A 57,671-nucleotide genomic window follows, 5' to 3' on the forward strand; every position below is an offset into this window, starting at 1 on the left:
ATGAGCTAGTTGTGCCTTTGATGATTTTTATGCAGAAGATCATAGCGCAAAATTTTTGATTGCCAGAGAAGAATGAAGTCGCGGCCCTCGCTAATGAACTAAAATATGGTAACCCCACCAAAAATAAATTTTTATTCGTTGAAGGATTTTTTCAATTTACGTCGTATTGGGAATTCAATCCGATACCTATTTTTCATACATTTTTATACAAGTGTTCGCAACTATTATACAGTATATTTAATTAAACTTCATTTAAATTTTCTTTTAGAGCCATCGCGTAGCGATTTCGTTCTTCTCCTGAATCCTTCGTTTAGCTAAACGAAGGATTCAGGAGAACCGTCCCCGTGTCACTCCCGTGTCACTATTCTTCCACAAACCTCACCCTTTACTTTTAGTGTAAWACTTCACAACTTTTTTAGCCCCCTTCAATCCGTTATGCGTTGTATGCGAAAAAAATAGATCCAATCCAGATAATTTAATTCTTTGTAATGATTGTAGTGAAAACTTAAAACAACAATGACAAGCATTGGAGCATAAATATGAAAAAGTAGAAAAAACAACTTTTAATTAAAGGAGGTTTTTTGATGGGTATTTTAACGAAAATCATCTGTAAATTAAAAGGTCACGTTTATGAAGAAACAAAACAGAGCCCTGATGGATGGGGATATATTGCAACTTGGTTTATATGTAACCGATGTGCTCATGAAAAAGTAGTCACTATCCGAGAAGATGAGGTTTAATTTCAGTCATCAAGTAACTGTGTCTACTACGGAAAAAGGACAGATTGCTTAGTTTAATCTGTCCTTCTGTTTTTTCATCCCTTCTTCAATTAACCTCACCCGTTGGTTTTAGTGAAATCATTCACAAAATGCTCTAAAACAGAAGGAGTTTATTGCACAGTATTTAGCCTACTACGCATCTAATGTAAGCATGAGAACCGTCCCTTTGCTCACTTCTTCATGGATTACCTTATGATTTAGTTATCTTTGGAAACACTAATTTCGTATATCTTTAACACTATATAATGGAAAGAGGTGTCTAGGATGAAGAAAGATACAAACTCTGAAGGAACACCCACAGTGGCTGAGGGCATTGATACAGAAGATGTGTTAAATAAATCTGCAACTGAGGAGGATATCGAGCAAGGGGATTCCACTAGTGTGACCGTACTCTCATTGGATGAAAATGATCCTAGCTGATGAACTGATTTGTACAATAGATTTAAACTAAGCTAGGGAGCATTGCTAAAACTAGCTGCAAAAATAAGCTCAATGCAAGTATCCCTTATTTTCAATTGAGCTTATTTTTGTTCGAACTTTAACTTTAATGATTTTTTCTCCTCCGTTCAATTTCTTGTTTCCAGCTTCGGTCTATATTCTATTCTTTTCGAAAGTTCAAGGCAGCCTCCTTTAAGACTTGGTAGATTAATTGCGTTCCTTCCTAATCAGTATGATCCAACGGCAAAATCTTCATCAAACATGACTTCACATTCTTCACTTAAAGTATGTTATCCTTTTCCTAATCATTGTTTTTTAAATTGTCCCTTTTCAAGTGACACTATTATCTATCACGTATTGATTAAAGAGGTCTGTAGAAGTGAGGTCATGTCTAATTTGAACCGAAAAATTATTCATTTAGCTGTTGGTAAACCGAAGGAATATAATTGGAACAATAAAAAAGAGGTTTCCGCAATAGGAAAATCAGTTGTACAAGCTGTTGAGTTGAAAAAATCTGGCTTTGTTGGTGATGATGTTGCCAACCACAAGTTTCATGGTGGACCAGACCGTGCAGTTTGTTTGTATCCATTTGAACATTATTCTTATTGGGAAGAGATCTTTCAAAAGAAGCTCATTCTACCTGCTTTTGGAGAAAATATTACGGCAACAGGAATGGTGGAAGAACAGGTTTGTATTGGTGATATATATAAAATTGGCGATACACTTGTTCAAGTAACACAAGGTAGGGTGCCTTGTGCAACGATCTCCAAATATAATCAGGAACATCAATTTTTAAAGAAAGTGGTTGAAACGACTCTAACTGGTTACTTTTTTCGGGTATTGGAAGAGGGAACCATTATGTTGGATTCCGACATCACTCTCGTAGAAAAACACCCCAAAGAAATATCCGTTTCTTTTGCTACACAAATTCTTTTTCATCAAAAACAGGATAAAACATCCATCGAAAAGATATTAACAGTTGATGTCCTAGCAGAGGATTGGAGGAATCGATTCTTAAAACTATTATGATCCTTCTCCAGATAACAAAAGAGTGCCAGGCACCATCCAAGATTTTGGCTGGTGCCTGGCACTTTACTTCATGTTTAATTGCAAATGTTTTACAAATTTGGAGAAATATTTAATTACCAAAGTATTTGAGTAATCCGTTCTCCGTTATTCCGCTCTTAAATATTTCTCTAAAAATTCATGGACTTTCTTATATCCACTTATCCTATTTTCTTTTTTCATAAACCCATGGCCCTCATCAGGGAACACGACGTATTCGACGGGTACGTTGTTGTTTTTCAGAGCCTCGACGATTTCGTCTGATTCGACTTGAAGAACACGTGGATCATTGGCACCCTGGAGTACGATTACTGGTTTATTAATTTGGTCTGTATGGAATAATGGAGAAATACTACGAATGTATTCTGTCTGTGTATATGGATTACCTAACTTTTTATATAATGCTTCACGGAATCCTTCCCACCAGGATGGAATACTTTTCAGTGTCCTTTCCCAATTGGATACACCAAAAATATCTACTCCCACTTTAAATTCCTCGGGTTTAAATGCTAAGGCAGCGAGTACCATATAACCGCCGTAGCTTCCTCCGATAATCCCAATTTCCTCGATATCTCCCTGCTCCTGAAGAAAGTTTTTCCCTTGAATACAATCTTCTAAATCCACTTCCCCATGCTTTAAATCGGCGGCACTAAAGAAACTCTTTCCATATCCAGAGCTCCCTCGATTATTTACAGCTAAGATGGCATAACCTTGATTTACAAGATATTGAAATAATGGATTATAGTCTGTCCTCGACTGCCCTCCGGGACCGCCATGCACATAAACGAGTGCTGGTACTTTTTCACCCGCTTGTACAACCGGTTTATAATAAATAGCTGGGATCATTAAATCATCAAATGAAGGATATCGAATCACCTCTGCCTTTACTAAATCAAGGGGATCAATCTCAGGATTTAAGGTATCGGTTAGCTTTTTTAGTGTTTTAGATCCCACTTCGTACGAATATAAATTCGCCGGAGAGTTTGAACTATTTAATAGAAAGGTCATTAATTTACCGCTATTAGAGATTTTCAGGTTCGTCATTTGCCCTTCCGGCAATAAAGGAATTTCAAGCTGTTCGTTTGTAGCCTGGTTGATGATTTTGATCTCTGTTTTGGCATCACAGTTTATCGAGTATACAAGATATTGATCGTTACTTGAAAAGGAAGCAGACATAATATCCCAATTTTCTTTCGCCACTTCTTCTGTTTTTAGAGAAGGAAGATGAATCTTTTTCAAATAGAGAAATTCATGATTTTCATCTGTTAAAAAGTAAAGATATTCGGAATCCCTGCTGAAGGTTTGGGGATGGTGATTGATTTCTCCTGTATGAGCCGTTAGGTGCTTGAGACAGTCGAGTTCCCGGTCATATAGATAAATATCGGAATCATTGGTGTTTCTGATTTTTGCTAGAGTAATATAGCGTTTATCAGGAGAAATAGCCCCATATTCATAGCCTACATTATTCGTAAAAATACAGGTTGATTCAAATGTTTCTATATCCATTTCATACACATCCATGAAGCTGGGATTTCGTTTGTTTGAGCCATAAAAAAAGCCCTTCTCATCCCTGCTCCATCCGTAAAACTCCGCACGTGCATTCTCCTCTGCCGTTAAATCCACTGATTCTCCATTTTCATTATGTACGTAAATATGGTGGAGTTCGTCCCCGCCTTTATCCGTTAAATATAAAAAGCGATGATCATTCGGGAAAAATGAAACGGCATGGATGGCATTGTCGGTTGAAAAAGTTACCTGCTGCTGGTGCTGTTCCTCAATCGAAATCGTGTAGGCATTATAGATACCGCTTTTATCACTCGAAAATAAAATGACCTTTTCGTCAAACGAAATGGAGTTCGTGATAATCGATTCCGTATGAAAAAACTGCTCAATCGTGTATTTTTTACGGTCTTTATTTATAGCATTTTGAACCATCTTTTCACCCCCTATCAAAGATTAACTATATGACGTTGAATAATTGAAAAAGTTTCAGAATAGACAAAATAATTGTGGTTTGATATTTTTCTCAGCACAAGAGTAAAAAAGCATTAATCTCAATGATTAATACTCTGTTTCTTAGTAATAAACATAGAAGGGACTTTTTTGATCGTTTCTGTACAAGCAATACTTCCAAGCATTCCAATTAATATACTAGATGTGATGATTTTTAAAGCAAAATATACACTGGTCCCCGTTAAACAGTCCAGTATAAGGAACTTTTTAATCGTTGAACCTTTTATCGTACAGAAAACAACTTGATTTTTGTTATGTTTCAGTATGGCTCACCCCTAACTGTTTAAAGATATGAGGTAAAAAGATTGTCTTATTCCAGAAGCATTGGTTAATGGTTTTCCATAGATTAAATATATAATCAATTTCATTAATAAGCATCCCCCTATCCTCCGTCTCTATTAAAATTCAGATCAGTGGAAATCATCAAAGGGACGGTTCTCCTGCTTCCTTCGTTTAGCTAAACGAAGGAAGCAGTTATCATGAACGAAAACTAGCTCCTTACTCGTAATTTCGTAGGTTAATTTGGTTAAACTGTTTTTTGAGAAAAACAACCAAATCAGAGCTACATTACGAAAGGAGCTAGTTATTATGAAGGATAACACAAAGTACGTAGGTTTAGACGTTTCAAAGGAAAAAATTGCAGTTGCTATCGCAGATGAGGGTAGAAAAGAGCCAAGATATTTGAAATATCCCTAATACACCTGAAGCTTTAAGAAAACTTGTCAAAAAATGTGGTCCTATTGAAGAACTGAAAGTCTGTTACGAAGCAGGTGCTACAGGATATGGTATTTATCGATTACTTCTTAGTCTTGGAGTAGAATGTGAGGTTATTGCCCATCTCTTATTCCACAAAGACCTGGTGATCGCGTTAAAACAGATCGACGTGACTCCATTCGGCTAGCACAATTACACCGTGCTGGAGAACTAACATCAGTCTATGTTCCTTCTGATGAAGACGAAGCATTACGAGATTTAGTTCGTGCTCGTGAAGATGCCAAAGAAGATGAATTACGAGCGAAACATCGCTTAACTAAATTTTTGCTTCGTCATGATATCCATCCTCCAACTGGTGTCAATCGGTGGACATATGCCTATCGTGAGTGGTTAAGTAAATTAACTTTTCCCATTTCTACCTTACAAGTAGTATTTGAAGAATATCGCCACCAGTTACTAGAAAACGAACAACGTGTTGCTCGTTTTGAAAAGGAAATTCAAAAACAGGCTGAAGATGGTTTCCGTGCCCCTATTATACAAGCACTCCAAGCACTAAGAGGAGTGGCAACCATTACCGCTACTGCATTAGCGGCTGAAATTGGATCATTTAGTCGGTTTAAGACAGCTAAGCAGTTTATGTCCTATGTAGGTTTGGTACCAAGTGAATATTCCAGCGGTGATGTTAGAAGTCAAGGTAAAATCACCAAAACAGGAAATCGACATGCAAGATGGTTATTAGTAGAAGCAGCTTGGAGTTATCGACATAAGCCAGTTGTCAAAGGGGAATTGAAAAAAAGGCAAGAAGGATTACCCGCTTCCGTTACCTCTATATCGTGGAAAGCACAAAATCGTTTGCACAATAAATATTTCCGTCTCTTGGCTAAAGGTAAACCTGCAGGCAAAGTTATTACGGCAGTTGCTAGAGAATTAGCTGGCTTTATATGGGCCATTGCACAAGAAGTGGAACTTGAAAAAGAGAAACAAGCAATAGTGTAACCAAATAATAGTTGTCGTTTTTTAAGGAAAAGAAGAATAACAGAATTACCTAGGAAGAAATACTTTGATTGAAGACAGGGCTCGAAGGCAAAGGTAAAAACCGGAAAGGAGAATCCACGCGTTCTCCATGTGACCATCCTGTAAAGGATGGACTCACGAAAGCAGTTAGTGGAAGCTCCCCAGACGGAAAGATTAAATGTGAAAACCCACGAATATCAGATTGCTCACCGTCGTAGAGTAATTTTTGCCTTCGTGCCGTGTATTTAACCAATTTAGAACCTATGGATAGTTCACCTAATAAGTCCAAAAAACTTGAAATGGAGCCTCTGTGGGCATGATTCATACGCCAAGCAACCAATACCTAACAGGAATTGGCGCCTACCAAAAAGGTTATCATGCCCACCTCTCCATATAAAGTTTTTCTCTGAGGAAACATGAAAAATGTGCACCTCTCTTTGGGTTGCCAAAAAGAGATGCCTATACGAAATTTTTGAGTAAGGACTTGAAATTTTCGTTCATATCAGGAGACTGTCCCTGATATGATAATTAACTAATCTATTCATGCTTTAGGAGAGGCACTAAAGATTGTTTCTCCTAAAACCAAGCTCTCACCAGCTCTTAGTATGGCAGGGGTAGTCGCCCAAATTGTAACCGATTCAGTATCGGAGTTATTCTCCCATCCGTGTGGTATATGGCCGGGAAAATACATGCTATCTCCTTCTTCGAGCTCACATTTCTCATTACCTAAGTAAACGGTTAGCCTTCCCTTTAGTACATAACCTACCTCTTCACCGGAGTTGGTATAGAGTTTATCGCTTTTTCCACCTGGTGCTACTCGCATTAAGTGCATTTCAATATTTTTACTTTCGATGTCGGAAGGACTTAGCAAGAAAACATCTGTATTTTCCATTGCACTCTTAAATCTTTTTCTTTTGTTTTTGCGAATAATATACTTTTCCGTATCCTCTGTTACTCCGTCATCTTCGTCAAAAAAATGAACCAATGAAACACCAAGCACATTACTGATTTTTTTCAATGTATTTATGGATGGATTTGCCATCCCTCTCTCAATTTGGCTAATAAAACTTGGTGTACATTCAACCAATTCTGCCAGATGTTTTACCGTGATCTCTTGCTGCTCTCTTAATACACGTATCTTCATTCCAAATTCCAAGAATATATACCTCCTTTCCCAGTAATCAGCACTTTCATCATAAGACAAATTAACTGTTTATGAAAGAGGAAAATGGCAAGCTGCCCATCGTCCGTCCGACTTTTCCTCAAATTTGGGCTCCTCTTGCTTACACCTATCCATTGCAATTGGGCATCGAGTATGAAATCTGCAGCCTTGAGGCGGATTGATTGGACTCGGGACGTCACCTGTTAAGATAATTCTCTCCCTCTTTCGCTGTTCAATTGGATCGGGAACCGGAATCGCTGATAGAAGTGCATGCGTATATGGATGTGCAGGTTTATGGTAAATTTCTTCCGTTTCTCCCAGTTCAACGATTTTCCCAAGATACATGACAGCAATTCTAGTGCTAATATGCCTTACGACAGAAAGATCATGTGCAATGAAAAGGTAAGTAAGACCGAATTCATCCTGAAGGTCCTGAAGAAGATTAATGACCTGAGACTGAACGGACACGTCTAATGCCGAGATTGGTTCATCACATACAATCAGCTTTGGATTCAGTGCAAGTGCCCTGGCAATTCCAATACGCTGCCGCTGGCCACCAGAAAATTCATGAGGGTATCTGGAAATGTGATGATGTTCTAATCCAACTTTTTCAAGAAGCCACTTTACTCTGTCCACTCTCTCTCGCAAATTACCCTGTTTGTGAACACGAAGAGGTTCTCCAATGATATCACCGACTTTAAGCTTCGGGTTCAATGATGCATAAGGATCCTGAAATACAATTTGCATTCCACTTCTTACCTTCCTTAGCTTTGATTCATTAAAATGGGTGATATCTTGATTTCCGTAAATAATTTGGCCGTCAGTCGGCTTCTGCAGTCGAATGATGTTCCGGCCAAGGGTTGATTTTCCACAACCTGATTCACCAACAATTCCAAGCGTCTCACCTTCATTTACAGAAAATGAGACATCGTCCACTGCCTTCAGCCAGCCGATTGATCTACCCAAGAACCCTTTTTGCACCGGGAAATATTTTTTTATATTTTTCACTTCAAGAATGGTTTTATTATATTGTAAGTGTGTCTTACTAGGCTGTTCTGTTAATTCAGTAATATTCCCCATAACTATATCACCTCTTTTGCCATTAGCTGATCATAGTGCCAACAAGCAACTTTCCGTTCTCCATCCACACTCTCTAATGATGGTTCTTCATTGTGGCAAAGCTCAGAGGCAAATGGACACCGAGGATGAAATCGGCATCCTGCAGGTAATTTATTCGGGTTAGGCAGGACTCCTTCAATGGTTTTCAATCGATTGCCCTTTGCTTCAACAGATGGCATTGCCTCTAGTAAGCCAAGGGTATAAGGATGATATGGACAGGCAAATATATCCCAGACAGAAGCCTCTTCCACGACAATTCCTGCATACATGACAACCACTCGGTCTGCTATATCTGCCACTACACCCAGGTCATGAGTGATAAACAAAATGGACATCCCAAACTTATCTTTTAAATCCTTCATTAATTCAAGTACCTGTGCCTGAATGGTAACATCTAGTGCAGTCGTCGGTTCATCTGCGATTAATAGCTTCGGATCGCATGCCAAAGCCATCGCAATCATTACCCTCTGGCGCATACCACCTGATAGTTGATGTGGATATTCATGCACCCTTTGTTCAGGGGAAGGAATACCAACTAATTTTAAAAATTCAATTGCTTTATCCATGGATTCTTTTTTGTTCAGTTTTTGATGAAAGCGAAGACTCTCGGCAATTTGGTCACCTACCGTGTAGACGGGATTTAACGAGGTCATCGGCTCTTGAAAGATCATGGATAGTTCATTACCGCGAATTTTTCTCATTTCTTTCTTATTTTTCTTAAGTAAGTCATCTCCCTCAAAAAGAATTTGCCCATGATCTGCCTTTCCCGCAGGCTTGGGTAGCAGCCCCATGATGCCGAGAGAGGTAACACTCTTCCCTGATCCAGATTCTCCTACAATACAAACCGTTTCACCTGAATGAATGGTGAAGGAACAATTCTTCACAGCAGGAGTGACTCCGCGATCAGAATGAAAATTAATAGATAAGTCGCGGACTTCTAGGACTGGTTTTGTCATTCAGAACCGCCCCTAGACTCGACCGGGATCGCTTCTGCGATTAATTGTCCTGGCTCTGTAGGCCAATAACGATGCCCTACTGCTGCAATGTAGGCATTATCCGATTCACAGCGTAATTCCTCTGTCACCTCACCGTAAAGATTCATAATTGATCCGATTAAATCACCTTTATTTAAAACATCACCCACATCACACTCAGGAACAAACAATCCACCTTCACCCGTAAAGATAAAATCAGCATTATTGATTACAGTATAACCCTTTTGAACAGGCGGTTTTCCTGGAATCAACTCGAGTGCTTTCATCGCCCCGCCGATTGCTATCTTGAACTGTTCCTCATGCTCTTCGGTTACATTTCCGCCCCCACATTCAACTGTTACTGTTGGAATGTTTAACTTCATGACGTGAGATGTAATGGAGCCACCTGTGCCAGCTTCCCCTTTGGAACGCCAAATGACATCAGAACCCATGCGTTCAGCAAGCCACATTGACTTCTTAGCCGCCTCAGATTGATTGGCCTTTACAATCATATAGAACGGTACTTTCGCTCCAATTCCACCTGAATGTAAATCGATTACATAATCTGCGGTTGATTCAATGGTTTCCAGTACTTTATAGGCTAATCGCTCACTGTATGTACCCCTTGGATTTCCAGGGAAAATACGATTCAGGTTCGCGCCGTCTAATGGAGAAATACGATTTCGATCTTTAAAGGAAGGAATGTTAATCACGGGCAGGCCGACAAAGGTGCCTTTTAACTCCTCAATATTTAATTCCTGATAAAACCTGATGATCGATGCTGCACCTCCATATTCTTCACCATGAATACATCCGTGTACCCAAATGGTAGGTCCATCTTCCTTCCCGGCTGCTACCAAAACAGGAATGTTAAAAGCCGATCCATCCGTATCGCTTCCTACTTGAATAAATCCCCGTGTTTTTTCCCCTGGTTTCACAACCGCTGTCCCAATCGTTTTCATGGTATACTCCTCATTTCCTATGATTTATATTCTGAAGGTATGTTGAAGAAAGACTATGATACCTTCCTTCAACATGGTCAGCTATTTTTTAGTGGCTCTTAAAAATCATTTATTCTTCAAAAGATGCGTCACGAACAATTACGTATTCATCTAGCCTTGGTTCGAATCCTTTAACACCTTTTCTTACTCCCACCATGTGTGGTTCGTAATAAAGTGGGAAGGTTGGCTTTTCTTTATATAAAATTTCTTGAATTTGCTTGTAAAGCTTAGTTACTTCAGTATTATCAATGGTTTGAATTGCTTGATCCATTAAAGCGTCGACTTCTGGATTTGCGTACCCGCCTTCAGCATTTGCTGAATAGTAATATCCATTCCAATGTGTATTCGGATTGATTGTTAAGTCAGCGACACCGATATAATAGAAGTCATAGGCACCTTCATCCATCTTTGGCACGTACGAGCTAAACTCCAGCGTTTCTAGTTCTACATTTATGCCGACGCCTTGCAGCATTCCAGCAACAGCTTCACCCATCTGGCGGTCCATTGCATATCTACCAATAGGAGCACCCATTTTGATTGGGGAGCCATCATAACCTACTTCAGCTAAAAGTTTTTTTGCTTGCTCTGGATCAAAGGGATACACTTCAAGTTCATCGTTAAAACCAATTGTTCCTGGAGGTGAGACAGATGAGGCGGGGATGGTATTACCACTAAGAATATTATCTACAAGAGACTTACGGTCAATGGCCAGTGAAATAGCATCTCGGAATTCTTGTTTTGCCATCCATTCATTTTTAAAGTTCGCCACCATCATATTGACACGAAGGGTTTCTGTTATAAAGATATCTAGGTTTTCATCCTTCTTAACGGTATCAATTTTGTCTGCAGAAATATTTTCAGCAATATGAACATCACCACGTTGTAATGCGGCAAGTCTCACAGCATTTTCAGGCATTATTCTAAATTCAATCGTGTCACTTACACCCTGTTTGCCCCAGTAACCATCAAATCGTTTTAGCTTTACATTATTATTTGCTGTATATTTTACAACTTCATACGGACCTGTACCGACTGGCTTTACATTATATTCAGCTCCAAGCTCCTTCACAGCACCCGGCTCAACAATTGGCACCTGGGTAAGTGAACTTAAGAGACCGCGAGTAGGAGTCTTGGTTTTGATAATTAATGTTAAATCTCCTTCAGTTGTAATTTCTGCTATATCATTTAACCAAATTTTCATTGGTGTGTTAAATGCAGGATCTGCAATGGACTCAAGGGTAAATTTTGCTGCTTCCGCATTAAATGGTGCACCGTTGTGGAATTTGACACCCTCTCGAAGTGTGAACTTCCATGTAAGTTCATCAATATTTTCGTAGCTTTCTGCCAGAACTCCCTCGATTGTTACCTTGCCATCTACTATCTTTCTAAAAACAAGCGGTTCAAAAATATGAGAATTGATACTATAGCCTGGACCTGACCAAGTTTTACGCGGATCAAGAGATGTTGGGTCTGCACCCGTCGCAACGATAAGATCCTTTACTGGATTTCCTTCAGAGTCAGTCTCTTGTGACGTAGTACCCGAACACGCAACAAGTGTAAAGACAAGTACGAGCATGATAGAAAAAAGAACCCATTTTTTTAGCAAAAAAACCCCTCCTCAAATTTTAACTACTAATTATTTGAATCTATTTCTTTGATGCAAAATAAGCTACCTTGTCTCCGGTTGTGACTGATTGGTTTCCAGCTAAAGGAAAAGCAATAATGATTCCATCTACCGGTGAACGCATTTCTTCAATTATCGTTCCATAAGGGTTACAGACTGTTGCGAACACCTCTTCTTTCTTCACCTCGTCCCCTATTTTTTTAGTAAAGTCAACAAATCCACCAGTGTCAGCGAAATAAGCCGTATATAGTAATGAACCACTAAATGGTAAAGTGTCTGGAAGAATTTCCGCAGCACCAGAGACCATGCCCAAGTATCTCATGACATTTTTCGTTCCAATCACACCTGCTTTTGATGAATGGTCAAACCTGCGGGAGAAGACTAATTCAGGTGTAATGGCTGGCTTCCCGATGGAAGATAAGTACCCACTGAAGGTACCTTGGATTTCAGATGCTGGTGTGACAGTAATCGCTCCAAACGCTCTTGCCATTTCCCACGAGGTCTCTTGCACCTTGGCACTTCCACCTGCATCTACAATGGTGAATACTTCGGATGGCGGGTTGCAGGAGTGATAATCCACCACATAGTCAGCGTATTTCACCAGTTTGTCCGTAATCATATGGGCAATTCTTTGACTAAGCGTCCCACTCGCACTTCCTGGAAAGACTCTATTTAAATCAGCTGAGTCTTGTGGTGTAAAACGGCTGGCTGCACGTAGTGCTAAAGGATTTACAATCGGAACCGCAATGATCCTCCCGTGCATTTCCTTAAAATTTATCTCCTCATACATAAGTCTTCTAATTACATCGAAACCGCCTATCTCGATCCCATGCAACAATGCTGTTAGGAGTAGGGTTGGACCCTCTTCAACACCAGTGCCAATAATGACTGGAATATCAATATCTGTTGAATCTGGTAAACTTCCAATAGAAATACTAGTATTGACGACTTCCCCTACTTGAAACGGTACATCTGTTAAACTATCAATTCTCTTCATCAGGAAACTACATCCTCTCCTTTAGGTTTGGTATGTTTCTAAGCTTTGGTGTCTCTTTTTACCTTATTTACAATCATCTTGGATCAAGTGCGTCCCGCAGTCCATCTCCAAAGAGATTTGCACTCATGGCTACTAGCATAAGCATGATCCCAGGATAAATCGCAATCCACCAAGCATCGGTCATGTACTCTCTTCCATCTGCCAGCATGGAACCCCAGGTTGGCTGGCTTGCTGGAACGCCCAGGCCAAGAAAGCTAAGAGAAGATTCTGCAATGATTAGTGTTGCTACTTGGAAACTTGCCACGACGATGAAGGGAGAAATAATATTTGGTAAGATATGTCTGGTTAATATTGCAATTTGAGAAGTACCTGCAGCCTTTGCCGCCTCTACATACTCCAAATACTTTACCGAAAGTACAGAACTTCTCACGATTTTGGCGTAAGAGATCCAGCTTGTTATCGAGAGTACAAGCACAACATTCATAATGCTTGGTCCAAGGATGGCAACCATGGTTAGGGCCAGCAATAAGAATGGAAATGCGAGCTGCATATCTACTAAGCGCATTAACACGCTATCAATCCATCCTCCTGAATATCCTGAGACTAACCCAACGATAAGTCCGATTGTCCCGCCAATTACAACTGCACCGATTGCAACCATGATGGATATGCGTGAACCATAAATGATGCGGCTAAAAACATCACGTCCTAATTGGTCCGTCCCAAGCAAATGTGTTATCCCTTCCGCATTCTTCCAGCCTGGAGGCATTAATCTGCTAGCTATATTTTGATGAGTTGGATCCATCGGCACTAATAAAGGTGCAAAAATGGCTACCACGATAATCGCAATAAGAAAAGTAAGTCCGACAATGGCCGTTTTCCTGCGGCTGATTTGTTTTAAAAAAGAAATCATGCTACCAGTCCCTTCTTAAGAATCTACAACAATTCTCCGGTCAATTAAGGCGTAAATGATGTCAACCAAAAGATTAATAACTACAAAGACAATTGCTGAAACAATAACCAGTGATTGAATCATTGGATAATCCCTAAACTGAATGGACTGAACGGTTAGGAAACCTAGTCCTGGCCATGAGAAGATAAATTCAGTAATAATGGCCCCGCCTAACAACTGACCTGTTTGAAGACCAATCATCGTAATGGTTGGGATCAATGCATTTTTAAAAACATGTTTGAAAAGAACGAAGCTTTCTGGAAGACCTTTTGCATGTGCGGTTCGAACGTAGTCATTGTTAAGGACATCAAGTGTACTCGACCTCATCAATCGTGCGATTAATGCAAGCTGGTAAACTGCTAAAGTGAAGGCTGGTAAAATCACATGGGCCGGAGTGCCAAAACCAGAAGTAGGAAGTAGATTCATATTAACGGCAACATATAAAATTAGCATCATACCAAGCCAATAGCTTGGAACAGATTGGCCTAACAAGGTTAAGACACTTACAATATGGTCTGCGAGGGAATTTTTCTTAACGGCAGCCATCATCCCGAGTGGTATGGCTATCACGATTGCAATAAACATCGCCCAAAAAACCAAAAGTACGGTTGCAGGCAAATGCTCTAAGATTAACTGAATAGAAGGTAATCCTCTGCTTAATGAATCTCCAAAATCAAGGTGAATCATTTGTTTTACGTAATCTATGTACTGTACATAAATCGGCAGATTCAATCCCATTTCCTCTCGCATCTGTTCGATTTCAGCTTCCGTTGCATTCTCAGACAACATCAGCAAAGCGGGGTCACCTGGAATGATTCTTAACAGTACAAAGGCAATAGCTGAAGCACCAATTAGAACTAGTATCGACGTTAACAACCTGCGAATTATAAACTTCCCCACTGAAACACCTCCCCAAATATAGTTATATACTGACTTGCTTCTCCTTTCTTAATAATTCCAAACTATAAAACTTTTGAATATACAAAACTAGTTAAAAAGATCTTGGCAAATAAAGAAAACAGAGATAATCTCGAAACTAAAATTAATTAATAATTAATCTTAAACGGCAAGGTTATTAATTATTATTTAATATTAGAATTTTCCAACTATTAATTAATCCTATAATACAAGACTAAATGTYTATAATCAATATATTTTTATTAATTTTTATTTAATTTTTTGAGAATAAAAATGATTGCATTTTCTTTATATTAACTATAATTTACTTTTAGGGGTTAATTTTGTTTTGAAGGGGATTTCATTTGAGAATTCGGAGAAATAACAAGCACCCCGGTACGTTTAATTTACCAGGGTGCTTGTTATTAATTCTAGTAACAGCTGGGTTTACCACTAACGAAGTGGATTGATCCGCTACTTAACTCAATGATATGTCTGTCATTTTAGCGGCAGCAAAAAATTGATCCAATATCTATTTCCTTGTGAGCTTATTTTAAAGGAAAATGACAAGCCACATATTGCCCCGTTGCCATTTGTCTCAACTCAGGTTCTGCTTCTTTACAACAATCCTGAGCGATTGGGCATCTCGGATGAAACGGACAGCCCTGCGGCGGATTAATAGGACTTGGAAGTTCTCCTTTAAGTATTACGCGCTCCCTATTCCTTTGAAGGAAGGGGTTTGCGAGTGGTATTGAGGATAGCAAAGCTTGAGAATAAGGATGCAATGGGTGATTAAAAAATTGATCTCTTTCTTGTATTTCTACAATATTCCCCAAATACATAACGGCAATCCGATCACTTATATGATGCACAACACTTAGGTCATGCGAAATAAACAAATAAGTCATTTTTAATTTTTCTTTTAAGTCAGTGAGTAAATTCAGGATTTGCGCCTGGACGGATACATCTAATGCAGAAACAGGCTCATCACAGACAACAAACTTTGGATTCAGTGCAATAGCACGGCCAATCCCGATCCTCTGTCTCTGCCCACCCGAAAATTCATGTGGGTACCTGTTTATATAACTCGGATTTAAACCCACTAGTTCCATGTTTTCCTTAATAGTCTCAACTGTATAAGACATTCCATGGACCTTATAAGGTTTCGAAAGAATCTCCCTAACCGTAAACCGCGGATTAAGCGAAGCATACGGATCCTGAAAAATCATCTGAAAATCTCTTCTGATCGAACGCAATTGATTCTCTTTCATATGGGTAATGTCTTGATTTAAAAATCCAATACATCCAGATGTTGGATCATGAAGGCGTAAGATTACTCTCCCTAAAGTCGACTTCCCACAACCACTTTCTCCTACAAGTCCAAGAACTTCTCCTTGTTTAATAGTTAACGTTACTTTATTAACCGCACGTGTAACGCGCTGCTTTTTAAAGAATTTGCTGCCATCCACAAAATTCTTTGAAACTTGATCTAACGTGATGATATTTTCAAGTACCCTATCAGGGTTTACTGCATTTATCATACAACTTTTACCCCCTCTAGAGTTAACACTTCTGCATACCAGCAAGCAACCTGATGACCCGCCGCAATTTCTTTAAGCGCCGGTCTCTCATTTCTGCATTTTTCCGTGGCATATGGGCACCGAGGATGAAATTTACACCCCTGTGGCATTTCATTTAACATCGGAATCGAGCCGTCTGTCACGTTAAGGTGCTTCACCTTCTTTTCCATTCTTGGAATCGATTGTAATAATCCCTCTGTATAGGGATGGCTAGGATTTTTAAACAATGAAAACACATCCGTTACCTCAACAATACTTCCGGCATACATGACTACCACTCGATCTGCCATATCCGCAACAACACCAAGGTCATGCGTAATTAATACAATAGCGGTACCAAACGAACTCTTCAGAGCCTTCATTAATTCTAGTATTTGCGCCTGAATCGTTACATCAAGTGCCGTAGTAGGTTCATCCGCTATCAACAACTTCGGATTACAAGCTAAAGCCATGGCAATCATGACCCTTTGCCTCATTCCACCCGATAATTGATGAGGATATGCCTTTGCCCTAATTTCGGGCTGTGAAATTCCAACCTTCCTTAGCATTTCAACAGCAAGCTTCAAAGCCTCTGATTTTTTGATTTTTTTATGATTTAATAAAACCTCCGCCACTTGAGGTCCGATTTGAAAAACCGGATTCAAGGAAGTCATCGGCTCTTGAAAGATCATCGAAATGTCTTTTCCTCTAACTTTCAGCATTTCCTTCTGTGTGTAATCGAGAAGGTTTTCACCTTCCAATTTAATTACTCCAGTGGAGGGAACTCCAGGAGGAGAAGGCACAAGCCCCATGATAGAAAGGGCGGTAATACTTTTCCCACAGCCGCTTTCTCCTACAATACAAACTGTTTCGCCCTTATTGACACTAAATGAGATGTCATCTACTGCTGAGAACATTCCATTTTCCAATTGAAACTTTGTTGTTAAGTGTGTAACTTCTAATATTGGGGGTTCAACCATTACTGCCACCGCCTCCCAAGTTTTTTTCTACGAATGTATTAATAAAGTATTATTCTGATATGGTTTCCCGCTTCTCAATGACGATTGATTCCGCTATTAGATCCCCTGCATCACAAGGCCAGTATCCCAGTCGAATTGCTGCAATATACCCATTGTCTGATGGGTTTACGATATCTTCTACTACGTCTCCAAACAGGTTGGTAATTTGTCCAACTAAGTCTCCCTTATTTAGAACGTCTCCTACCTGACACTTAGGTATGAACATACCGCCTTCACGGTTAAACAAGAAGTTCCCATCTTCAATAATTGTATATTGAGCTAACACCGGAGTCTCTCCCTCAATCATTCCGATGGATTTCATAACATTTTCCATTGAAGAGGTATATTCGTGAATATGTTGTTCCGTAACATTTCCACCGCCAACTTCTACCGTTAACGACGGAATTCCTTTGCTCACAATTTGTGCGACCACTGCACCGAGTAGTCCAGCTTCCCCTTTGATTTTCCAAATATATTCAACACCAAGATCTTTACATAATCTTTTCGATTCCTTTGCGGCTTCCGATTGATCATCAACGTAAATGGCATAAAAAGGAACTTCCGCCCCTATCCCGCCACTATGTAAATCTATAAAATAATCAGCTGTATTCCCTATTTCCTCAACAAGTACATGTGCTAATTGATGGCTATACGTATTATTGGGAGACCCCGGGAAAATTCTATTTAAATTTTCTCCATCTAAAGACGATGTCCTGGATTTTGCTCGATAACTAGGAATATTGACAACAGGGAGCGCTACAACCGTCCCCWTTAACGTATCCAGGTTTAATGAATTTACTAGTTTAATAATACTAGCAGAACCACCAAATTCCTCGCCATGAACAGCAGCCTGGAGCCAAAGTGTCGGTCCATCCTTTTTCCCTGCTGCAATCATGACCGGAAGTGAAATTGGGCTTCCATCAGAATAGCTGCCAACCTTAAAATATCCCTTTTGTACCGTACCTTTAACCCCTTCAATTTCTCCCACTTTTACTACCATTCTATCTTCCCCCTCTACGATTATAGTTTTTATGATTTCTGTCTTGGGTCCATTGCATCTCTTAAACCATCGCCAATAAAGTTAATCGAAATAACCGCTAGAATAATACATATACTCGGAAACACCCATAACCAAGGCAGATTGGTTAATACTGTAATCGACTGGGCGTCCATCAACATATTACCCCAACTCGCACCGGGAGGTTGTACTCCCAAACCCAGGAAAGAAAGACCTGCCTCAAGCAGAATTGCATTGGCGATTCCGAACGTACCTGCAACAATGACGGGAGCCAATACATTGGGAATTAACTGGGTGAAAATAATGGAGAGTGGCTTTTCACCAATCGACCGTGCTGCTTCCACAAACTCTTGCTCTCTTAGAGACAAAATCTGCCCCCTCACAATCCTCGCCACTTCAGGCCACATCACAAGTCCTATTACGATGATAATGTTATAAACACTGTTTCCTGCAATGGCAACCATAACAATGACTAAAGGCAGTACAGGGAATGAAATCATTGCATCTGCAAATCGCATAATAACCGTATCGATGATTCCACGAAAGTACCCAGCGATCGCCCCGAGTACAATTCCGATCCCTAAGTACATGGTAACCGCAGCAACTCCAACGGTTAATGAAACTCTTGAAGCATGAATAATCCGACTTAAAACATCCCGTCCTAACGAATCGGTCCCTAGAAGATGTTCTTTGCTGGGAGCTTGTTCAAATGCCGCTGGGTCTATCTTATTCGGTTCATACGGTGCGATAAAATCAGCAAAGATTGCAGTCAAAATAAAGACCATCATGATGCAACATCCAACAACACTCAATTTATGACGTTTAAATTTCGAAAAAACCACTTTCCATTCACTTGTAGACTTTGGCTTTTTCTTCTTCAGAAGAATGGAATCATTCGGTGAGATCGTTCTTTGCGTCTCATTCATACCATCACCTCAACTTTACTTTTGGGTCAACGAAGCTGTACAAAATATCTGCAAGTAAGTTTCCTAGCACAACAAGAAAGGCCGTAATCAGGATCAGCGCCATTAGTACTGGATAATCTCTTGAAAAAACCGAGTCTACCATAAGTTTCCCAACACCTGGCCAAGAAAAAACTTGTTCTGTTATAACTGCACCACTAAATAGCGTAGGAACAGAAAGTCCTATAAGGGTAACAATAGGTATAAGTCCATTACGAAGGGCGTGCACAAAGATAACTTTCCTTTCTTTGGACCCTTTCGATCTTGCCGTTCTGATATAATCTTGTTTTATAATTTCAAGCATACTTGAGCGCATGTACCGGGTATAAACAGCCGCTCCATGCAAGCCTAGAACCGACATCGGCAAAATCAGATGTTTTGCTGTATCCATGATGGATGGTTCAACACCGGGTGTACCCATCATTCCTGTAGGAAACATCCCTAGCTTCACAGCAAATATATAAATAAAGGAAAGACCGAGGAAAAATGTAGGAATAGATACTCCCGCGAGAGTAAAAAAAGTTAAAATATAATCCCATATTGAGTATTGTTTTGTAGCAGACAAAACCCCAATAGGAATAGCAATCATCAAACTTAGAATGAGGGATAGTCCCATCAACAGCATCGTAGCAGGAACCCTCTCTTTAATTAATTCTGTTACAGGGGCACCCTTTGACATCGAATATCCCAGATTACCACCTACAACTTCCTTTAACCAGCTAACATACTGGACAGGAAGGGGATCGTTTAAACCAAGCTGTTCCTTCCTCTTTTCCAGTTCAGCACCCGTAATGGTGGTATCAATCATCATATCAACAGGATTACCCGGCATAAAATTCACCAACAAAAAAGCAATGATACTTATTAGGAATAACAATGGGATAGCCCCAATTATTCTTTTCAGGATAAATACCAACATTTGCGTCCACCAACTTTACTAAATGATAACCTCCATATACCTTTTAGAAAAAAGGCATATGGAGGAAATATCTTTATTCGTTAAAGTTCCATTTATAAATATTCCACTCAATTCCTACTTGATTTGGAACAGCATTTTTTAAGTCCTTACTTACAGCTCCAATGGATTGCTCATAATATAAGTAAATATACGGCAATTCATCAACCGCAATTTCTTGTACTTCGTCGTAAATTTGCTTTCTCTTCTCAGGGTCTGTTTCAACAGCTCCTTGTTCTAGCAATTCATCAACTTTATCAGCTGTGAAGCTAGCTGTATTCCATCCGGTTGGACGTAATTGAGAGGAATGGAAGAATGGATAAATATTAGAATCTGGATCTACCATTCCCGTGGAGGTTCCTAGTAGTGCGATATCTAACTCTTTCTTTTCCATTAGATCCATTAATGTCGGGAAATCCATAAATTCTAATTTAACTTTCATGCCAATCTCCTGCAAATATTGCTGGATAAGTGGTGCTGAACGTTCTCTAATAATATTTCCTTTCGGTACAGATAACTGTATTTCTCTATTAAAGTCCCAGCCAGCTTCTTCAAGTAACTCCTTGGCTAACTCAGGATCAAAACCATAAAAAGGCAATTTATCATTAAACCAAGGTGATTCCTCTGCAATCGGCCCCTTCGCAATTTTCCCTTTACCTTGTAAAAGCTGCTCTACAATCGCATTTCGATCAATTCCATGCATGATTGCTTTTCTCACATTTTTGTCGCTTAAATATGATTTCGTTGTATTCACTGTCATCGTTTGATACGACATCGTATCAAATACAGTCACATTAACATTTGGAAGCTCTTGAATTTTTTTATGGTCTGTGATATTGATTGTCCCGATACCCGTTCGAGTGGTTGCATGTATTTCGCCAGCTTCAAATGCAGCTAAAGCAAGGTCAGGCGTCATAATGCGGAGAATCAATTTCTTAAATTGCGGGGCGCCTAAGAAGTAGTTTTCATTTGCATCGTATTCTACATATTGGTCAGTAGCATATCGCACAAACTTTACAGGACCTGTACCAATTGGGTTTTTAGCAAAATCAGCGGTTGCCATATCTGCCGCATTTACACCTGCAAATGCGTGCTCAGGCAGGATCCAAAGCCCCTTTCCAACTGCCTCAAGGAATGGTGCGTATGGAGAATCAAGCGTAATCTTTATTGTATGTTCATCTACAACCTCAATTCCTGGGACATCCTTAGCCTTCCCTTCTTTATAATCTTTTGCACCTTTTACTAGGCTAAGGCTGACATATCCAGTACCTGTCCATTCGGGATCCATTATCGACTTGAAGGTAAAGGCAACGTCTGAGGCTGTAAACGGTTTACCATCGTGCCATGCAGCCTTCTCATCTAGCTTGAAGGTATAGACCAAACCATCATCTGAAACGGTGTATTCCTTTGCTAACGAAGGGATGAAGTTATATTCAGGGTCATAGTCTAATAGAGTATCAAGTACTAATTCTCCACCTGCGTATTTCCCGTAGTTCCCCTGTGAAAAATATGGATTAAAAGTATCTGGAGCACTCCACATGACGACGCTAACCCTATCTTGCTGCTTGGCTGGTTCCTTTTCATTGTTATTGTTACTATGTTTATTATCAGTTGTAGTTGTGTCATTGGAACATGCCGCTAAAGCCATAAGTAATAGGAATGCTATAATTGAAATCAATGTTTTCTTCATATTTTCCACCTCTAGTATTTGGAATAATGATCTAAGAAAAGCACACAAGATTTTTCTAAATTTTTCATTCCCTCAACCGTTGCATATTCATTTGGACTATGCTGTCTGGATCCATGACCAAGGCCGCCAAAGGCAAAAGGCAAACCAAGCTTCGATTGAAATAAAGAGAAAGGTGCAGAGCCCGCCATAGAAATCCATGGCTCATATTCAAATCCAAGGTCCTCAAAACTTTGCAGCAATGCTTTCATGGCTGGTTCTTCGGTCGAAGTCCTCGCCCAGTTGTATGCATTTACCGCATCCATTTCAATGTTATGAAACCCATGTTTTTCAAAATGATTTTTGACTTGAGCTAAGATTTTTTCAGGTGACATATTTGGTACTAAACGAATATCTAGCTTCGCTTTCGCCTCGTGTGGCAGTAATGTTTTGGTTCCTTCACCATGATGACCGCTCACCAATCCATTAATATTGAGCTCCGGGGAGTAGAAATAACGCTTTAAAAGTTCTTTACCCGTTAAGCCAAATTTGAACTTTTTGACATCATCACGTTTTAAAATGGACTTCTCATCAAAGGTCTTTAGCATTTGGTCGATAATTTCTTCATCACCTGGCCACTGCTCTGCTACATCATCGTAAAATCCTTCTATTAAAACCTTCTCATCCCGATCCTTCAAAGAGGCAAGAGCATGAACAAGGTGCCACGCTGGATTCTCCATCCAAACTGCATTAGATCCATGAATACCCCGGGTCGTCGGAGCTCCCCAATCACCGCCTCTAACCGTAAGTTCTATATGAACAATTCCTTTTGAACCTAAAAACAGTTCAACTTTTCCGTCGGGATCTTGAGAAAAATGAGGGAAGAATACTGCATCACAATTTGAAAATTCATCCTTTAAATCATCAAGTGCTCTTGGAAGATTTACACTTCCCAGCTCCTCTTCACCTTCAAGGCAGAACATAAGGTTTACTGGCAAGCTTCCCTTTATCTTTTTAATAGCTGCAACAGCGTTCATAAATCCAGCCAAAGGACCTTTTTGGTTAGTGATCCCTCTGCTTACAATGGATTCACCGAATTCAGGCAAATCTACTATACTGCCAGAAAAAGGTTCGACCATCCATTCTTCTCCTTCAACCGGTTGTACATCATACATACCGTAAAGAAGAATCGTTTTTTCCTTCCCTTCATCGAGGTGGCCAAAGATAATCGGGTACCCTTCCGTTTCTTTTAAGAATACTCTTTGACATCCCAGCTCCTTAAGCTCGCCCTGCAGCAACTCAACAATCTCCACCATTCCCGTTCCATCACCACTGATACTTGGCTGCGAAACATATTTCTGATATCTTTTTAGATTTTGATTCCAGTTCTCGTCGATAAATTGTAATACGTCTTTCACAGAAACACCTCTTTCAGTTTTCGAAATTTTCAATTTTCGAAGTATATTATTATGTTATTTTAGCTGATTTATCGTTATTTTTAAATTAGAATTTTCAAAAAAATAGTAATTTTCACTTTTATTTTCCGCACCCTACTCCAGATAGTTGATAACCCTATGAAATCAGGAGGCAAAAATCTGCTTCGAGAGGAAAAAGTGTATAATATTTTATCACTTTTATTCTCATACTTGTATAATAACCGTTTAGCCTCCCAGAGGTAAGGAGGCTATGTTTTAGTTTCTTTTTTCCATTAAAAGATAAAATCTATTATTACAATCAAGCAAGTATTGTTTTACTAACCTCATTGCGAGTAATCCTGCTTACAACTGGAATTGCCTCCGCAATCAGCTGACCCGGATGTACTGGCCAATAGCAATGACCAACCGCAGCAATATACGCTTCATCAGTCGGACAATAGAGTTCTTCCGTCACTTCTCCATAAAGATTAATAACTGATCCAATCAGATCTCCTTTATGTACTACATCGCCAACCTGGCAATTTGGAACAAATAATCCTCCTTGTCCGGTAAAAAAGAAGTCTGCACCATTAATGACTGTATACCCCTCCTGAATAGGAGCTTCACCTGGCAACATTTCAAGTGCCTTCATTGCATTCGTAATCGATTCTTTAAAAAGATGCTCATGTTCTTCAGTAACATTACCACCGCCACATTCTACTGTTACAGCAGGGATTCCTTTGCTTACAAGATGGGCCGTTCCAGTACCGGTTACATCTGTCTCTGCTTCAGAGCGCCAGATTACATTTGCTCCCATACGTTCTGCGAGCCATAATGATTTCTTTCCGGCATATTGATCATTTACATCACAAATGACATAGAACGGAACATAGGCTCCGTTACCACCAGAGTGTAAATCAATAACATAGTCGGCAGTCTCCGAAATTGTTTCAATTAATGTGTGAGCCAAGCGTTGGCTATAGGTCCCTTTTGGATCACCAGGGAAAATTCGATTTAAATTCGCACCATCAATCGGCGATGTTCGATAACGGGCTTTAAATGATGGAAGATTCGTAACTGGGACACCAACAAAAGTCCCACGCAGTTCGCTAAGATCTAACTCTTGGAAGAAGCGGATTATTGATGCTGCTCCTCCATACTCATCACCATGCACACATCCTTGCACCCAAATAGTCGGTCCATCCTCTGCACCCGCTGCCACTAGAACCGGCATCTGAAACGGACTTCCATCTGTGTCTGTACTTACCTGCAAGTACCCTTTTGTTTTTTCACCCTTAACGATTTTTGCTGTTCCAACTGTTTTCATCCCCAAAAACCTCCTTTTAATATCCTTAAGTGATATAGTAATATTTGCTGTTTCCGACTTTAACTTGTGTATGTTTCTGCAATTAACTGGCCAGGGTGGGTCGGCCAATAACGGTGTCCAGTAGCTGCTAAATACGCATTGTCCGCTGAACATCTCAATTCCTCTAACACCTCACCATGCAGGTTTATAATGGAACCTATTAAATCTCCTTGATTTAAAATAGATCCAACCTGGACGGCTGGTACGAAAAGTCCCCCAAATCCCGCAAATAGGAAGTCGCCCTCTTTATAAACTGAATATTGTTTTTGAACTGGCGCCTCACCTGAAATCATTTCAAGGGCCTTCATGGCATTTCCGATTGCTTCTTTATATAAATGTTCATGTTCTTCCGTCACATTACCGCCGCCAACCTCAATCGTAACCGCTGGAACACCATTTTTCATGACAGAATCAGTTCCGACTCCACTAGTAGAAGATATACCCTCCACTCGCCATATAACTTCTGCTCCCATCCGTTCGGCAAGCCACATCGATTTCTCCGATGCTTCTGTTTCAGCATATCTGCAAATCAAGAAGTAAGGAACATGTAGCCCAATACCCCCAGAATGTAAATCAAGCATATAATCAGCGTGATCCGTAATGGTTTGCAATAAAGTATGTGCAAGGCGCTGGCTATAGGTCCCTTTTGGATCACCTGGGAAAATACGATTCAAATTGGCGCCATCAATAGGTGATGTTCTATACCTTGCTTTATAGGATGGAAGATTTACTACTGGTACACCTACAAACGTCCCGTGAAGGTCATCCAGGTCCAATTCCTGAAAAAATCTGATGATGGAAGCTGTCCCTCCAAATTCATCTCCATGGATCCCGCCTTGTACCCAAACGGTTGGTCCATCCTGGTTACCAGCAGCGACAAGCAGTGGAATTTGAATGGGCGAGCCATCCGTATCACTACCCACCTGCAAGTACCCCTTCGTTTTTTTTCCAGTTATTACAGGTGCTGTTCCTATTGTTTTCAAAGCATACCCTCCTAATTTTTAGTTTGTTACTTCTATTAAGCTTATAACCTATTTTTATGGTAATTTTCGAGATGTACTGAGTCATATGGAATGATTACCTTATTTATAATCCTATTGCTCCCATCACCCCCTTTAATAAACAGTATTAATTAACTAATATTTAATTATCAATTCAATATTAATTAAAATCCATTTTAAATAAGGTACATTCAATTATTAAGTATTAATTAACTTGTTCCTTCAAAACCTATTAAAGTCTGATTTAAACAACACTATTATTTCTAATATTAAGTATTAATTTATATTTGAATATTTAGATAATTAATATATATTTAATAATAGCCTATTTATTCAGGCCGGGCAATATATTTTGTTAAGTATTATTACAATACTTAACAGAGAACCGTCCCTATGAATGTTTATCCCAAGAGGATATTATTGTTCTGTAGGTTTAAGGTTACAATGTTAAAGTCAATTCTTTATGGAGGAATGATCATGAGTGGTAAACAAATAGAGCAGGCGGTACATKAAGTTATTGAAAGAAGAAGCACTGGAAAGACAAGCTTTGCTGAATTTTTGGAAGAATTATCTGAAATTGGAATTGGTCAATACGATGTTGATGTTTCCACAGGACAAGCCACTTACAAGGGTGAGCACGCAGAGGTAAAAACAGAACCTCAAGTTAACTTTGTGATTTCGAATGACTTTGATGAAAATCAGGCATTACAACTCATTGCAAACATCACTCTTCCGTTTTTAGACTTTCTACGAGAGATGGCTAACGCTGGAATTAAAGCATATAGCGTAAATATTATTGAAAAGAAAGCTATTTACTGGAGTTTAAATGATGAACAAATCGTAGAATCGCTGCACCTATAAAATGTGGTTAACACTCGTAGTTGTTATAGCTGTGCAGTTGAACATTATTTTATCATCTAGCATGTCCTAAAATAAGCCACCAATAGGTGGCTTTATTTTCTAATATCATTACCATTATTACTGGCAGCCTTGTGCTAGTTCAGGTGTATCTGCATATACATTTGCAGCAGTATACGTGGCAGTGCCTGTACGAACAGTTCCATCTTTTTGCACTCTTTTCTTGGTGAATTATATACAAATAGTATTTTAACCTCCGATTTTCTCGCTGAATTTCTAATCTTAAAGTAATTATTCCACTCATGATTTTGTAATGTTTGTTAATGCTAAAAGTAAGATTTGGAAGAATACAGAAAGATCCCCTAAAGAAAGGGCGATACCATTGTCAAGCATCCTATTAATTTTTCTATTGCAAATCATTTTAGTACCAATTTTATCCCTCCGCATTATTTTTGTTGTTAAGAATATGAGTATACCTGCTTCTATCTTTGGATTTATAGAAGCGTTGATTTATGTGTTTGGATTATCAATTGTCCTTAGTGGCGAACAAAGTATTGCTGAGATGCTTGTTTATGCCCTGGGATTTGGAGCTGGTATCTATTTAGGTGGTTATATTGAAAATAAATTAGCTTTAGGCTACACAACCCTCACTGTTAACTTAATGAATAAGAATATGGATCTTGTATCAAATCTTCGTGAAAGTGGGTTCGGAGTAACCATATTCGAAGGAATGGGAAAAGAAAGTGTTCGTTATCAACTTCAAATTTTGACAGAAAGAAATGTGGAGGAAAAACTAATAAATATCATTGAACAATATGAGCCAAATTCATTTATCATCTCCTATGAGCCACGTAAGTTTAAAGGGGGATATCTCTTGAAATCAATGAAAAAGCAATTAAAAAGAAAAGCAAATCATATTGAAAAGTAGCAAGTAAATTTCTTCTGCTTTTTCATACATAAACCTATTAGGGAATCAAAGGGACGGTTCTCCTGCTTCCTTCGTGTAACGAAGGAAGCAGGAGAATCGTCCCCATGTATTTCCATGTATTTTACTCAACGCCCTGAATTCGATCTTGATGGGTATAGACATTAAATCCTTTACCGCGGATAAAGCCAACTGCTGTGATGCCAAGTTCTTCAGCTAAATCGATCGCTAGATTTGTAGGAGCTGATTTTGAAAGAATAATACCAACACTAATCTTAGCCGCTTTTAGTAACACTTCTGATGAAATCCGGCCGCTAAAGGCGATAATCTTATCCTTTAATGGAATGTGATGAATTAAGCAATAGCCATATAATTTATCTAGAGCATTGTGTCGCCCGATATCCGTACGAGAAATCACGATACCATCACTTGTACATAAGGCTGCATTATGAACCCCGCCTGTTTGTTGAAAATGAGAAGAACCGTCTTGCATCTGCTTCATTAGCTCCTGGCATTGTTCTGGTGTTATCGTAAATTTCGTCATAATGGTTTTTGCTGTCTTTACATCATTTTGAAAGTAGAATTGTCTTCCCTTTCCACAGCAGGAACCAATAAAACGTTTCGAGTAGAGATCCTTTTCGACCTTGTGCTTGTTCACAAGGTCGACATAAGCAAATCCTGTTTCTATATCAATGTGAAGAGATTTGATCTCTTTATAGGCACGAATCACACCTTCTGAAGCTAGAAAGCCGACAACTAATTCTTCTAACTCAGAAGGGGTGCATACCATCGTGGCAAATTCTTCTCCATCTAACATAATCGTCAAGGCTGATTCGACTGCAATATCATCTTCTTCCACGATAAAGCTTTGTCCATTATATCTGACAATATTTTGAGAAGTGGTGATTTCCTTTAGCACAGGGCACTGCCCCTTTCCTTAGAAAAATTAACTAACCTCTGTTTCAAGATCCGGAATTGGCTTTTCCACATATTGAGTGTCTTTTCTAGCGTTATAACGATCTGCTTTTTCCACATTCACGGTGATATTGTAATCCGGAATACCTGCAAATTTCTCATAACGGCCGCGAGGTAACAGAAAGTTACCTTCTGGGAAATGAACTTCAATATTACCTGGGGCAATATCGACAAATTTGGCACTGCCTTGGAAGACACCAAATCCGTTGTATACGACAATCCCTTCGCCTTCAGCGATACTTAACTTTTGTCCATCTGTCGGACTCATTAACACGTCATATCGTCCGGCTCCATTTAATGGGTCCACTTCCTTATACACCATAGAGTTAAACTGTTTCCCACGGCGTGATGTGACAATGAATTGCTCTGGTTTTTTATTTAAATCTGGAATATCCACAGGAATTAAGGTTCCTCTTCCATCCGGTGTCGGACAGAACCCGTCTTCACATAACCAAGCACCGCCCCACTGGAAGACATCTCCTTGCTTTTTCAGGTGTTGAATGCCTTCATAATCTGGATTCCCTTTAGCGATTTCCTCACGAATGGCCTGACCGTCTGTAAAGTCTACTAGATGAGCCGTTTCCGGTTTCACCCGTTTTGCCAGATCAATGTAAATCTTCCACTCTGCCCGTGCTTCTTCTATTAGATTTTTGTTACCTGGAATTTCTGGTGAGAAGTATACCATCCGCTCTGTTGATGTACTTGTTCCGCCGCCTTCTTGCTCGTAGCGTGTTTTGGCAGGTAGTACAATAACGGCTTCCTTGGCATCTACTAGAGTAGAAGTGTTTAAAATAATATCTTGATGTACTCGTATTTCAAGCTCGGATAATGCTTTTTCAATAAAGTCAGGCTCTGGCATCGTCTCTAAGAAGTTCCCGCCAGATAGGTAATACAATTTCACTTTACGCTCATGGTCTTCTGGAAGAACGATGTTTTCCAACGTTACCCCAACAATATCACCCTGCCATTTCGGAAGGTCGAAGCCCCATAGCTTTTCAATTCGTTCCACATTTTTGGCATCCCATCCACCGCCAGGCAATACGAATGGGTCAGATCCCATTTCACCGCTGCCTTGAACACTTGAGTGTCCACGGAATGGCATTAGACCTGCATATTTACGGCCTAAGTGACCACGTAAAAGTGCTAGATTGGCAACTTGAGAGATATTGTCTGTTGCGAAAGAGTGCATGGTAAGTCCTAGTGCCCAAGCGTACACAGCATTTTTGCTGTTTGCGAGCAGAACTGCTAATTCAATGATTCGTTCCTTTGTTACACCGGAAGATTCTATGATTTCTTCCCAAGATTGTTCTTGGACCGTTTTCTTCAGCTCGTCATATCCATTTACATGGTCTTTTACAAACTCATGATTGATTGCTGATCCATGTTCATTTTCTTCCATATCAAACCAATGCTTCATTATACCGTGCATGAATGCGATATCACCGCCAATGTTCACTTGATAGAAATCATCAGCAATTTTTGTTCCAAATAATGCTGACTCAGTATTAGAAGGAATCCAGTATTTGTCCATTGCTGGTTCACGGTATGGATTGACCACGATGATTTTTGTCCCTTTTTTCTTTGCTTCCAGCATGTATTTTGAAGATACTGGTGATGCATTTGATGCGACACTTCCCCAGAACAATAATACGTCCGTTCCAATCCAGTCGAGGTAGTTAGAGGTAGATGCTCCTACACCGATTGAACGCTTTAGCGCCGTTTTACTTGGTGCGTGACAAATACGTGATGCATTATCGATATTATTGGTTCCAAGGAAACGTGCGACTTTCCCAGCTACATAATAGCTTTCATTGGTAATCCCGCGGGCTGTTAGATAAAATGCATACTGCTTCGGATCTAACTTTTTCATTTTCACTGCGATGATCTCCATTGCTTCATCCCATGTGAGTCGGGAGAATTTTCGTTCCCCTTTCCGGCGAATCATTGGATACGGGATACGACCTAGCTTGCGAAGCTCGGCGCTGTCGTATTTTCTCAGTTCATCAATATCTCCATGAAGGATTTCAGGCTTGATGGCCGGCATGGTGTTCAGTCTAAGAACGTTCAAACGAGTGGTGCAAATATGTGGTCCATCTAGTGTCTGGTCATGTAGACCAGATACCCCCAGGGCACAGCCGTCACAAACCCCTTTTGTAATGATATTGGTGGCATAGCCGATATTATCTTTATTGTCCCAAGCAATTTTCATCGTATCGCGAATATGCTTTGGTTTTATTTTTCCTAGTCCAAATGGAATGGGGCTTACCCAATGTTTAGGGGCTGGTATTTTTGATTTCTTCTGTGGTCCTGGATGTTGTGTTTTTCCCATTGTTAGTTCCTCCTCTTATTTCCGATTCAAAAAACCGAAATAAAAAACCACCAAGGAGCCCCTAGTCAAAAACAAGGGGGTATTCTCCATGGTGGTTAGTCTTTAACAGGTTCGCTGTCAAGTACCAACGATGTATAGTTGGGTAGAAGTATCGTAAAAATCCTAATCTTTAAACTTTTCCTCAAGGTCTTGGTCAAAAATGAAGATAGACATCCCTGTATCTTCTTCAATATCAATATCTACAAAGACACGAATGAAATTCGCACCTAGAAGTTCTTCCATTTCTTGTGGATGGTTTTTCTTATAGATCTCTTTGACCATTTCGGTACGAGCCGATCGGAGCATTTGTTTTCCGTCTTCTGCTGTCGCAATAAATTTTTCGATTGGGGACAAATTTCCTTCTAGTTCACAGATCGCCCAATTCTTACAAAAAGTTGTCCTTACTTGACTTGGTCCTTTGCCCATATGTCGCTTTCGATAGGCGCGAACAATATTGCTAAATTCTGCTTCATATTTATTCACTATATTCATCTCACTTGCATTCTCATATTATCACTGTATTAATAGTGATAATTTTATAGGGTTACCCTTTAATTTGCAACAAAACTTAACTTGCTTTATTTTTCATTGATAACTGATTGTCTATTTTGCTTTTCTTAAGCTTATTTATATCCACTCGTATAAGAATGGAGATGATAAAGGCAATCACAAACAATCCAGAGAAGAACGTTAAGCTGCCGGAATAGCTACCTGTTGTATCCTTAATCCAAGCAGTAAATAACGGTCCCACCAGTCCTGCCGCCGCCCAGGCTGTTAGGATGTATCCATGAATAGCACCTAATTGCTTTGTACCAAATAAGTCTCCAATATAAGCTGGGATCGATGCGAATCCTCCCCCATAGCAAGTATAAACAACAATTAACAATGCAATAAACAACCATTCAATTGATATATCTGGCAGTATGAAGAAAATCACCATCTGCAGAACAAAAAATGTCGTATACGTTGCAGGTCGTCCAATAATATCTGAAAAACTAGCCCAGCCAATTCTTCCTAAACCATTAAAGATTCCAATTGCTCCAACTAACGCTGCTGCTGCCGCCATATCAATTCCGATACTTTCCATTGCAAGCGGCTTTGCAACTGCTAGAATCGCAATCCCACAAGTAATGTTAATAAACAACATCAGCCATAAATACCAGAAACGTTTTGTTTTAACAGCTTCATTCGCCATTAACTGTGATAAATCCATGTTAGGTTTTGCTTTTCCGCTTTTAATTTTCTCTTTATATCCATCTGGAAGCCACCCTTCTTCTGGCTTTTCAAGATATAGTGATGAAAGAAGCATAACCACAAAGTAGGAAATACCTAAGGTATAAAATGTATTGGCTACCCCCACTGATTCAATCAGCATATTCATAATCGGACTGCTGATCGCCGCTGCAAATCCGAAGCCCATAATCGCAAGACCAGTTGCTAATCCTCTTCTGTCAGGGAACCATTTGACTAGTGTTGATACTGGAGCAATATATCCTACACCCAGACCAATCCCGCCAAGGACCCCATAGAAAAAGTATAATAGGGTTCTTGATTCTACATGTACAGCAAAACCAGACCCAATAATTCCGACCCCAAAGAATATAGCAGCCAATAACCCAGCTTTCCTTGGACCATATTTTTCAACAAAATGCCCTAAAAACGCCGCCGATAAACCTAAAAATAAGATTGCAATACTAAAGGTTAGTGCAACTTCCGAGTCAGACCATCCAAACATTTCTTTAAGTGGTGCAGTAAAATTACTCCATGCATATACAGAACCAATAGAAATATGGATTCCAACTGCTGATAGAGCAATTAACCAACGATTTTTCCCCTGTTTCATTCAATCTCTCCCCTTTTGAAATCGTATATCCTTGTGAACAAAAATAAAAAACCGCTGCAAGTATTACTAGAGTCCTGATATAATCAGAATCCTAGTAATCTTCACAACGGTTCGCCTTTAACAGGATCGCTGTTAAGTACCAACAGTTAAAAAATACATATAGGTTGAATAGATTTAACCGAATAACAGGAACGCTGTCTCTAATTAAAAATACAACCCATCATTTGTAATAAATATTATCTTTCACATTTTGTTCACAATTTATGTACTCACTATACCATGGAAGCGAATTCAGTACAACCTTTTTTAAAGTACATAGGGACGGTTCTTGTGCTTCTTTTGTTTAGCTAAACGAAGGAAGCTTGAGAAGCGCTACGTATCACATGATGCCTGGCACTTGTTTCCCCTTCAGAATGACAGCACTATGAGAAAGACTGTTTTTGTTACGCTCCACATTAATATAATCTCGTTCGTTGGTTAATAGTTTAGTATATTTATCGCCACCACAACATTTCCATTATTCAAGAGACCCCCCTGCATTTTGTGTTAGACCTACTCTAGGCTTATTCGGAATTTGCCTAGTACCTGCTTGACCTCTTAATTGCCAAACTACTTCCGCAATTTGTGCAAGTCCGGTAGCTCCAACAGGATGATCTTTAGAAATCAAACCTCCACTAGGATTAACTGGTATGCTTCCTCCAATTCCGGTCTCACCAGATTCCAGTAATTTCCCCCATCTCTAGGAGCACAGAAACCCAAATGTTCATAGGCCCAAATTTCCCCAGGAGCTGAGGCATGATATGATGAATTTGCTGAAAAATTTGTTACTCGGGCAAAAGAGCTCCCATCCGGTGAACCAAGTGATCCTAAAACAGTGATCGGTCCTCTCGTTAACGAACGCCAGTTAGAAAAGGCCCTTCAATTCATTGAGGAGGCAAAACGTGAAGGCACAACTGTTGCATTAGAGGGTAAAAGGGATGGCAATGTTCTGACGCCATTTGTTTTCACAATCGTAGATAATTCTAGTAAACTAGTGCAAACTGAATTGTTTGCTCCGATTGCTTCTATTATTAAAGCGCAAACGGATAGTCCGCGGCAATTGTTTGACGCTTTTCTATTAACCTTTTGCGAATACGCCCCTTCATTTCCAGCGCAGCATCTTCGGTGAATGTGAGGGTAACAATCTCTGAGACCTCTGCACCAAACTCTTTCTTCGCATCATCGCCAAGCTCACTTTTCAGCTTGCACTCACATAAATGGACATTTAGTTCGGTTAGTACCCTTGTTTTCCCTGATCCAGCACCTGCAGCCACTACGATAAATGGTTCTTCTCCATAAACAGCTCTTCTTTGCTAACGCAGGAATTAAAACCTATAGCGAAAATGTTTACAGGGGTTTAAATAATGAACAAATCGTAGAATCGTTGCAACTATAAAATGTTGTTAACATTCGTAGTTGTTATAGCTGTGCAGTTGTACATTTTTTTATCAGCTAGCATGTCCTAAAATAAGCCACCAATATAGGTGGCTTTATTTTCTAACATCCTTATCCCACTTTTACTGACAGCCTTGTGCTATAACTGAACCTGATGGAAGTGGCATAATTAAACCAGATGTTACCGCAAATCCCTCGATAGTGAATACAATGAAATCGTTAATAAGATCAGGACTATCTTGGAAACTTGCTAAAAAGGAAAATGTCCCTTCATTTGCTACTACCCCTGTACCTGTTACACGGACAACACAGCCTTCAACAACAAGTTCACATGTAACGGTATCAATATTAGTTGAAGTAAATGTAAAACTCCTATCTGGAAGCTCACCACTTGTATCTACAAAAGTAAAAGTAACTGTTCCTAGTTCAGGTGTATCTGCACATACATTTGTAGCAGTATACGTGGCAGTACCTGTACGAACAGTTCCATCTGTAAAAGTAACTTCTTGATTTTCAGCAACAGCTATAGGAACACTAACACCACACGAACACCTTATTCCCATTGTGACCCCTTCTTTCCTTAGATTGTAATATTCTATGTCTATAGGAAGAAATGGTTTGGACACTTCTCATGGAGGAAAGTGCCAGGCATCTCCCCAAAAGTTTGGAGAGTGCCTGGTATTASTTGTTTACTAGAATTCCTGGTGAATCACAGGGACGGTTCTCCTGCTTCCTTCGGTAATCGAAGGAAGCAGGAGAACCGTCCCTGTGTAAACTCCTATGTAAACTAAATTTATTTAATAAATCCTTTAAGATACTGATAGAGTTCTTCCAACTCCTGCTCTTTTGCCACGATACAATTGGGAAATTGTTTGATTTCGGCAATACTTGTTAGTTTAAAGTCATTTGGTGTGGGCAGCCCCGATGCACATATTACCAAATAATCTGCAAAGAATATTACTCCTGTCATAGCTGACATTTTGATGGTCATATGTCCCATTGCTCTTCCTGCGAACAAACCTTTCATCGCGCTTTTTCCACCTGATCTTTCAATAACGATTTGAGTCTCGTCAACCATGACTGTTGTACCAGATTTAAAGTCGAATGTTTTCATGTTTGTCTCCTCCCACTTTAATATAATCGTTATTATTCCTGAGTTTCGATTCCTAGACTAACTTCTATTGTAGTAATGGCAACAACCGCTTCTAACATGCTACTGTCAGCCATTTGAATATATAATTGCATTTGATTAACATCCTCTGGAGACATTTCACCAGTATTAAAACCGTCTTGTGCCATCTCTACGGCCATAACTCTGAATGTAAAAGCCTCTCCCATCTTAGATTCATATGTTTTCAACAAATCCTTATCCGCTTTATCCATTCCTTCAACGGGGTCAACTATAAGGTTTCTTCCGCCTTGGTAATTATCTTTAATGACTTGCATATTATTATAAGCTGTGTAATAATCTGTACTTCCATTGGCGATAGCATCCATAGTAGGTTTCCAAATGTTATTCCAGTTATCATCATACACTTTTATGTGGTTATCGATTTCAGGTCTTATTTCACTTTGGTATGCTTGTTTCACCTGTTCTATTTTGGCTTTTTCTTCTTCTTCTTTCTTTTTTGGATCTATTTCTTCTTTGACTGTCTCTTGCTTGACGGTTTCTTCTTTGGATTCTTCTTTAGCTGTTTCTCCGTCAAAACCAAACATTACGCAAATGAACAGGGCTATAAATCCACCCAATGCCCATTTAATCCCTTTCTTGAATTGCTTCTTGAATAAGCAACTAAAGAACATATATCCACCTATTACCACACTAATTACCGCTAAGGAACCAAATATATTTTCTTTCATATGTCCCTCCAAATCATGCCGTTTCCCACTATATTTCGCTTTATTCTTTGCTTTTATTCTAACAGATGCTTCAAATAGCCTTCACCGTTACTTTAAATTCATGGTTCGATCCAATAACTTTTCTTTAATCAACCAACGTTCACTTTTGTGAATATCCTTAAGGATTACCGCAGATTTCGCAAAAATAAAACAAGTGCCAGGCACCAGCCAATAAATTGGATGAAACCTGGCACTGCACTTATTAGCATTGTGTTTATTTATTCCCACAGCATTTTATATATTTTTTTCCACTTTCACATGGGCATGGGTCATTTCTTCCAACTTTGATTTCCTTTTGAACAGGGACTGTTGTAAAAATGCTTTCTCCAATAATTCTATCGTCCATTCTTCTGGTACGTATGGAAAATCGTGTAATGCATGCAGTACAGTTTCTTGAATTAATAAATCCTTACTAATTAAGCATGGTTTAATTTTCTCTAAAAATGTCATCCTAACATTCTTCATAATCTCATTATCTCTTAAGCCCGTTGGATTTCTCAATTCAACAACAATTTTTTTGTTCCTGTATGATAAACGATGGTATTACCTTTTGATTTAAGTAATTCTCTATAGCTAATTACAATCTTCAATAACATTTGATTTTATTTAGAACAATTCACCGTGGACTTTGACCCCAGTGACCATCTGTATAAGTATAGAAATTAGTGTGGGTTGAACAAAGAGGCAATGCCTTGTTAAGGAATTGACTAAATAAAAGTCACGAAACTCTCAGTCTGATTAAGTATATTATTGGGGAGTCTTATTGGGTGAGGTTTAATGATTTTTCAGTTTATAAATTTCCCTTGAATGCTCGGAAATCATTTGATCATAGTATTCGAGGTCGTGTTTTGTTGCCATTGTCGCTTTTATATCTTTAACCTCCTCGAAGACGGAATCAAGTTTTGTTCCGATAATAGCTACTTTTCCGTTTAATTCGGTAATTTTACCGTCCATTTCAGTGATTTTGCCGTCCATTTCAGTGATTTTTCCATCCATTTCAGTGATTTTACCGTCCATTTCAGTGATTTTTCCATCCATTTCGGTAACTTTTTCATTTGTTTCGGTAATTTTCACATTTAACTCGGTAACTTTTCCGTCTAAATCAGCAACTTTTACATTTGTGACTGCAACAGCATTAATTAATTGATGCAATAAATCACCCTGTCTTTTTTGTTCAGCCAAAATCAAATGAAGTGTTTTTTCCATCTCACTCACCTCCTACATTTATTATTTATTATAGCAGATTTATGTTGAGAATTGTCGATGTAAGGTGGGAGAAGCAAAGGGACGGTTCTCTCTGCTGCTTCCTTAAATCTCTTTTGACCACATAAAATAAAACCGATTAAACATTTATCTCTGCCACCGATTCAAGGCAAATAATCTTCATCTTCATTTTAAAATCTGTGCACCTACCAGTTTCCAGCCTTCAATTCGTGGAGTAAAGTTAAATACCCATGGAAGTATTGACTTTAAAGAGTTGTGGAAAATGCCAATTTGGATTAATGGGCAGAGGGAACGAATACTTCACCCCTTACCTCATTTTAAAATGTCTCTTTCTTTTAGAATTCCTGACCTTGTAGATACTGCATTAGTTCTCCTCAGGTTTATCAAAAAGACAAATACAGTTGTAACCGTTCCAAGCCAAACAAGTATTAAAACACCTGTAAGGATAGGTACTAAAGTCAGTTCAAACACAGTGCGGCCTAATGCAGTTTGGATACCTATGAGTAGCATAGAAAGCATCCAAGCAATACTGCTAATATGGATAAGACTTTTCTTTATCTCATCCTTTATCCGTGCTTTTTCCAAAAGCCATGCAGGCAGGATTAAAGTTTGCAGTGCGTGAAATGCGATTCCATGAAGTATAATGACATTCCCCCCATCCCCTGTAAGTCGGTCCTGAAGTATAATCATCCATATACCCGCAAAATTCCCAACTAAAACAGAAATAAAGGCATAACGGACTCCCATTATTAGTAAGGAGCGATCGTGCTGCTGCTTCATTCTTAAGAAATGAATCGCAAGTACAATCGTTAATATAACGAGTAATAACGAAATGACTCCAAACAAGATTCCCGCCATCATGTCGACAACTGTCCCTTCACGAGAGAATCTCGGACTAATACCTCTAAAATTCTGAACGGTTTCAATGGTATAGCAATATAAGCTTGCGAAAATAAATAACCACCGTATCACTCTTCTTTTTCTAGCGGCGAATTTAGTCAAGGGTAAAATTGCAGCGATTGAAATCATAAAAATTCCTATCGCTGCATTAAAGGAAAAAGCATCCTTTACATTTCCTTCTGGTAGGATCGTAGGTCCTTGAAAAAATAGATAGATGGCGATTCCTGCTGAGAGTATGAATCCGATTAAACCTGTAATAACAAGACCTCTTTCACCTTCAAAAAGCTTAACTGACGGTATTGTTTCCTCACGATTTGATTTCGTAAATTTAGACACGTGTAACCACTTCTTTCATTTTTGTTTATTTATCAATTAATAAATAAACTCACAAAAATATTTATTTATCAATCAATAAATAGATGAATAAAAAAAGGAGAGCATTGTATGCTCCTTTTTAACAATTACCTTTTCCTGGTGTTAATTGCGGTAAATTCAAAACCTCTGCGAGCGTTATTAATAATCCTGTGCCAATAAATTGTGAAGCCGTCTCTTTTGCATTTGAAATTCCTGCATTTTCAAATTTTAGGGTTAAGGATTCAAAGATTTCCAGAAATAGTTTGCTGACATGTTCGCGAATGCCGGTATCTGATATTGAATGTGCCTGCATCACCATCAGTACCTCATCACGATGTGTTTGGATGATTTGCTCAAAGGCATGCCCCATCGTTTCAATCAATTGATCGGCTGGTGCTTTCACTTCAGCAAAAGTATCATATATGCGGCTAAATGCACGATCAATAACTGCTTTAAACAACTCTTCTTTGCTTTCAAAAAAATGAAATACATATGGCTGAGTCACCCCTGCAGCCTTTGCGACCATTGCAGTAGTTGCTTTATAATATCCCTTTTCAGCAAAGACCCCTACAGCATTTTCGATTATGACTTCTTTTTTATCTACTCGGACTGCCACTATTACTACCATCCTTCGTTTATTTATTGACTAATAAATAAATCATAATTAACTCTGCAATCAATGTCAATAGGGAAATTAATTCTAAGCTTGCACTATTTTCAATGCTTCTTGTTCCACCCTTTGCAGGAATTCCTGAACCACAAGATTATTGCTTTTTTCGCTGCCTAGCTTCAGCATGGCTCTTCCTACAAAATTAACTCCTTCATTTTTTCCTTCATAAATAAACTTCGTATGGTTCTCATCGATTTTAAGTAATGTAAAACTAAAAGTAATTCTAAAGGCTTTACCTAGCACAAAGCTTATTTGCTTATGCTTTTTGTCAGTATTATTTTCATATGCTAAAGTATCTACAATATAGGTCTCTACCCGCTTCCCTTCGCGGTACTTTTGCTGATGTTTTGCCCCAACTTCCACTTCTGTCTTTTCAATCAAGGTATGTTCCTCTACTTTAGGCATTATTTTTTTGATGTTTTTATCTAAAAATAAACTCCAAACTTTTTCAATATTCATGACTATGTTTATTTCTTCTTTCCATTGAATCAATTTTGCTCCTCCTTCCCAGATACGATAAATTCATCAATTTCTTCAACCTGAAGACGAAGGTCTTCAATCTGCATCTGTATTTTACTTCTTTTTTCTAGCAACAATTCTTCTAAATGGGCGAAGGACTCATCCTCCATGACAGAAATCATCTCTTGTATCGTAAAACCAAATCGTCTTAGCTTCACTAAGAGAATAGCCAGAAAGTAACTTCCATCATCATAATAGCGGTATTTATTTTCGGGATTAATATAAGCGGGTTCAAGTAATTTTACTTCTGCATAATAGCGTAAGGCTTCTTTACTTAATCCCGTCATTTTTGAAAAATCACTTATCTTGTACAGCTTCTCTCCGCCTCCTCCCACCTACATCATAAACTGTGGGGTGCACCACAGAGTCAACATTACTTTGAAATTTTTTTCATAAGCACTGCTATTTGTTTATTATTTTGTTTTAAACTATTTTCTAGTTGGTTATAACTAATTTTTGCCGTTCAATGGGAGCAAAGACAAGCGAGAAGCAAATGTTTTGGTATATACATCTATCATCTCCGATCAAAAGGTATTTACATATTTTCTCGTGTTAGTTCGTAAAAACCTGCTTAAAAGGCTAAAAAGACTGGAGATATTTATCCGTCAGTCGTTCCTTCCCAAAACAAGTGCCAGGCACCTACCAAAAACTTGGATGGTGCCTGGCACTAGTTGCGTTAGTTGCGAGATATTCAACTTCCATCTTGCCATTCTACTCGTTCTTTTTCTTCGATTTGTTTCTCGAGAATGTCATCCCAGCGCTGTAGCCATGTATTCCAAACACGTGCATAGTAAATGTCCTTGTCTTGATTGTATAGCTGAAATTCCAGGCACGGTACATGTTCAACCTTCTGTTGGTCGAAGCTTATTACTTCCGATACTACTGTTTGAAATCCGTTTTCCTCCAGCTCGTTTCTTCGCTCAGAGAGTACTTCCAATATTTGGTCTCCATTGATAAGGTTTTGATTATTTGTGTAGCGGAAAAGCGGCAAATTCCCTTTTGTTTCAGGCAAAGGGTCACTTGTCTCTGGCCAAAACTCATCATGCACTGGGCTGTACGATAGCACGGTTGACTCTTCTGCCATTTCCTCTACAATGATTCCTGTCTTTAGCTGCTCATGCCCTTTCGCTGTTAGCTTGTAGCTTTCTTTTTCTAGTCGGATCAAGCCCATTCGCTGCATTTTTTTGAGTAAATCGGCAATGAATAGCTCCTCTACCAGCAGCAGCTCGGACAAATTGGCTGCCCGCCGGATTTCCGTCTGTTCAAAGGTGAGGAGCATCATTTTCATGAGAATGTCCATTTTAGACCGCTTGACCCGCTTAAAGGCCACATCATATGTCACCACCGGCAAATGCCACATATCGGTCTTCTTGATTCGGATTGCTCGATCTTCAAGTAAGATTGAACGTAAATGGTGTTGTAATTTATTCACACTCTCACCTCTTCAAGTGTTCGCAGACCATCTTGTTTTTTCACAGCTTCTAATACATGTGTATACATTTGTCTCGTATCCTTATTTTTTGCCCGCTCGGTATACATCTTCGTGCTTCCGATTAACACAAGCAGCTCTCTTGCTCTTGACAAAGCGACATTTAACCTGCGGTAATCTTTGGCGAAGCCGATATCATCCTGCTTGTTATCGTGATTGCGCACCATGCTGAGCAGAATCACATCCATTTCCATGCCCTGGAACTTGTCCACTGTCCCAGTCCGAATCGTTAAGTGCGGCAAGCGAAGCTCCTGATGAATCATGCGCTCGATTCTTTTTACTTGTTCCCCGTAAAAACTAATGACGCCTATGCTTTTTTTCTCCCCAAATTCCATTCTTCCCTCTTGCTTCGCTAGTGCAGCTGCCTCATCCAATTCCTTCAGCAATGCACCAATTCTCATCAATTCAGCAGGGTTATACAGGCTTTTTCCGCCCTTCATTCTTTCTTCAAAAAAAGCAGCCCCGTTCGGCATATCCAGCCATAGTAGATGATTGTTCCGCTGGATGAGCGGTGATACAAGCATGTGATCCCGTTCTACATCAGAGTCAGTCAAGCCACATTGAAGTCGTTCGTTTTCCTGCTCATAAAACGGAGTAATGGTTGCCATAATGTTTTCATGCATCCGATATTGGATGGCAAGCATCATTTTATTGCTTTTCGGCAGGTTTTTAAACAGCCGTTCAAACAGTGACTCTTTTAACAGCTGTTTTAATTCAGCTATTCCTTCAAAGTCATCACTTTCCTCCGCCATTTCTTGTAGGGTTTCCTCCAGGGTATCATTTCCTAAAAGAGGTGGCAGCTGGTGATGATCGCCGACTAAAATGATCTTTTTCCCTTTTAACATCGGTAAAAGCAGTTCTGGGGGAGTGGCCTTTGACACTTCATCAATAATGACAACATCAAACACAGGGTAGCTTTCGATAAAATCCTTGCGAGCAGATGCGACACATGTTGTTCCTATTACATTTGAGTGCTTCACGTAAAGCTTACGGATTTCATTCAGGTCAAAGTCATTTGCTTCTTCCAGCAAGGATAGCCACTTCCCTTGAATGGTCTGGAACAGCGGAAGCTTTTGTTTTTCCTGTTTTAATGACTCTCGTATAAATGAATTACTCGCTACGCTCCGTAATACCTTTTCGTGCTCCCGTTCCGGTTCTGTAGACAGGATCTCCTGTAAAGGTTCCAGTTCCTCTTCTTTTTCTTTAACTGTGCTATTTAGCTGTCCAAGACGGGCTTCAATTTGAGTTAATTTTTGCTGTGTTTCTTGTAGCTGGAGCGATTCTTTTGCTCGTTTTTGACGATTCATTTCAACACGAAGCGTTGCTTGCTCGTATTGCTCTTTCTTTCTCTGAAGTTCAAGCGCTGTTTCTTCCTTTTGATAGAGCAATTCTCTTGCGTTTGGAATGATTTTTGTCGTTTCCAGCATTTGCTTTTGCTTATTTTGTAAAATAGGAAACTTGCTGCTTTGCTCATCCATTATCCTCTGCCACTTTTGGAGCATGATCTTGTTTTCATACTTAATTGGCTGAAGCTGCACAGTCAGTTCCTGCTTCAATTGCAGAAATGCCTCTTGCACCATTTTTTTATAGGCATTATACGGTTTAAACCGTTTTGCCCTTTGCCAGACAAAGTGTCTCCTACCATATAATCCTTCTAGATAGGATCCAAGTCTCTTTGGGTTGACGTTTCCCTTTAGTTCACTTCTAAGTCGCTCTAAAAATTGGTCAATTTCCGCAGCGGTAGTCGAAACGGTTCGTTGCTGCAGCTGTCCAATTGATAGTTGCTGCCGCTCTAAAAGCTGTTCAACATAGAAAATAGCCCGGTTTAACGTATCATTATACGCCTTTAATTTATCAAGCTGACCTACTTCACCGCGGAGTTCATCTAGCTGTTCAAGTACCTCCTGAACGCGTAAGGACCGATTGATATTTTGTTCGAGAATGATCCATTTTAAGTTATCGACTTTTTTGGCGGCTGTTATTCTCGCTGTTAGAGCGTCTGTCTGCTTCAGGGCCTCGTTCCACTTCTCACATTCTGTAGACGCCACTTCCAGCGTTTGGGTAAGGTTATGAATCTCGTCTTCCAGTTGCTGAAAAGAAATGCTATCCTGCAATTGCATAATCTCTTGCTGGATCGTATTCCACTGTTGTTGTATGACGTTACTGTTAGGCTCCCCAGCTAGAAACGCTTCGTCCTTATCCATGATATTATTTAACTCGCGAAGAGACTGTTCAGTTTCCTGCAAGACCGTTTGTGTTGTTTGTCGTTCCTTTTCAGCAGCCTGAACGTCCTTTTTATATGTCTCGATTGTAGACTGAATTTGCTGATACTGCTGCTCGGCTTGCTTTTTCGCAACAAGTTCGCTCTCGACACGTTGAAGAGTTTGTTGAAGACGCCCATGTTCCTGTTCCGTTTTGGTCCATTCCGCTTCTAATTCGGTTGCTCGTTGTTTACGTGCTTCAAATTGGGTAGAAACTTCCTGCTGCGTATGGTCCTTCCAATATTGTCCGACATTTTCTTCAATAAATTTTTTGCCTTCTTCTTCAATGCTTTCTGTCCGTCCAACACGAAGAATCCGGATGTCTTTATTTGCTAACAATCTTCCAAGAGCATTATCGACCGCTAAATTTGATTGTGAAGCAACCAAAGTGGTCAGTCCCGCCTTCGCATTTTGCAGGCAAATTTCCGAAATAACCGTCGTTTTTCCTGTTCCTGGCGGTCCTTGAATCACGTATAAGTCATCGGCAGACATAGCGCCGATGACCGCTTCTTGCTGGAACTCGTTCAATCGATTATGAAATTGCAGCGATGCTCGCTTTTTCACGGCTTTGACAGGGGGCTTGTTTTCAAATAAAAGACGTTCAAGCTCCGGATTTGCAGCAAGGCCGTTTTCTAATTGCTTAAACCCTTGCCGAAGTCTTTTTACCTGGCTTACTGTTGCAAAATTACTAAAGACGACTTCCTTTGGATGGAGTTCAAGTCGCTGCCCGCGGGCCTGCTCCTCCATATACCCGTGTAATTCCACTTCCACCGTTGAAGCAGAACGGTTTGCTTTCAGCACCTTGCCAATGTCCTTGTCAATTCCCTTAAGCTTGACGCTCAAACCCTTGAGTGACTTCCATTCCTTTTCATTCAACTGGCAACCCGTAATCGTGACTCGGCTGAAATCGTCATTGTAAATAAGTCTTGAATAACGAGAGGTCATGTCAGGAATATCCGCAGTCCGCTCCTGGATTTTCAAGTAGCCTTCCCAGCTCGCAATCCGCTTTTTCACATACATGGAACTATCCTGTGCTACCGGCATGTTGTGAATGATCTTCAACAGTTCAAGCGGTACGGCTTCGCTGCTCTGACCGTTCAGGTTAAAGGTGATATCAACTGGAAGCCGCCAATTAGACTGCAATGGTGTATGCGCGGCTCTCGTCGTCACATTTGTCACCACAAATCGATCCTGCTTCACGATACAATGGAGAACGACCACCAGCCTATTGACCATACTCGCTAGCCTTACGTTTGCTTCATTGTCAAGGAACAATGCTACCGAAACAATTCGATCTGCCGACTGTGGGTACTTTTCAATAAAAATACGAAAAGACTTCTCCAATAAAAAAAACGATCGCTCCTCCACCCCGAGCTCCCGCAACTTTTCCTTCGCCTTATTCGTCAATGTGACCGGACAACGATATGTCATAGTCTGTTTCATCACCATCTGTCCACCTGCTTTTTATAAACACCGTAACGTTTTTGAATGGTTATTTATTAATCTATCATAATTTTAAAATAGTTTTGAGCAAGAATAAAAAAAATCCGTTGATTACTGATTATAGCATACTCTGAATGACCTTGTGGAAAGGCATCTGTCACTGCCAAAGGTTACCTTTAAGTTTTGTTAGGGAGCAAAGGGACGGTTCTCCTGATTCCTTCGTTTAACGAAGGAATCAGGAGAACCGTCCCCATATCAACCCCATATCACTCCAAAAGGTTTTATTATATGGGACTTGTACACGAGCAAATCAGGGGTTGTCACATATTATAGATAATATAAACAATATGGCGGTGATAAATTGTATATTAAGGTGTCTAAAGCAAACCAGTTTCAGTTGTTAAGGACCAATTCCGAATTATTAGCATACCTCCCTGAAACAACCGTATATAATAAGGACTTATTAGGTTTGTTTTTAAAAAGGTTTTCGGCTGTTTACGTGAAACATAGCACAGCGGGTCAAGGACGTGGGGTTTTTAAGGTTTGGCGTAATGACACTGGTGACATTGGATTTAGTGGATTTAGTATCCATGGAATTGAAAGCAGCGGCAGTGTAAAAACAGTTGAAGAGTTCGATTATCTCCTTCAACCCTTTCGATCAAGCACCAACGGAAAGGCATATATTCTTCAAGAAGCAGTGAACAGTTCTAATCATGATGGAGTCCCAGTCAGTTTTCGAGTACATGTCCAAAAAATGAAGCATGGATGGGTTATTGGTGGTACAAAAGGTGCAACTGGCAGTGGAGTCATTATTGATAATGGGATCTTAAACCGTAATCGTGGTTCTATTACCCTACCAACATACGAAGTCCTAGAAAATGTGTTAGGTATGACCATAGAAGAAAGCAAAGAGGCTACTAAACTGCTAGAAAAAGTCTCGATCTTGGCAGCAGAAACAATGGCGGTTAAATATGCCTGTAGGGAGTTTGGAATTGATTTTGGTTTGGAGAATGGTATTCCGAAAATTTTCGAAATGAATACCCAACCCAGTATTGTTGCCTTTTCCCTGCTAGAAGACAAGTCGATCTGGAAACAGATTGTTTCCAATCGTAAAGCACAAAACCAAGGGCTTTAACAACGAGGAGATCGATTATGAGGCAGTTTATCGGCATTATGCTAAATGATTTTACCTACCAACGGATTCCTTTTGGACAAACATCACATGAACAACTCCCATTCTATGAAGAAGCAGGTAACCATTATGGACTGATTCCCTGTTATTTTAGAATGCGTGATATTGAACCAGGTATGAAACAGATTCAGGCCTATGTTATGGATAAAGACCAAAGTTATAAAAACATAAGTGTTCCAACACCAAAGGTTATTCATAACCGCTCCTATTCCAGAGAAAATGGACCGAATAAGCGGAAGATAGAAAGGTTGATGGAAGAAGGAATCGTTATTTTTAATTTGTGGACTCGCTACGACAAACTTCGAATTTCCAATCTGCTCATGCAGTACGATCATCTTCAGCCCTTTCTTCCAGATACTCTTGCAGCCACTCCCACCCATATTTTTGAGATGTTGAATCGTTATGATTCTATAATCGTGAAGCCAAGCTTTGGCAGCCTTGGCAGCGGGATCATGAAAATTGAGAAACAGGGTATAGAGTATTTGCTCAACCATTTTACTAAAGGATTGAAGATTCCTTTTTCAGATGTGTTACCTGCCCTTTTCTTAAAGGAGATTAGTGCCAGGTCATATATTGTACAGGAATTCATTCCTCTTTTAACATTTGAAGGGCGGCCATTCGACCTTCGTGTATCTGTTCAACGAAATGGAACCGGAAGCTGGCAGGTAACGGGGATCTGCGGGAAAGCAGCGAAAATGGGGAGTTTTGTTACCAACGTAGCCACTGGCGGGTCGATCTTTGTTTTTGAAGAATTATTAAGGCACAGTGAATTAAATGCTAAACAAGTTAAAAAGAATATCGAAAAAGTTGCGATTCAATTTGCAAATGCATTGGGAAATCAGCTTGAAGGTCTAGCCGATGTCGGTTTTGATATGGGTCTTCGTCAAAATGGAGTGCCTATTCTCATAGAATGCAATTTCAAGGATTTACGTTACAGCTTTCGCTTAGCAAACATGCTCGAGGAATGGAAACAAACCTATTTCAATCCGGTTGCTTATGGCAGATATATATATGATCGATTATTGTGAAAAACGAGGTTAAGATCCTCGTTTTTTCTTTTGTAACGATGAAAGAATTTCTAATGAAATCACACATCAAAAAAACGGTGAGGGTCTCACCGCATTTGGAGTGATCATAACCTGACCTTCATGCTAAGAATAGTACCTTTGATACCAATTAATTGTACTCTCTAATCCAGCAATCAAATCATACGTTGGCTTCCATCCTAACAGGTCCCTTGCTTTTTTAGAAGACATCAATTGCCGTTTCGTTTCACTTACGGCCTCGTTTAAAATAATTGGCTGCAGGTCGCTATTCATGATGTTCAAGAGATGACGAACTACCTCTAATATCGTATGCGGAACTTCATAACTGAAGTTAAAAGCTTCTCCTTCCAGCTGCAGGTTTTCGATTTTTTCTGCTACAAGTAAATGGGCTTTTACTGCATCGTCTATATATAAAAAATCTCGAATCGAAGTACCGTCCCCGCGAATCACCGGTGCTTTATTTTGTGAAATAGATTGGATCGTTTGTGGAATGATCCGATTAAAATTAAAATCCCCTCCTCCAAATAAGTTTCCGCAGCGAACAATGCAAACACCTAATTGATACGTATGGTAATACATATTGGTAATTAAATCTGCACAGCTTTTCGAAACGTCATAAGGAGATCTCCCTTGCAGCGGGTGCGTCTCCTTATAAGGAGGCGGAGCCTGATCACCATATGCCTTTTCACTAGATGTAACGATGACTCGATTCACTTTATTCTGACGGCAGGCTTCTAGGACATTCCAGGTCCCGCGAATATTCGTTTCAAAGGTAACCACTGGATTTTTGTTCGCAGTCCCGACGTCGGCTTGTGCAGCTAAGTGGAATACGGTATCAATGTGGTGATTTTGGATGGTTTCTATGAGCAGCTGTCGATCATCCAGGCTCCCAACAATAAAATTCATTTGCTTATAGGGTTCTTCTTGGAAAAGAGATGATCGGGGATTTCGAACCAATCCCGTCACATTTGCTCCTAGTTGAAGCAATTCTCTAACCAAATGTTTTCCCAAAAATCCAGTACATCCTGTTACAAAAACGTTTTTATTCTCCCAAAATAAAGGTAAGTCGTGCATCCGACATCAGCCTTCCATAAATAGTCATTCAAAGATTATCAATCTACTAAACAGAAACTTTGAATGGTCTTCCTTCCTTTCTCTGAAATCACCCATTTCAATTGCTCGACATTTCGCTCAAATTGAAACTCTCCAAAGTCTACAAGGATTCCAAAGTACCCTCGGTTTCTCCCCTTTCCTCTAAGCAAGCAGGCAGCTACCAATAACTTTTTAAATCTTCCTCTGTTGCAAATCCGTTGAAACTCGGCTCAATATGGTGCACTAATTTAACAAGCTGGGTAAGCAAATTCTGATAGATGGTGAAAACAAATGGTGTGTTTAGGGGGCTATTGTGAATAAGTTCGACTTTATTTTCTTGATTAACCACTCTAACACCGCTGAAATGATAAAAGATTAACTTGTTTTGATTGATCCATACAAGATCATCTTTTTGTGTAAAAGTATATTTTAGATAATTCCATGGACCTATATTTACACCGGCTGTTGTAATATCACATACATTGGTAAATAACTTAGACATATCATCAAGATATTTTTGATCTCCAAATATCCCCTTAACAGGGTCTATTCTACAAGCTTCTGCTGTTTTCTCCTTCCACCATTGTAAGCAGCTCATCCCGACCGAGTCCCTCTTAAAACTGATAAATCCCGAGTTGTATTCACCTGTTATATTCTTGATTTTTTTGACAAAACTATGTTTCCATTCGGGTCTGTATTTTTCTTCTCTTGATAATAAAACCGAGCCATTTACTTGTTCTTTAAAGATGATCTCTGGATCTTCCCAAAAATATAAATCCGAATCCATAAAGGTCACTCTCATTACTTTTGGATTCTGATTGAAAACCGTTTCCAGCAAAACAGGTTTCAATGTCCAGCAATATTCGTGGATTTTTCGTTCTTGTCTTAATGATCGAACGGATTCACTGAGTTCTTTTTCATGAATAATGGTTACATTACTCCAGTTCAGCTTTTTTAGCAGGTTGTAAGTTTCATCATCAACACAAAGAACAAAAAATTGAAATTTTCCTTTCCTTACTTTTTCAAGCGAGACCAGTAAAGCAAGAAACTGATACAATCTACTTTTCGAAATCGTTGAACAATAAACACTTTTCATACTCTATACACCTCTTTTCTTCACAATGTAGATTTGTAAAAGTTAATCTAATTTAGCCATTGCTAGAGTTTTTTCTAGTTTTTCAATATCAATCACAAAAGAAGCTTTATGCTTATTAAAGGCATCACTATGGGATACAGCTTCCCCTGTCATACAATAATAGTCAAGATTCATATGTTGGCTAATGATATAAAAGCACGGCAGTAAATATGTCGCAGGGAATAATTCGATGACCCTTGTCCCTGGGTTACAAAAGACGAGATTTGTAAGCCCCGCCCCATGTGGTGATACAATTACTTCTGCTGTATGAAAAAGCTGTATCTTTTCAAGGAATGACATGGAAGATAGGGTAACCTTCTTAAATCCGTGTTTTTCTAAAACACGGAATACTTCTTCTTCGTTTACTAACTTTCGATGTGAAGCATCATCACGGCTAATAAATACCCGTTCATATCCAGATCTTTTTTTAATAACACGATTTTCTAGAAATTCGTTTCTCAAAAACTGACACACATTTTTCGGTACATGTGCTGTATAGCCTGCAGGCGAAGATACAATTAATTGTTTCGCCAATAGATGTGAATCGGCATGACATTCAATCCAATTTTCTTTTGTAATCCCCATTAGCTTTAAACTTTCATCTTGGAAGTCACACTGACCTGCTCTATATTCAATCCCACGATTGATGACAAATCGATCAAACTTGACCTTACTCTTGCGTAGTAAATGGATCCGGGGTAACACATCAAACATCCAATGAAAATAATTAAAACTCACTTGAAACGTGATGGCTGCTAAAGTTTCAGGGATATAGGTAATAGGAGGAAGTTTATCCGGATTAAATATTGAATGTGATTGTGGGAAGGTATGATATTCGAAAGAAACGTCCCAAAGGAGCTTATTATCTGAAGCGATTATACTCCCATTGGTTCCATATACCCGTCCCCAGGGAACAGTTGCCAAAAACTGCTCAGGCGGCATTGTATGAAAGTCCCACTTAATGGTTTCTAAACTCTTCGGAGGTCTTTCTATTCTAGCCGGCTCCACTGGAAATTTCTTATAAACAACCTCTGGTGCTTTACTCTTTAAGCAGCCATCCACATAGTCCTCTGTCCTAATGTGGAAACCAATAGGTGGACTTATATGATGTAAGTCACTCATCTACTCACCTCGTTTTTCTATTCCATTTCTCCATTTAGACTTAACTCCTAATTCCAATATTTCTGTAAATCAGTTTCTCCTGCAAAGCCATTAAAGCTAGGGTCCATTTTCTCTACTTCATCAACTACCACATTCAGAGCTTTTTTGTATAATTCGTAGACTAAGGGAAGGTTCCAGTTCGCTTGATACACCGATTGAATATTGTCTTTCGCTGTTACCCTTATCCCGCTAAAGTGATAAAAAATGAGCAAATGATGATCGATGAAAATCATGTCATTATGGGTTGAGAATTGGTACTTTAAATAATTCCACGGACCAACATTTACTCCCGCGGTTTTAATAGCGCAAACCTTTTGAAATAAAGCAGGGAGTTCATCTAAATATTTTTGATCTCCAAATAGCCCTTCCTTCGTGCTGATTTTACAGGTTTCCAGGCATTTTTCTTTCCACCATTTCACCGCTTTCAAACCCATCTCATCCTGCTTGAAACTAATAAACCCTGAATTGTATAAGCCTGTCATCTTGATCCTATTTCTCAAAACCGCTGTATTCAAATTAGGCAGGTATTTCTCTTCTATAGAAAGTAATACAGAGCAGTCAGGTTGATTCTCAAATATTTGACGAGGATTTTCCCAGAAATACAAATCTGAATCTAAATAGGTAACTCGTTTAACATTGCGATATTTCTTTAAAATATATTCGCATAATACTGGTTTCATGGTCCAACAGTATTCATGAATCTGCCTCTCTTTTCTTAGCAGGAGAATTTCTTTTGGGAATTTTTTTTCGGGGACTACATGACAATTTTTTGGTTTATTTTTTTTAAAGAAGGTGAATGACTCATGGTCTATACAATGTATAAAGATACAATAGTCCTCACCCATCACTTTATTTAACGATTGTATCAAGGCTAGTCCTTGATACAGTCTAGTCTTCGTCAGAACCAAACAGAATACGTTCTCTGAATTATGCTTGACATTCATGGGAGCTTTGGATGCCATAAGTGATCCCCTTTTTCCCACATTTCATTGACTTCTACTACATTTTTATAGGTATCAATGGCTGTCCAAAATCCATCATGAAGGAAGACGGCTAATTGCTGATCTTCGGTTAACTTTTTCATTGGCTCTTCTTCAAATATGCAATTCGTTTCATCTCCTATATAGTGAAATACCTCAGGATTTAATACAAAAAATCCACCATTAATGATTCCTTCTGTCTTTGTTTTTTCTTCAAAGGATTCAGCGATCCCCTGATTCACAATCAAAGTACCAAATTGACTTTTCTTTTTAATTCCTGTTACCGTTGCAATTTTTCCTTTGGACTGATGAAACGTAATCAATTCATTGATATTGACATCAGATAATCCATCACCATAGGTTAACAGAAAGCTTTCATCCCCTATATATGGGGAAGCCCTTTTGATTCTCCCTCCTGTCATGGTATTTAAACCAGTATCAAGAAAAGTAATCTTCCACTTTTCTCTTTCAGCCAAGATGCTTGTCTGACCATTTGAGGAGTCCAATGTAAAACTATTATTCTTCCATTCATAGTCGATAAAATATTCCTTAATCTTTTCGCCTTTATAACCAAGTAATAAAATAAATTCGTTAAATCCATAACGTTGGTAGCTTTTCATTATATGCCAGAGGATCGGTTTATCCCCTATTAACGCAAGTGGTTTTGGCAGTTCATTGGTTACTTCACTCATTCGGGTGCCTTTTCCACCACAAAGTATAACGACTTTCATGGTTCTCCCCCTTTTGTTGTTTTCTAACTTAATTTGCTATTCTCGTGTTCGAATACTCGTGGATTTGATTTAGGCAAACAGCCGCTACATCTTCATTGGCCTGGTAAGCCTTTGTCCATTCCACCACTTTATCTAGAGCGTGATCTACACTCCATCTTGGAAACCAACCCAAATTTAGTTTGGCTTTTGAGCAATCTAATTTTAAGTAATGTGCTTCATGGGGGTGAGGCCCAGTCTCCATGTCATAAGCAACTCCTTGTCCCCATTTCGTACAAATGCTTTTTACCATCCATTCCACTGTTTTCCCGTCCTTGTCATCTGGTCCGAAATTCCAGCCATCTGCAACCTGCCCTCCATTTTTATATAAGTGTTCTGCTAATGTTAGGTAGCCGCTTATTGGGTCAAGTACATGCTGCCACGGTCGAATGGCATGTGGGTTTCGAATTTTGATTATTCCACCCTGTAAAATAACACCAATGCAATCTGGCAGTAAGCGGTCTACAGCCCAATCACCACCACCAATTACATTACCAGCCCTTGCTGTTGCAAGACCAACCCCGTGTATTTCATAATCTTTCGGATGAAAATAGGAGTTTCGGTACGCTTCCGTGACAAGTTCAGAGCATGCCTTACTGTTTGAATAGGGGTCATATCCTCCGAGCCTATCATTTTCCCGATATCCCCATGGCCACTCTTTATTGCTATAGCATTTGTCTGTTGTGACATTCACGACCGCTTTGATTTCAATCCCATTTTGGACAGCTTCTCTAACGGATTCTAATAGATTAACCGTTCCCATAACATTCGTTGCATAGGTTTCAACAGGGTTTTTATAAGAGGCCCTAACTAAAGGCTGAGCTGCCATGTGAATGACAATATCCGGCTTGGCTGTTAGAATGGCTTCTTTCAGCGTCTCGATGTCACTAATATCTGCATATTTCGTAGGGATCCGTTTTTCTAATTGACATAATTCGAATAAACTTGGAGAAGTAGGAGGTTTTAAACTGTATCCCGTTACTTTTGCACCTAACGAAGAGAGCCATAGACATAGCCATGTCCCTTTAAATCCTGTATGGCCGGTAACAAATACTTTTTTATTCTTCCAAAATTCTGTATTAACCATTTTGTCAATCCCCTCTATGAAGCAGTGATTCCTTTTGGTTGAAGTTTGAAAATCTTTTAGCATAATATGCCTGTCCCATCAAAAAAGATTGGGCAAATTGAATGTTATTTGGCTAAGTTTTCATAATGTGTGATTTTTTTTAAAAGAGTCCACAATGTCCATCAATCAATGTCACCGTTCTTCTATTACATCACCTGTGAATCTACTATATAAATCCAACTGTCTCTTTACAGTGTGCTGCCAGGTAAAATGGTGTCTAACATGTGATACACATTCCACCCTCATCTTTTTTATGATTTTCGGCTTTGAAAAATGCTGGGGAATGTGTGAGATTAATTCCGCTCTTACTTGGTTTGGATTGATGAGAATCCCGGTTTTACCATGCTCGATAATTTCAGGAATGCCCCCTGATTTTGCCGCAATAACAGGCGTGCCTGTTGCCATCGCTTCTATATTTACAAGCCCAAATGGTTCTGCTATGGAAGGTACAACCAGCAAATCCGCCATCTGATACCAAAGCTGAATCATCTCATGAGGGACAAAGGGTGTGAAAAAAACATGCCCCTTCACATTCTCAGACAAGCGATGCAAGCGCTCTTCATACTCTTTATTTTGAAGAGTAGAAGAAAGGGTAATCCCTGCGATAAAGAGGACAATAGAGGGGTCTGCTTCTATGATTTCTGGCATTGCCTCTAGAATATGATGAATACCTTTGATTTCCACCAGTCTGCCTACATACAGAAGAATTTTCTTATCCGTTACGCCCCATTCTCTTTTTAACTGCTTTATTGACGCTTTACATTCCTTCATCCATTTGGGTTTAAACTGGGTTAGATTTACTCCTAAATGGTTAACGGTTATTTTGTTTGACGGACAATTTGTTTCATTTATGATATATTCTTTTAAATAATGACTATTCACGACAATGTGATCCGTCATATCTATACACGCTGCCCATTCCTTTTTACCAATATGCGGAAGTGACATAAATCTAGTAGACTGCATGACTAAGATAATTTTTGCCTTTGGCATTGCTAAGCGAACCTGTTTGGCAAATCGCGGTCGATTTTCGACTTGTATGATATCGGGTTGTAGGAGTTCGAGCTGTTTAATAGTTTGTTGGATATAGGTGTTGGCGGGAATGTAATTGCGGTGGAAGGTGATGGAGCCTTTTTTTTCATAAAAAGGTTGTTCTATTGTCTTTTTTCCAAAAATAAAAACATCTACCTCGTCTTGAAGAAGGTCTGCCATATTTAAAACAACCCTCTCAACAGAACTTGATTTAACCCCCGGGATTGGGAACGACCCAGGCGTAACAATTGCCACCTTTTTCCTTCGAGTCACTCTGCCACCTCTTTTCTCAAGTATTTTTACAATAGAATACTCGACTTGTACTAAAAAGGTGCGTTGTCAAAGGGACGGTTCTCCTGCATCCTTCGTTAAACGAAGGATGCAGGAGAACCGTCCCTTTGTATTACACTCMCCTTTTGTTTCCCCAGAGTAGTGCGTGTAGTTGTGGTAGTACTTTTACGTTGTTTAATTGGTGATCTTCGATTACTTTGTTGACTAACCATTCGTATTTATGGAGTAGTTTTTGACACAATTCTTGGTTGTTCAGATTGGTTAGGTCATCGTTCCCCACTTGGAGGTAGAAAGGAATTTCTGGGTACCTTAGATGCACTGACTTGGCGTATTCCAGATCACCTTCATTAAAGATCACCACTTTTAAGCTAACGTTATGTTCGAAATGATCTTCTCTAAGTTTTGCAAAAATATCATCTAACACTTCAAAATTGGTAATCATGTTAGAGCTTGGCGGCTTTGGTGAGATTGTTAATTCATCTATCTTAAGAAACCAATCCTGCCAGCGGCTCCCCTGTGTTTCAATTCCCATTTTAATCTGATTTTCTTTTAATATATCAATTAAACGATCTAAATTTTTCAATAGTGCTGGGTTTCCACCTGATATGGTTACAAAAGAAAACTGATCGCCGCCGATTTGGCGTAATTCCTCCCAAATAGCTTCAGGAGTCATCATCTGAATATCTTCTTTCGCACTTCCGTCCCATGTAAAAGCAGAATCACACCAGCTGCAAGAATAATCGCATCCCGCAGTTCTAACAAACATTGTTTTTTGGCCAATGACCATGCCTTCACCTTGGATGGTAGGTCCAAAAATCTCTAATACAGGAAGAGTCAAACTCATACCTCCATCCACTCCCTTCGCGCCTCTGCATAGCTTGTTGGCGTTTCATATAAGCGGACAAATTCTACTCGGGCTCCATGGTATTGCTTTTGACGCTCTTCTTTTTGTAAGCTTTGCTGCATTTTTTCATAAATCCAGACGACCATATTCTCAGCCGTCGTATTCATTAACGGAAGTGTTTCATTTAAATATCGATGGTCAAGAAAGATTTCTATTTCTTCCTTCCAAATATCTTTAATATCGCCAAAATCAATCAACAGCCCACGGTCACCCACAAATCCGCTTAAACCAAAAATGACTTTGTACGTATGACCATGAAGATTTTTACATTTCCCCTCATAGTTGTGAAGATGATGTGCTGCATCAAAGGTAAATTCTTTGCTTACTAAAACTCGTTTCATATGGTATTTCAGTTCATGCTCCTGAATGTTTTCACCGAATTTCTGCAATTTATCTACTATTCTAAAACCATACATCGTTTAACGACCTCCTCCGTTTAAAAATTCTTCCAGGCCATTTCTACGCAACACACAAGCGGGGCACTCCCCACAGCCATCCGCAATGACACCGTTGTAGCAGGTTAAGGTTTTTTCTCGAACATATTGAAAAGCTCCTAATTCATCAGCTAATCCCCAGGTCTCTGCTTTGTTCAACCACATTAACGGGGTATGAATCACGAATTGAGCATCCATTGATAAATTCAAGGTAACATTTAGGGATTTAATAAAAATATCACGGCAATCAGGATAGCCGCTGAAATCTGTCTCACACACACCGGTAATTAAATGCTTGGCACCTACTTGCTGTGCTAACACGCCGGCAAAAGTAAGGAATAAAAGGTTTCTGCCTGGAACAAAAGTTGATGGAAGTTCTCCATCCTCTCCATCCTTCACTTCAATATCAGATCTTGTTAACGCATTTGGTGCTAATTGATTGAGTAATTCCATATCTAAAATATGATGTTTTACACCTAGTTCATTTGTAATATTTTTTGCACATTCTATTTCCAAACTGTGCCTTTGATTGTAATTAAACGTAACAGCCTCTACTTCTTTAAAGTTTTTTAATGCCCAAAATAAACAAGTTGTGCTATCTTGACCACCACTAAACACAACGATCGCTTTTTCATCTTTTAACATATTGAAAGAACTCCTTTTCAACATAAAAAAACAGTACACCAAGAGAAGTACTGCTTCTTCTTAGTTTTTTTATCGAGGGGTGCTAGAACCTCTATAAGCGTGTAATTTAAAAAATAAAAAAACGACACCTCTAAGAGAAGTCCCGCTTATCTTAGTTTTTTTACAGAGGGGTGCTAGAACCTCCACCGCACGAGTGCGGATTTGAATATATTCAATAAAATACATTCTACTATTATTCTAATCATTTGTCGATAGTCACAGGGACGGTTCTCCTGCATCCTTCGTAAAACGAAGGATGCAGGAGAACCGTCCCTGTGTGTTTTGATAAATATTTATTGTAAAACGATAAATAAGGTGTTAAAATCAAGTTAAGATTAATTAGGAGAGGTGCTTTTTATGAAAAATGGATCAACACTTTTTTTAAAGGCTGCTGTAATTTTAATGGGATTGCCCATTCTTGCTTTGTGTATCTTTTTGTTGCCCCAGATAGCGGTTGAGGCCTTTGAACATGCAGGAAATGGTGCAACGCTGGCTTATGTGGTATTTGGGATATTAATTGTTATGTATGGGTCGACGATACCGTTTTACATTGCGTTGTACCAAGCCTTTAAGCTTTTACGCTATATTGACAAGAACTTAGCTTTCTCGGAACTATCTGTAATTGCTCTAAAAAACATAAAAAAATGTGCCATCACCATTAGTGGCATGTATGTCGTTGCCCTGCCATTGGTCTTTATCATAGCCGAGTGGGATGACGCACCTGGTCTTGTATTAGTCGGAATGGTCGTTGTTGGTGCTTCAATGGTGATCGCCGTCTTTGCCGCTGTACTTCAAAGACTATTAAAAGAAGCGATTGATATTAAATCAGAAATCGACTTAACGGTCTGAGGTGAAAAAAATGGCGATTATTATCAATATTGACGTGATGTTGGCGAAAAGGAAAATGAGCGTAACAGAACTTTCAGAGAAGGTTGGAATCACAATGGCTAACCTC

General features: G+C 39.4%; 56 protein-coding genes and 2 pseudogenes (1 of these 58 running past the window's edge). 12 read left to right on the forward strand and 46 right to left on the reverse strand.

Annotated elements, in window-relative coordinates; translation table 11 throughout:
* The first annotated feature begins 584 nt into the window (after window positions 1-584).
* The 3 genes from BTR25_RS27790 (at window position 585) to BTR25_RS21150 (ending at window position 2,246) form a co-directional block, all read left to right on the forward strand.
* Complete coding sequence (locus BTR25_RS27790; RefSeq protein WP_175596845.1) at window positions 585-740, forward strand: hypothetical protein; 156 nt, start codon at window positions 585-587, stop codon at window positions 738-740.
* Between the two features lie 303 nt (window positions 741-1,043).
* Window positions 1,044-1,199: a hypothetical protein gene (locus BTR25_RS27795; protein ID WP_175596846.1), complete on the forward strand. Its 156-nt coding sequence runs from the start codon at window positions 1,044-1,046 to the stop codon at window positions 1,197-1,199.
* A 405-nt stretch (window positions 1,200-1,604) separates the two neighbouring features.
* Window positions 1,605-2,246: an MOSC domain-containing protein gene (locus BTR25_RS21150; RefSeq protein WP_075690013.1), complete on the forward strand. Its 642-nt coding sequence runs from the start codon at window positions 1,605-1,607 to the stop codon at window positions 2,244-2,246.
* A 144-nt stretch (window positions 2,247-2,390) separates the two neighbouring features.
* Here BTR25_RS21150 and BTR25_RS21155 read toward each other — a convergent pair whose 3' ends face one another.
* Window positions 2,391-4,217, reverse strand: a complete 1,827-nt coding sequence (locus BTR25_RS21155; protein ID WP_075690014.1) for an alpha/beta hydrolase family protein — start codon at window positions 4,215-4,217, stop codon at window positions 2,391-2,393.
* A 168-nt stretch (window positions 4,218-4,385) separates the two neighbouring features.
* On the opposite strand from BTR25_RS21155, the gene BTR25_RS27800 reads away from it, so the two are divergent.
* A complete protein-coding gene (locus BTR25_RS27800) occupies window positions 4,386-4,541 on the forward strand; it encodes a hypothetical protein (RefSeq protein WP_175596847.1) in 156 nt (51 codons plus the stop codon).
* A 6-nt stretch (window positions 4,542-4,547) separates the two neighbouring features.
* Here BTR25_RS27800 and BTR25_RS28540 read toward each other — a convergent pair whose 3' ends face one another.
* A complete protein-coding gene (locus tag BTR25_RS28540) occupies window positions 4,548-4,673 on the reverse strand; it encodes a hypothetical protein (RefSeq protein ID WP_303046859.1) in 126 nt (41 codons plus the stop codon).
* Between the two features lie 465 nt (window positions 4,674-5,138).
* On the opposite strand from BTR25_RS28540, the gene BTR25_RS21165 reads away from it, so the two are divergent.
* Complete coding sequence (locus BTR25_RS21165; RefSeq protein ID WP_303046862.1) at window positions 5,139-6,005, forward strand: IS110 family RNA-guided transposase; 867 nt, start codon at window positions 5,139-5,141, stop codon at window positions 6,003-6,005.
* 559 nt (window positions 6,006-6,564) lie between these two features.
* On the opposite strand, the gene BTR25_RS21170 is transcribed toward BTR25_RS21165, so the two are convergent.
* From BTR25_RS21170 to BTR25_RS21250, 17 genes are all read right to left on the reverse strand, one after another.
* Window positions 6,565-7,179 (reverse strand): helix-turn-helix domain-containing protein, encoded by a 615-nt coding sequence (locus BTR25_RS21170; RefSeq protein WP_075690016.1) that lies wholly within the window; start codon window positions 7,177-7,179, stop codon window positions 6,565-6,567.
* A 57-nt stretch (window positions 7,180-7,236) separates the two neighbouring features.
* Window positions 7,237-8,265 (reverse strand): ABC transporter ATP-binding protein, encoded by a 1,029-nt coding sequence (locus BTR25_RS21175; RefSeq protein WP_075690017.1) that lies wholly within the window; start codon window positions 8,263-8,265, stop codon window positions 7,237-7,239.
* Window positions 8,266-8,267: 2 nt separating this feature from the next.
* Window positions 8,268-9,260: an ABC transporter ATP-binding protein gene (locus BTR25_RS21180; protein WP_075690018.1), complete on the reverse strand. Its 993-nt coding sequence runs from the start codon at window positions 9,258-9,260 to the stop codon at window positions 8,268-8,270.
* Window positions 9,257-10,240: a succinylglutamate desuccinylase/aspartoacylase family protein gene (locus tag BTR25_RS21185; protein WP_075690019.1), complete on the reverse strand. Its 984-nt coding sequence runs from the start codon at window positions 10,238-10,240 to the stop codon at window positions 9,257-9,259. The genes BTR25_RS21180 and BTR25_RS21185 overlap by 4 nt, the downstream gene beginning before the upstream one ends.
* 109 nt (window positions 10,241-10,349) lie before the next feature.
* Window positions 10,350-11,885, reverse strand: coding sequence for an ABC transporter substrate-binding protein (locus BTR25_RS21190; RefSeq protein WP_075690020.1), 1,536 nt, complete (start codon window positions 11,883-11,885; stop codon window positions 10,350-10,352).
* Window positions 11,886-11,925: 40 nt separating this feature from the next.
* On the reverse strand, window positions 11,926-12,900 hold the full coding sequence (locus tag BTR25_RS21195; RefSeq protein WP_075690021.1) for a succinylglutamate desuccinylase/aspartoacylase family protein: 975 nt from the start codon (window positions 12,898-12,900) through the stop codon (window positions 11,926-11,928).
* A gap of 73 nt (window positions 12,901-12,973) precedes the next feature.
* Window positions 12,974-13,813: an ABC transporter permease gene (locus BTR25_RS21200; RefSeq protein WP_075690022.1), complete on the reverse strand. Its 840-nt coding sequence runs from the start codon at window positions 13,811-13,813 to the stop codon at window positions 12,974-12,976.
* 15 nt (window positions 13,814-13,828) lie between these two features.
* Window positions 13,829-14,752: an ABC transporter permease gene (locus tag BTR25_RS21205; protein WP_075690023.1), complete on the reverse strand. Its 924-nt coding sequence runs from the start codon at window positions 14,750-14,752 to the stop codon at window positions 13,829-13,831.
* A gap of 545 nt (window positions 14,753-15,297) precedes the next feature.
* Window positions 15,298-16,290 carry an ABC transporter ATP-binding protein gene (locus BTR25_RS21210; protein ID WP_075690024.1) on the reverse strand — a complete coding sequence of 331 codons (993 nt, stop codon included), beginning with the start codon at window positions 16,288-16,290 and terminating at the stop codon, window positions 15,298-15,300.
* Entirely contained in the window at window positions 16,287-17,288 is a 1,002-nt protein-coding gene (locus BTR25_RS21215; RefSeq protein ID WP_075690025.1) for an ABC transporter ATP-binding protein, read from the reverse strand. The genes BTR25_RS21210 and BTR25_RS21215 overlap by 4 nt, the downstream gene beginning before the upstream one ends.
* Window positions 17,289-17,337: 49 nt before the next feature.
* Complete coding sequence (locus BTR25_RS21220) at window positions 17,338-18,327, reverse strand: succinylglutamate desuccinylase/aspartoacylase family protein (RefSeq protein ID WP_075690026.1); 990 nt, start codon at window positions 18,325-18,327, stop codon at window positions 17,338-17,340.
* Between the two features lie 29 nt (window positions 18,328-18,356).
* Entirely contained in the window at window positions 18,357-19,271 is a 915-nt protein-coding gene (gene opp4C, locus BTR25_RS21225; protein WP_083652497.1) for an oligopeptide ABC transporter permease, read from the reverse strand.
* A 4-nt stretch (window positions 19,272-19,275) separates the two neighbouring features.
* The gene (locus BTR25_RS21230; protein WP_075690027.1) at window positions 19,276-20,226 is read right to left on the reverse strand and encodes an ABC transporter permease; all 951 of its coding nucleotides are present in this window, start codon (window positions 20,224-20,226) and stop codon (window positions 19,276-19,278) included.
* A gap of 73 nt (window positions 20,227-20,299) precedes the next feature.
* A complete protein-coding gene (locus tag BTR25_RS21235; RefSeq protein ID WP_075690028.1) occupies window positions 20,300-21,952 on the reverse strand; it encodes an ABC transporter substrate-binding protein in 1,653 nt (550 codons plus the stop codon).
* A gap of 11 nt (window positions 21,953-21,963) precedes the next feature.
* On the reverse strand, window positions 21,964-23,346 hold the full coding sequence (locus BTR25_RS21240; RefSeq protein WP_083652498.1) for a M20/M25/M40 family metallo-hydrolase: 1,383 nt from the start codon (window positions 23,344-23,346) through the stop codon (window positions 21,964-21,966).
* 316 nt (window positions 23,347-23,662) lie between these two features.
* Window positions 23,663-24,670, reverse strand: a complete 1,008-nt coding sequence (locus BTR25_RS21245) for a succinylglutamate desuccinylase/aspartoacylase family protein (RefSeq protein WP_075690029.1) — start codon at window positions 24,668-24,670, stop codon at window positions 23,663-23,665.
* Between the two features lie 59 nt (window positions 24,671-24,729).
* The gene (locus BTR25_RS21250; RefSeq protein ID WP_075690030.1) at window positions 24,730-25,692 is read right to left on the reverse strand and encodes a succinylglutamate desuccinylase/aspartoacylase family protein; all 963 of its coding nucleotides are present in this window, start codon (window positions 25,690-25,692) and stop codon (window positions 24,730-24,732) included.
* A 495-nt stretch (window positions 25,693-26,187) separates the two neighbouring features.
* Between BTR25_RS21250 and BTR25_RS21255 the strand changes: the two genes are divergently transcribed.
* Window positions 26,188-26,571 (forward strand): DUF1398 family protein, encoded by a 384-nt coding sequence (locus BTR25_RS21255; protein WP_075690031.1) that lies wholly within the window; start codon window positions 26,188-26,190, stop codon window positions 26,569-26,571.
* A 379-nt stretch (window positions 26,572-26,950) separates the two neighbouring features.
* Window positions 26,951-27,496, forward strand: coding sequence for a DUF2179 domain-containing protein (locus tag BTR25_RS21260; protein ID WP_075690032.1), 546 nt, complete (start codon window positions 26,951-26,953; stop codon window positions 27,494-27,496).
* Window positions 27,497-27,617: 121 nt separating this feature from the next.
* On the opposite strand, the gene fdhD is transcribed toward BTR25_RS21260, so the two are convergent.
* From fdhD to BTR25_RS27805, 5 genes are all read right to left on the reverse strand, one after another.
* On the reverse strand, window positions 27,618-28,412 hold the full coding sequence (fdhD, locus tag BTR25_RS21265) for a formate dehydrogenase accessory sulfurtransferase FdhD (protein ID WP_075690033.1): 795 nt from the start codon (window positions 28,410-28,412) through the stop codon (window positions 27,618-27,620).
* A gap of 27 nt (window positions 28,413-28,439) precedes the next feature.
* A complete protein-coding gene (locus BTR25_RS21270; protein WP_075690034.1) occupies window positions 28,440-30,797 on the reverse strand; it encodes an FdhF/YdeP family oxidoreductase in 2,358 nt (785 codons plus the stop codon).
* Window positions 30,798-30,959: 162 nt separating this feature from the next.
* Complete coding sequence (locus BTR25_RS21275; RefSeq protein ID WP_075690061.1) at window positions 30,960-31,319, reverse strand: Na-translocating system protein MpsC family protein; 360 nt, start codon at window positions 31,317-31,319, stop codon at window positions 30,960-30,962.
* A gap of 85 nt (window positions 31,320-31,404) precedes the next feature.
* Window positions 31,405-32,679: an L-lactate MFS transporter gene (locus BTR25_RS21280; protein ID WP_075690035.1), complete on the reverse strand. Its 1,275-nt coding sequence runs from the start codon at window positions 32,677-32,679 to the stop codon at window positions 31,405-31,407.
* Between the two features lie 517 nt (window positions 32,680-33,196).
* The gene (locus tag BTR25_RS27805) at window positions 33,197-33,403 is read right to left on the reverse strand and encodes a thiolase C-terminal domain-containing protein (protein ID WP_483295279.1); all 207 of its coding nucleotides are present in this window, start codon (window positions 33,401-33,403) and stop codon (window positions 33,197-33,199) included.
* Window positions 33,404-33,478: 75 nt separating this feature from the next.
* Here BTR25_RS27805 and BTR25_RS21285 point away from each other — a divergent pair.
* Window positions 33,479-33,766, forward strand: a pseudogene (locus BTR25_RS21285) (aldehyde dehydrogenase family protein); the annotation flags it as partial.
* On the opposite strand, the pseudogene BTR25_RS21290 reads toward BTR25_RS21285, so the two are convergent.
* The 12 genes and pseudogenes from BTR25_RS21290 to BTR25_RS21345 all read right to left on the reverse strand — a co-directional run.
* Window positions 33,750-34,019: pseudogene (locus BTR25_RS21290) on the reverse strand (UvrD-helicase domain-containing protein); the annotation flags it as partial. The pseudogenes BTR25_RS21285 and BTR25_RS21290 overlap by 17 nt on opposite strands.
* 216 nt (window positions 34,020-34,235) lie before the next feature.
* Entirely contained in the window at window positions 34,236-34,676 is a 441-nt protein-coding gene (locus tag BTR25_RS21295) for a hypothetical protein (protein ID WP_075690037.1), read from the reverse strand.
* 230 nt (window positions 34,677-34,906) lie between these two features.
* The gene (locus tag BTR25_RS21300) at window positions 34,907-35,227 is read right to left on the reverse strand and encodes a hypothetical protein (protein WP_075690038.1); all 321 of its coding nucleotides are present in this window, start codon (window positions 35,225-35,227) and stop codon (window positions 34,907-34,909) included.
* Window positions 35,228-35,259: 32 nt separating this feature from the next.
* Complete coding sequence (locus BTR25_RS27810) at window positions 35,260-35,973, reverse strand: hypothetical protein (protein ID WP_075690039.1); 714 nt, start codon at window positions 35,971-35,973, stop codon at window positions 35,260-35,262.
* A 253-nt stretch (window positions 35,974-36,226) separates the two neighbouring features.
* Window positions 36,227-36,358 carry an SEC-C metal-binding domain-containing protein gene (locus tag BTR25_RS28670; protein WP_368483007.1) on the reverse strand — a complete coding sequence of 44 codons (132 nt, stop codon included), beginning with the start codon at window positions 36,356-36,358 and terminating at the stop codon, window positions 36,227-36,229.
* A 428-nt stretch (window positions 36,359-36,786) separates the two neighbouring features.
* Window positions 36,787-37,218 carry a coiled-coil domain-containing protein gene (locus BTR25_RS21315; protein ID WP_075690040.1) on the reverse strand — a complete coding sequence of 144 codons (432 nt, stop codon included), beginning with the start codon at window positions 37,216-37,218 and terminating at the stop codon, window positions 36,787-36,789.
* 330 nt (window positions 37,219-37,548) lie between these two features.
* Window positions 37,549-38,472, reverse strand: a complete 924-nt coding sequence (locus BTR25_RS21320; RefSeq protein ID WP_139311303.1) for a hypothetical protein — start codon at window positions 38,470-38,472, stop codon at window positions 37,549-37,551.
* A 118-nt stretch (window positions 38,473-38,590) separates the two neighbouring features.
* The gene (locus BTR25_RS21325) at window positions 38,591-39,106 is read right to left on the reverse strand and encodes a TetR/AcrR family transcriptional regulator (RefSeq protein WP_075690041.1); all 516 of its coding nucleotides are present in this window, start codon (window positions 39,104-39,106) and stop codon (window positions 38,591-38,593) included.
* An 84-nt stretch (window positions 39,107-39,190) separates the two neighbouring features.
* Entirely contained in the window at window positions 39,191-39,652 is a 462-nt protein-coding gene (locus BTR25_RS21330) for a hypothetical protein (RefSeq protein WP_075690042.1), read from the reverse strand.
* Window positions 39,649-40,014, reverse strand: a complete 366-nt coding sequence (locus BTR25_RS21335; RefSeq protein ID WP_303046861.1) for a MerR family transcriptional regulator — start codon at window positions 40,012-40,014, stop codon at window positions 39,649-39,651. The genes BTR25_RS21330 and BTR25_RS21335 overlap by 4 nt, the downstream gene beginning before the upstream one ends.
* 356 nt (window positions 40,015-40,370) lie before the next feature.
* A complete protein-coding gene (locus BTR25_RS21340; RefSeq protein WP_075690043.1) occupies window positions 40,371-41,111 on the reverse strand; it encodes a hypothetical protein in 741 nt (246 codons plus the stop codon).
* Window positions 41,108-44,878: a DEAD/DEAH box helicase gene (locus tag BTR25_RS21345; protein WP_075690044.1), complete on the reverse strand. Its 3,771-nt coding sequence runs from the start codon at window positions 44,876-44,878 to the stop codon at window positions 41,108-41,110. The genes BTR25_RS21340 and BTR25_RS21345 overlap by 4 nt, the downstream gene beginning before the upstream one ends.
* 355 nt (window positions 44,879-45,233) lie before the next feature.
* On the opposite strand from BTR25_RS21345, the gene BTR25_RS21350 reads away from it, so the two are divergent.
* Window positions 45,234-46,007: a YheC/YheD family protein gene (locus BTR25_RS21350; RefSeq protein ID WP_075690045.1), complete on the forward strand. Its 774-nt coding sequence runs from the start codon at window positions 45,234-45,236 to the stop codon at window positions 46,005-46,007.
* A 17-nt stretch (window positions 46,008-46,024) separates the two neighbouring features.
* Window positions 46,025-47,092 carry a YheC/YheD family endospore coat-associated protein gene (locus BTR25_RS21355; RefSeq protein WP_075690046.1) on the forward strand — a complete coding sequence of 356 codons (1,068 nt, stop codon included), beginning with the start codon at window positions 46,025-46,027 and terminating at the stop codon, window positions 47,090-47,092.
* Window positions 47,093-47,215: 123 nt separating this feature from the next.
* On the opposite strand, the gene BTR25_RS21360 is transcribed toward BTR25_RS21355, so the two are convergent.
* From BTR25_RS21360 to queC, 10 genes are all read right to left on the reverse strand, one after another.
* The gene (locus BTR25_RS21360) at window positions 47,216-48,184 is read right to left on the reverse strand and encodes an NAD-dependent epimerase/dehydratase family protein (RefSeq protein WP_075690047.1); all 969 of its coding nucleotides are present in this window, start codon (window positions 48,182-48,184) and stop codon (window positions 47,216-47,218) included.
* A 196-nt stretch (window positions 48,185-48,380) separates the two neighbouring features.
* Window positions 48,381-49,298, reverse strand: a complete 918-nt coding sequence (locus BTR25_RS21365) for a putative nucleotide-diphospho-sugar transferase (protein ID WP_075690048.1) — start codon at window positions 49,296-49,298, stop codon at window positions 48,381-48,383.
* A 42-nt stretch (window positions 49,299-49,340) separates the two neighbouring features.
* Window positions 49,341-50,459, reverse strand: a complete 1,119-nt coding sequence (locus BTR25_RS21370) for a glycosyltransferase family 61 protein (RefSeq protein ID WP_075690049.1) — start codon at window positions 50,457-50,459, stop codon at window positions 49,341-49,343.
* A gap of 47 nt (window positions 50,460-50,506) precedes the next feature.
* On the reverse strand, window positions 50,507-51,460 hold the full coding sequence (locus tag BTR25_RS21375) for a putative nucleotide-diphospho-sugar transferase (protein WP_083652504.1): 954 nt from the start codon (window positions 51,458-51,460) through the stop codon (window positions 50,507-50,509).
* Window positions 51,439-52,209, reverse strand: coding sequence for a glucose-1-phosphate cytidylyltransferase (locus BTR25_RS21380; protein ID WP_075690050.1), 771 nt, complete (start codon window positions 52,207-52,209; stop codon window positions 51,439-51,441). Before BTR25_RS21380 ends, BTR25_RS21375 begins: the two co-directional genes overlap by 22 nt.
* A gap of 28 nt (window positions 52,210-52,237) precedes the next feature.
* Window positions 52,238-53,332, reverse strand: coding sequence for a CDP-glucose 4,6-dehydratase (gene rfbG / locus BTR25_RS21385; protein ID WP_075690051.1), 1,095 nt, complete (start codon window positions 53,330-53,332; stop codon window positions 52,238-52,240).
* 171 nt (window positions 53,333-53,503) lie between these two features.
* On the reverse strand, window positions 53,504-54,676 hold the full coding sequence (locus BTR25_RS21390; protein WP_075690052.1) for a glycosyltransferase family 4 protein: 1,173 nt from the start codon (window positions 54,674-54,676) through the stop codon (window positions 53,504-53,506).
* Between the two features lie 130 nt (window positions 54,677-54,806).
* Window positions 54,807-55,538 (reverse strand): 7-carboxy-7-deazaguanine synthase QueE, encoded by a 732-nt coding sequence (gene queE, locus BTR25_RS21395; protein ID WP_075690053.1) that lies wholly within the window; start codon window positions 55,536-55,538, stop codon window positions 54,807-54,809.
* The gene (gene queD / locus BTR25_RS21400; RefSeq protein WP_075690054.1) at window positions 55,535-56,014 is read right to left on the reverse strand and encodes a 6-carboxytetrahydropterin synthase QueD; all 480 of its coding nucleotides are present in this window, start codon (window positions 56,012-56,014) and stop codon (window positions 55,535-55,537) included. Before queD ends, queE begins: the two co-directional genes overlap by 4 nt.
* Before the next feature lie 3 nt (window positions 56,015-56,017).
* On the reverse strand, window positions 56,018-56,677 hold the full coding sequence (queC, locus tag BTR25_RS21405; RefSeq protein WP_075690055.1) for a 7-cyano-7-deazaguanine synthase QueC: 660 nt from the start codon (window positions 56,675-56,677) through the stop codon (window positions 56,018-56,020).
* Window positions 56,678-57,073: 396 nt separating this feature from the next.
* Here queC and BTR25_RS21410 point away from each other — a divergent pair, with 396 nt between their 5' ends.
* Window positions 57,074-57,565, forward strand: coding sequence for a DUF2975 domain-containing protein (locus BTR25_RS21410; protein ID WP_075690056.1), 492 nt, complete (start codon window positions 57,074-57,076; stop codon window positions 57,563-57,565).
* 10 nt (window positions 57,566-57,575) lie between these two features.
* A protein-coding gene (locus BTR25_RS21415) for a helix-turn-helix domain-containing protein (protein ID WP_075690057.1) crosses the window boundary here: on the forward strand, window positions 57,576-57,671 show its 5' portion. 129 nt of this gene lie beyond the right edge of the window; 96 of the gene's 225 nt are visible here — the first part of the coding sequence; its start codon is at window positions 57,576-57,578; its stop codon lies beyond the right edge, outside the window.

Source organism: Bacillus sp. MRMR6, from assembly GCF_001940785.1.
Taxonomy (GTDB): Bacteria; Bacillota; Bacilli; order Bacillales; family Cytobacillaceae; genus Neobacillus.

Coding starts and splice junctions, on each gene's coding strand:
- BTR25_RS27790 (WP_175596845.1), top strand. CDS start 585: ATGGGTATTTTAACGAAAATCATCTGTAAATTAAAAGGTCACGTTTAT.
- BTR25_RS27795 (WP_175596846.1), top strand. CDS start 1,044: ATGAAGAAAGATACAAACTCTGAAGGAACACCCACAGTGGCTGAGGGC.
- BTR25_RS21150 (WP_075690013.1), top strand. CDS start 1,605: ATGTCTAATTTGAACCGAAAAATTATTCATTTAGCTGTTGGTAAACCG.
- BTR25_RS21155 (WP_075690014.1), bottom strand. CDS start 4,217: ATGGTTCAAAATGCTATAAATAAAGACCGTAAAAAATACACGATTGAG.
- BTR25_RS28540 (WP_303046859.1), bottom strand. CDS start 4,673: ATGCTTATTAATGAAATTGATTATATATTTAATCTATGGAAAACCATT.
- BTR25_RS21175 (WP_075690017.1), bottom strand. CDS start 8,265: ATGGGGAATATTACTGAATTAACAGAACAGCCTAGTAAGACACACTTA.
- BTR25_RS21180 (WP_075690018.1), bottom strand. CDS start 9,260: ATGACAAAACCAGTCCTAGAAGTCCGCGACTTATCTATTAATTTTCAT.
- BTR25_RS21185 (WP_075690019.1), bottom strand. CDS start 10,240: ATGAAAACGATTGGGACAGCGGTTGTGAAACCAGGGGAAAAAACACGG.
- BTR25_RS21195 (WP_075690021.1), bottom strand. CDS start 12,900: ATGAAGAGAATTGATAGTTTAACAGATGTACCGTTTCAAGTAGGGGAA.
- BTR25_RS21200 (WP_075690022.1), bottom strand. CDS start 13,813: ATGATTTCTTTTTTAAAACAAATCAGCCGCAGGAAAACGGCCATTGTC.
- BTR25_RS21210 (WP_075690024.1), bottom strand. CDS start 16,290: ATGATAAATGCAGTAAACCCTGATAGGGTACTTGAAAATATCATCACG.
- BTR25_RS21215 (WP_075690025.1), bottom strand. CDS start 17,288: ATGGTTGAACCCCCAATATTAGAAGTTACACACTTAACAACAAAGTTT.
- opp4C (WP_083652497.1), bottom strand. CDS start 19,271: ATGAATGAGACGCAAAGAACGATCTCACCGAATGATTCCATTCTTCTG.
- BTR25_RS21230 (WP_075690027.1), bottom strand. CDS start 20,226: ATGTTGGTATTTATCCTGAAAAGAATAATTGGGGCTATCCCATTGTTA.
- BTR25_RS21235 (WP_075690028.1), bottom strand. CDS start 21,952: ATGAAGAAAACATTGATTTCAATTATAGCATTCCTATTACTTATGGCT.
- BTR25_RS21245 (WP_075690029.1), bottom strand. CDS start 24,670: ATGAAAACAGTTGGAACAGCAAAAATCGTTAAGGGTGAAAAAACAAAA.
- BTR25_RS21270 (WP_075690034.1), bottom strand. CDS start 30,797: ATGGGAAAAACACAACATCCAGGACCACAGAAGAAATCAAAAATACCA.
- BTR25_RS21280 (WP_075690035.1), bottom strand. CDS start 32,679: ATGAAACAGGGGAAAAATCGTTGGTTAATTGCTCTATCAGCAGTTGGA.
- BTR25_RS21295 (WP_075690037.1), bottom strand. CDS start 34,676: ATGGGAATAAGGTGTTCGTGTGGTGTTAGTGTTCCTATAGCTGTTGCT.
- BTR25_RS21300 (WP_075690038.1), bottom strand. CDS start 35,227: ATGAAAACATTCGACTTTAAATCTGGTACAACAGTCATGGTTGACGAG.
- BTR25_RS27810 (WP_075690039.1), bottom strand. CDS start 35,973: ATGAAAGAAAATATATTTGGTTCCTTAGCGGTAATTAGTGTGGTAATA.
- BTR25_RS28670 (WP_368483007.1), bottom strand. CDS start 36,358: ATGGACGATAGAATTATTGGAGAAAGCATTTTTACAACAGTCCCTGTT.
- BTR25_RS21315 (WP_075690040.1), bottom strand. CDS start 37,218: ATGGAAAAAACACTTCATTTGATTTTGGCTGAACAAAAAAGACAGGGT.
- BTR25_RS21345 (WP_075690044.1), bottom strand. CDS start 44,878: ATGGTGATGAAACAGACTATGACATATCGTTGTCCGGTCACATTGACG.
- BTR25_RS21355 (WP_075690046.1), top strand. CDS start 46,025: ATGAGGCAGTTTATCGGCATTATGCTAAATGATTTTACCTACCAACGG.
- BTR25_RS21360 (WP_075690047.1), bottom strand. CDS start 48,184: ATGCACGACTTACCTTTATTTTGGGAGAATAAAAACGTTTTTGTAACA.
- BTR25_RS21365 (WP_075690048.1), bottom strand. CDS start 49,298: ATGAAAAGTGTTTATTGTTCAACGATTTCGAAAAGTAGATTGTATCAG.
- BTR25_RS21370 (WP_075690049.1), bottom strand. CDS start 50,459: ATGAGTGACTTACATCATATAAGTCCACCTATTGGTTTCCACATTAGG.
- BTR25_RS21375 (WP_083652504.1), bottom strand. CDS start 51,460: ATGGCATCCAAAGCTCCCATGAATGTCAAGCATAATTCAGAGAACGTA.
- BTR25_RS21380 (WP_075690050.1), bottom strand. CDS start 52,209: ATGAAAGTCGTTATACTTTGTGGTGGAAAAGGCACCCGAATGAGTGAA.
- rfbG (WP_075690051.1), bottom strand. CDS start 53,332: ATGGTTAATACAGAATTTTGGAAGAATAAAAAAGTATTTGTTACCGGC.
- queD (WP_075690054.1), bottom strand. CDS start 56,014: ATGTATGGTTTTAGAATAGTAGATAAATTGCAGAAATTCGGTGAAAAC.
- queC (WP_075690055.1), bottom strand. CDS start 56,677: ATGTTAAAAGATGAAAAAGCGATCGTTGTGTTTAGTGGTGGTCAAGAT.
- BTR25_RS21410 (WP_075690056.1), top strand. CDS start 57,074: ATGAAAAATGGATCAACACTTTTTTTAAAGGCTGCTGTAATTTTAATG.